This window comes from Metapseudomonas phytobenefica (assembly GCF_043392685.1).
Classification (GTDB): domain Bacteria; phylum Pseudomonadota; class Gammaproteobacteria; order Pseudomonadales; family Pseudomonadaceae; genus Metapseudomonas.
Genome location: NZ_JBHZGM010000011.1, coordinates 1 through 54,684, shown reverse-complemented (window position 1 = coordinate 54,684; position 54,684 = coordinate 1). Strand labels below are relative to the sequence as shown.

The following is a 54,684-nucleotide window of genomic DNA, read 5'->3' as shown; positions in this document are numbered from 1 at the left end:
CGTCCTGCATCTGAAAGGCAACGAGGCTGAGTTTGCCGACGGCTGGCGCCTGCGCAACGTCATCAAGAAGTACTCCGACCATATCGCCCTGCCCATCGAGCTGCCGAAGGAGCAGTACGGTGAAGAGGCGCCCGCCGAGCCGGAGTGGGAAACCGTCAACCGCGCCAGTGCCCTCTGGACCCGTCCGCGCACCGAGGTGAAGGACGAGGAGTACCAGGAGTTCTACAAGCACATTGCCCACGATTTCGAGAACCCGCTGACCTGGAGCCACAACAAGGTCGAAGGCAAGCTGGAGTACAACTCGCTGCTCTATGTGCCGGGCCGTGCCCCGTTCGACCTGTACCACCGCGAGGCCCCGCGTGGCCTGAAGCTGTACGTGCAGCGCGTGTTCATCATGGACCAGGCCGACCAGTTCCTGCCGCTCTACCTGCGCTTCATCAAGGGCGTGGTGGACTCCAACGACCTGTCGCTGAACGTTTCCCGCGAAATCCTGCAGAAGGACCCGGTGATCGACTCCATGAAGTCGGCCCTGACCAAGCGCGTGCTGGACATGCTGGAGAAGCTGGCGAAGAACGAACCTGAACAGTACAAGGGCTTCTGGAAGAACTTCGGCCAGGTGCTGAAGGAAGGCCCGGCCGAAGATTTTGCCAACAAGGAGAAGATTGCCGGCTTGCTGCGCTTTGCTTCCACCAGCGATGAGTCGGGTGAGCAGAGCGTGTCCCTGGCCGACTACATCGGCCGCATGAAAGAAGGCCAGGACAAGATCTACTACCTCACCGGCGAGAGCTATTCCCAGGTCAAGAACAGCCCGCACCTGGAAGTCTTCCGCAAGAAGGGCGTCGAAGTGCTGCTGCTCACCGACCGCATCGACGAGTGGCTGATGAGCTACCTGTCCGATTTCGACGGCAAGGGCTTCGTCGATGTCGCCCGTGGCGACCTCGACCTCGGCAAGCTGGACTCGGAAGAAGACAAGAAGGCCCAGGAAGAAGTCGCCAAGGCCAAGGAAGGGCTGATCGAGCGCCTGAAGCAGGTGCTGGACGAGCAGGTTAGCGAAGTGCGTGTTTCCCATCGCCTGACCGACTCCCCGGCGATCCTCGCCATCGGCGAACAGGACCTGGGCCTGCAGATGCGCCAGATCCTCGAAGCCAGCGGCCAGAAGGTTCCGGATTCCAAGCCGATCTTCGAGATCAACCCGGCCCACCCGCTGATCGAGAAGCTCGATGGCGAGCAGGACGAAGACCGCTTCGGCGAACTGTCCCACATCCTCTTCGACCAGGCGGCCCTGGCTGCCGGCGACAGCCTGAAGGATCCGGCCGCCTACGTGCGCCGCCTGAACAAGCTGTTGGTGGAACTCTCTGCCTGATAGATGGCAGGAATGGACAAGGCCCGCGTTGCGGGCCTTTTTCTTTTGTGGGGGATTCCTGTCATGTCGGGGCTCACCTGCCATGAAACCGGTTGGGAGGTTGACCCCGGCAGAGGGTCTAACCTCAGTCATGCCTCCGTCACGGGAGAACCTCCATGAACAGATTGCTGCTGTCCTCGCTGCTATTGGTATTCGCCGCCCCGACCTGGGCGGCCATGGTTACCCAGAAGGTGCCTTATGAAATCGATGGCAAGCCGTTCGAAGGCACCCTGGTCTATGACGACGCGGTGCAAACCCCACGTCCGGGCCTGTTGATGGTGCCCAACTGGATGGGAGTGACGACCGCCGCTGCCGAGCAGGCCAAGCTCATTGCCGGCCAGCGCTACGTGATTTTCATCGCCGACATGTATGGCAAGGACATACGTCCGGGCAGTCCGGAGGAAGCCAGGGCCGCCGCCACGGCAGTACGGAGTGACCGGCCGCTGATGCGCAAGCGCGCCCTGGCGGGCGTCGAGGCGCTCAAGGCTCAGGCAGCGAAGGTGCCGCTGGCCCCGGCCAGTCTGGGCGCCATCGGTTTCTGCTTCGGTGGTGGCAGTGTGCTGGAGCTGGCGCGCTCGGGGGCGCAGCTGAAGGGCTTCGTATCCTTCCATGGCAACCTGGATACGCCCAACCCGGCCGATGCCCGCAGCATCCGCGCACCGGTCCTGGTACTGCATGGCGCCGATGACCCGGCGGTGCCCAAGACCCAGGTGGATGCCTTCACCGCCGAAATGACCGCGGCCAAGGTCGATTGGCAACTGGTCAGCTACGGGGGTGCGGTGCACTCCTTCACCGAGCCCGGGGCCAATGTGCCAGGACGCAATGAATACAATCCCAAGGTCGCCACACGGGCCTACCAGGCGATGAACGACCTGTTCGACGAAGTCTTCAGCGGAACGAGGTAAAGAGAACAGGGGCACTTGTTGGTTGGGTAGAGGCACGAAACCCAACGTTTCGCGGTTGATGCCGGGTGCGTTGGGCCTCGCTACGCTCGGAACAACCTACGATTGGCGCTGCACCATCAGCGCGGCAGTTCGATGCGGCTGGTTTCTCCCGGCACCACGGGCCATTCGCCGGCCGCCCAGCGGCTGCGGGCCTGGTCGATCAGCTCCGGGCTGCTGGCCACGAAGTTCCAGTTCATCCGCCGTGGTCCGTCCAGCGGGGCGCCGCCGATCATCACCAACTGGCAGCCGCTGCAGGCAGACAGCACGAACTCCACGCCTTCCGGCAGCACTACCAGGCTGCGCGGTTCCAGCGGCTGGTGATCCAGCAGGGCTTCACCTTCCAGCAGGTAGAGCGCCCGCTGCGGGTGCTCGCAGGGAAGGGGCAGGGTGGCGCCGGCTTCCAGTTGCAGGTCGGCATAGAGGGTAGGGGAGAGCACCGGCACCGGGGATTCCAGGCAGAAGCCGCTGCCGGCGATCAGGCGGATGCGCACGCCGAGTGCGTCCCGGACCGGCAGGCTGGCCGCCGGGTGATGGCTGTAGCTGGGCTCGCAGTCTTCCAGTTCCTTCGGTAGGGCGAGCCAGACCTGCAGGCCATGGGCGCGCGAGCCGCTGGCCATGAGGTTGGCCGGGGTGCGTTCGACGTGGGCGACGCCGCGGCCGGCGGTCATCCAGCTGACGTCACCCGGCTTCACCAACTGGTCCGAACCCAGGCTGTCCTTGTGTTGCAGTTCGCCCTCGAACAGGTAGGTGAGGGTGGACAGGCCGATATGCGGATGCTGGCGCACGTCCATGCCCTCGCCGGGGGCGTAGTCCGCCTCCAGCATGTGGTCGAAGAACACGAAGGGGCCAACGTTGCGGCAATGGGCCGAGGGCAGCGGGCGGAGGATCGGCTGTCCGGCGACCTCTTCGGCGCGCGGGCGGATGGTGAGAACGTTCATGCTCGGGCTTCCTGCACGGGTCACTGGCTGAAGTTGCCTTCGGCGAGGCGGGTCTCGATGCTCACTTCTACCTGGGTCATCAGCTTGTGCACCGGGCACTTCTCGGCGATGCGCAGCAGCGTGGCGCGTTGTTCGTCGCTGAGGGGGCCGCGCAGGGTCAGCTTCACGTCCAGGCGGTAATGTCCCTTGCGTTCCTCGCTGTCGTCGCGGGTCACCTCGACGTCCACGCCGGTCAGCGGAATACCGTTCTTCTGCGCGTAGTAGGTGACGGTCAGGGCCTTGCAGCTGCCCAGTGCGGCGTCGAAGTAGTCGTGGGGCTCCGGGTCCGCACCGGCACCGCCCAGGTCCGTCGGCAGGTCGGTGAACAGCGCTGCCTTGCCGTCCAGTTCGATGCGCTGGCGAGTGCCGGTGGCGGAATCGCGGGTGAGACGGATAGTCATTGAGGGCCTCCTGGCCAGTGAGCGAATGAGTCCTGCTAGGCTAGCTCAAAGGCCGGCGAGCGGGCAGCGGCTTGTACTGTTGAACACCGCCAACGCGATGCGGGTCCAACGTCACCCACCCATTCCGGAGGACGAGCCTTGTATCGGCTGAGGACCAGTCTCGCCGCGCTTTTGCTGGCGCTGGCAATTCCCGGCGAAGCGCGCGATTACCGCTACAGCGACGCCCATTTGCACTACGTGGATTTCTTCCAGGAAAGCGACGGCATGCAGGCCCTGTTGCAGGCGATGGACAAGGGCGGCATTGACCACGTGATGATTTCCGGCATTCCGGTGGCCAAGAAATGGCACGAGGACGAACCCAAGCGGCCGCGCTACTACGCCGGCGATGACGCAGGCGCCTACTGGTACAGCGCCACGGACGCGCTGGTGGCCGCTGCGCTCAGGCAACTGCCGGATGACCAGCGCAAGCGCTTCCATCCCTTTCTCAGCGGCTTCAACCCCAACGACAAGAACTCCGACGCCCATATCCGCCGCATGCTGGAACTGGACCCGGGGCTCTGGCAGGGGATCGGCGAAGTCTTCACCCGCCACGATGACCTCACTGCCCTGATCGACGGCGACACCCCCCGCGCCAACAACGAGGCCATGAGCCGCATCTACCACCTGGCCGCCGAATATGACCTGCCGGTGCTGCTGCACTCGAACATCACCTCGCAGCGCGAGCGCAACCCGCTGTTTTTACAGGAAGTGGAGGAGCCGCTGCGCAACCACCCCCATGTGCGCTTCATCTGGGCCCATGCCGGCTCCAGCATGGAAATCCACCGCCACCAGACGAAGCTGGACTTCCTCCTGCCTACCCTGGAACGCCTGCTGGCGGATTACCCCAACCTCTACATCGACCTCTCCTGGAGCGTGCTGGAACCCTACCTGCTGGACGCAGACGGCAAGCCGGACCGTCGCTGGCTGGCGCTGGTGGAACGTCATCCGGAGCGCTTCATGCTGGGCTCGGATGTAGTGGGTCGCTTCGACGGGTTGGGGGATTATCTGTCGGCCTATCGTCCCTTCCTCGATGCCCTACCGGAGCCGGTGGCGCGCAAGGTGGCGCGGGACAATTTCCTCGCCGTGCTGCCCCGGAAACAGGGGAAAGCAGCAGCGCAGTGAACCTGCCAGGCCACGTCACAACCTCGCGCCAGGGCAGACAGGGAGCGCTGCCTGAAGAGGATGGCGCCCCCTGCGACACTTTGGCCTTCCAGAGCGACCAGTCTGCTGCTTCACCGTCCGCTGGTCCCGCGTGCGTCGCCATGGCGCGCTATATTCGCTGGGTCTGAAGCAGCGGCGAGGCACGGGCCCATGGCCGAACAGATCAGCATCCTGGTGGTGGACGACGATGAGGCGATCCGCGAAATGCTGCTGGATTACCTCGGCGGCCAGGGTTATCAGGTCCATGCCGTGGCCGACAGCGGCCAGTTGCGTGCGCGGCTGGCCGAGGCGCTGCCCGACCTGGTGCTGCTGGACGTGGGGCTGCCCGGCGAGGACGGCCTGAGCCTCGCGCGTTACCTGCGCGAGCATCACGACCTGCCGGTGATCATGGTGTCGGGCGCCGGCACGCCACTGGACCGCATCGTTGGCCTGGAAGTCGGCGCCGACGACTACCTGGCCAAACCCTTCGACCCACGCGAACTGCTGGCACGGCTCAAGACCGTGCTGCGGCGCTATCGCCGCAATCCGGCGCCCGCTGCGCAGCCCGCCGCAGACAGCGACAGCGCCTGCCTGCAACTCGGCCAGTGCCGCCTCGACCTGCAGAGCCGCCAGCTGTTCGACGCCGCAGGCGAGGAAATACCCCTGACCGCCATGGAGTTCGACCTGCTCCAGGCCTTCGCCCAGCGCCCCAACCGGCCGCTGTCCCGCGACCAGTTGCTGAACCTCACCCAGCACCGTGACTGGAACCCCTTCGACCGCTCCATCGACATCCGCATCGCCCGTCTGCGCCGCAAGCTGGAACAGGACCCGGACAAACCGCAGATCATCCGCACCGTGCGCGGCGTGGGTTACATGTTCGTGCCGGACTGAGTCCGCATTTCGCCCCCCACGGCAGCGCTTTGTTTCAATTGTTTCAATGGCAACCCGGGCCGTTCGGCCCTGGCCGGGTTGTTCCATAATCAGGCGAGTCCGCCAATCCCGGAGGGCCTTACGGTGAGCCAGCCCCTGACCAGCCGCTTCGCCATCAGCGCCGAAGAGCATCGCTTGCGGCAGATCGTCGATAACAGCAGTGCGGTGATCTACGTGAAGGACCTCGAGGGCCGCCTGGTGCTGGTCAACCGGGCCTTCGAGCGTTTGTTCAAGGTGCGCGGCGAGCGGGTGCTGGGGCACACCGACCACGAGTTCTTTCCTCCGGAAATCGCTGACGTCCTGCGTGCCAACGACCTGCGGGTGATCCAGCTCGGCCATGAACTGGAGTTCGAGGAGCAGGTGCCCATGGGCGGCGGCATCCGCACCTACCTGTCGAACAAGTTCCCGCTCTTCGACGGCGACGGCCGGGTCAGCGCCATCTGCGGTATCTCCACCGACATCAGTTCACGCAAGAGCCTGGAGGAGGTGCTGCGCTTCGTCGCCCTGGGCGTGTCCGCCGCCACCGGGAACGAGGTGTTCGAGGCCATTGCCCGCTACATGGTGCGTTCGCTGAACGCCGATTTCGCCTTCGTCAGCCGCATCAGCGACGAAGGGCCGGAATGCCTCACCACCCTGGCCCTCTACTACGGTGGGAAGCTGCACCAGAACACCACCTACTCCCTCAAGGGCACGCCCTGCTTCGAGGTGTTCGGCCGCAGCTTCCACTTCGTGCCCCGCGACCTGCGCTGTTCCTACCCTGCAGACGAAGTGCTGGCTGCCTTCGGCGTCGACAGCTACGCCGGCTACCCGCTGTTCGCCAGCGATGGCCGGCCCCTGGGCCTGATCGCCGCCGGCCGGCTGGGGCCGATGTCGGATCGCGACAAGGTGGAATCGGTGCTGCGCATCTTCTCGGTACGGGCGGCGGCGGAAATCGAACGGCTGGAGGCCGAAGCCAGCTACCGGGCGATTTTCGATACCTCCGAGGACGCCATTTTCGTCCATGACATCGAGAGCGGCGCCCTGGTGGACGTCAATCCCAAGGCCTGCCGCGCCTACGGATACAGCTACGAGGAAATGCTCAAGCTGGACATCGATGCCTTCAGCGCCGGCTACGCGCCCTATACCGGCAAGGAGGCCGCCGCTTACCTGGCCCGCGCCGCAGCCGGCCAGGTGCAGCGCTTCGAATGGCACCGGCGCAACCGCGACGGCAGCCTGCACTGGGACGAGGTACTGCTCAAGCGCGTGGCCATCGGCGGCATCGACCGCATCCTCGGCATCACCCGCGAGATCACCCAGCGCAAGGAGGCCGAACAGGCCCTGCGGGCCAGCGAGATGCAGTACCGCGCCATCACCAACACCGCCCTGGATTGCTTCATCAGCATGGACGAGGCCGGGCGGGTACTGGCGTTCAACCCGGCCGCCGAACAGTGCTTCGGCATCAGCAGTGAGCAGGCGCTGGGGCATTCGCTGCTCAAGCTGATCATTCCGCCGCGTTTTCGCGAAGCCTACGAGCAGGCCCTGGAGAACTACCTGCAGACCGGTCACGGAGCCTTTCTCGGCAAACGCATGGAGGTGGTGGCGCAGCGTGCTGACGGGCGCGAATTCACCGCCGAACTGGCTCTGACCCAGGTGCCGGGGGACGAGGGACCGCGCTTCATCTGCTACCTGCGCGACATCACCGAGCGCATCCAGGCCGAGGAGGAGCGCACGCGCCTGGAGCAGCAACTGCGCCAGGCGCAGCGCATGGAGGCCATCGGGCATCTGACCGGGGGCATCGCCCACGACTTCAACAATCTGCTGACCAGCATGCTGGGCTACACCGTGATGGCCCAGGAACTGGCGGAGCAGAGCGGCGACGAGCGCCTGGGCAAGTACCTGTCACGGGTGCAGCGTTCGGCGGAAAAGGCCCGCGACCTGATCCAGCAGATGCTCACCTTCAGCCGCGGCAGCCGTGGCAAGCCTCAGGTGGTCGCGCTGGACCTGCTGCTGGGGGACTTCATCCGCCTGGTGGATTCCACCTTGCCGGCCACGGTGGAGCTGGAAGTCCAGCTCGACCATGACGTGCCACGGGTGCTGGCCGATCCGGTGCAGCTGGAGCAGGTGCTGATGAACCTGTGCATCAACGCCCGCGATGCCATGGGCAGCGTGGGCCAGTTGCGGGTGAGCCTGGGCCAGCAGGAGCTGTCGGGCGTCTGCGCCTCCTGCCAGCAGCGGATCAAGGGCCATTACGTGGCACTGACGGTCAGCGACAGCGGCCCGGGGATTGACCCGGCGCTGCGCGCGCAGATCTTCGAGCCGTTCTTCTCCACCAAGGCCAGCGGCCAGGGCAGCGGTATGGGGTTGTCCATGGTGCACGGTATCGTCCATGAGTACGGTGGCCATATCCACCTGGACAGCACGCCGGGGCAGGGCGCCACTTTCCACGTGCTGATGCCGGCCCACAGTCCGGCGGCGGGCGTGGAGCAGGCCAATGTGCAGGCCGCTGCCCGGCCAACCCTGCGCTCAGCCCTGTGCGGCCGCGTGGCCGTGGTGGACGACGACGACACGGTGGCCGAGTTCATGGGGGAACTGCTGGAGGGCTGGGGGCTGGAACCTGGCATCTTCTGCGATGCGGAACAGGCCAGCCAGATGCTCTGCGCCGACCCCTACGCCTGGGATTTCGTCATCCTCGACCAGAGCATGCCGCGCCTGTCCGGCCTGCAGCTGGCGCGGCGCCTCTTGGCGTCCCGCGCCGACCTGCCCATCGTGCTCTACACCGGCTTCAGCGACTCCCTGCTGGAGAGCGAGGTACAGAACCAGGGAGTCAAGGCGCTGCTGACCAAGCCGCTGGACCAGCAGCGCCTGCACCAGTTGTTGCAGGCCTGGCTGGAGAGCCCCGGGAGCGGATACAAAGCAGAAACAAACTGAGCGCTGTCAGCCATCGGGCTGATACAGGCCGGGGCGAAGCTGGTGTCCAAGGCGGAGCGGAGCGATCCCGCCGACCAGAAAATCCCGGCAGGAGCGTGTCATGTTCACTTACTTCAAGCGCATTTCGATCTTTTCCTATGGCCTGATCAGCTACCTGATCTTCTTCGCCACCTTCGTCTATTCCATCGGCTTCGTCGCCAACCTGCCGTTCGCGCCACGAACCCTGGATGGCGAACCACGCCTGCCGTTCTGGACTGCCTTGGGGATCGACGTGCTGCTGCTGGCCATCTTCGCCGTCCAGCACAGCCTGATGGCCCGACCGGCCTTCAAGGCCTGGTGGACCCAGTGGGTGTCGCCGGCGGCCGAGCGCAGCACCTATGTGCTGTTCTCCAGCCTGGCGTTGATCCTGCTGTATAGCTACTGGCAGCCGCTCGGCGGCGAGATCTGGAACATCGAGAACCGCTCCGGCCGGCTGGTCATGGGCGCGACCTTCGGTTTCGGCTGGGCGCTGGTGTTCTACGCCACCCTGCTGATCAACCACTTCGACCTGTTCGGGCTGCGCCAGGTCTGGCTGAACCTGCTGGGCAAGCCCTACACCGAGCTGGAGTTCAAGACGCCGGGGGCTTACAAGCTGGTGCGCCACCCGCTCTACCTGGGCTGGCTCCTGTGCTTCTGGGCCACCCCGACCATGAGTGCGGCCCACCTGCTGTTCGCCGTGCTGACCAGCATCTATATCCTGGCCGCCATCCAGCTGGAAGAGCGCGACCTGCTGCGGGCGCATCCGGAGTACGCCGACTATCGCAACCAGGTACCCATGCTGCTGCCGCGCGTCGGCGGGCGGGAGAAGGCGGCGGCCGACCGCGAAGCGGCCTGATCGTCGTGAACAGAGAAGGGCGCCCGGGTGGCGCCCTTTTTCATGTTCGGCGATGGGGGTCAGACCACGAAGCGCGCGATCATGCCGTTGAGCTCCACCGCCAGGCGCGACAGGTCATGGGTGGCGGTGGCAGTCTGGTTGGCGCCGGCCGAGGTCTGCATCGAGATGTCGCGGATGTTCACCAGGTTGCGGTCTACCTCGCGGGCCACCTGGGCCTGTTGCTCGGCGGCGGTGGCGATCACCAGGGTGCGCTGGTTGATCTCGCCGGCCTGCCGGGCGATCTCCTGCAGGGCCTGGCCGGCGCTTTCGGCCAACTTGACCATATCCCGGGCATGGGTATCGCTCTGGTTCATGGCACTGACAGCGGCATCGGAGCCGGCCTGGATGGCGGCGATCATCTGTTCGATCTCTCGGGTCGACTCCTGGGTGCGGTGGGCGAGGGCGCGTACCTCGTCGGCCACCACGGCGAAGCCGCGCCCCTGTTCACCGGCACGGGCCGCCTCGATGGCGGCGTTGAGGGCCAGCAGATTGGTCTGCTCGGCAATGGAACGGATCACGTCCAGCACAGTGGCAATGCCCTGGGCCCGCTCGGCGAGGTCCGCCACGCTGTGCGTGGAACGGATGACTTCCTCGCCCATGTCGCGAATGGCCTGGACGGTTTCCTCCACCTGTTCGCGACCGCTGAGCGCGACGCTTTCGGACGTGGTAGCGGCCTCGGAGGTGGAGGCGGCATTGCGCGCCACTTCCTCTACCGCTGCACTCATCTGGTTGACCGCCGTCGCGGCCAGCTCGATCTCGTCGTGCTGGCGGCCCAGCGAGCGGTTGCTTTCTTCGGTTACCGCATTGAGCTCTTCTGCTGCCGAGGCGAGCTGGGTGGCGGAAAGGCCGATCCGTTCGATAGTGTCGCGCAGGCTCTGTCGCATGGACTGCAGGGCCTGCATCAGCCGGGCGGGTTCGTCGCGGCCGGTGCTGGCCAGCTCACCGGTGAGGTCGCCGCTGGCCACCCGTTCTGCGGTGTGCATGGCTTCGCGGATGGGGCCGACGATGCTTTGGGTCAGCAGCCAGGCGATGGCGATGCTGGCCAGGACCGCCAGCACCACCACCAGCACGACGGAGCGGGTGGCGTCGTTGACGACTTCGTCGCCGCGGCGGCTGGATTCCCGCGCCTTGCGCTGCTCGAGGTCGATCAATGCGGCGAGGTTGCGTGACAGGGTTTCGAAGCGCTGGTACTGCTCGCCGCGAAGCAGCGCGTAGGCGCGATCGGTGTCGTTCCGGCGCGACAGTTGCAGCAGGGTCTCGTGGCTGTTCATGTAGTCGCGGCTGGCGCCGAGCACCTCCTCGAACAACTGCTTCTCCTCCGACGACTGCAGCAATGGCTGGTACGCCTTCTCCAACTTGGCAAGCTCGGCGAGCAGCCTGTCCATGCGTCGCTCCTGGGCTTTCATGGTGTCGTCGTCCTGGGCCAGTACGTGGTTCATCTCGCTGAGGCGGAACGTGGCCATGAGCAGGCCCATCTGGCCGGAGGCCTGGACGCTGGGAAGCCAGATTTCGCTGATTTCGGTCGAGGCCTCGTTGATGGTGCCCATGCGGTGATGGGCGAAGCCACCGAGGCCGACCAGTATCAGGGTGATGATGGCGAAGCCGATGGCGGCACGGTAGGCGATGGGCAATTGGCGAAGGAACATGGGACTACTCCGATCCGGGGCGAATAAGGTGTTGCTAGTCCCTGTAGCGGAGGAGGGTGGCGCTTCTTGATGGCGGAATAGACGGTTCGGAAAAGACCTACAGGCTTTAGGGAAGTGAAAGACCCATGAACGACAACGCCCGTATCCGGGGGGATACGGGCGTTGTGGTTACCGCCGGGTTCGGGATCAGCCGTTGAAGCGGCGCAGAACCAGGGTGGCGTTGGTGCCGCCGAAGCCGAAGCTGTTGGACATGACGGTGTCGATCTTGGCGTTCTCGCGGGTCTCGCGCAGGATCGGCAGGTCGGCCACTTCAGGGTCCAGCTCATCGATGTTGGCGGAACCGGCCATGAACTTGCCTTCCATCATCAGCAGGCAGTAGATGGTTTCCTGTACGCCGGCGGCGCCCAGGGAGTGGCCGGACAGGCTCTTGGTGGAGCTGATGGCCGGGGCCTTGTCGCCGAACACTTCACGCACGCCGCGGATTTCCGCCACGTCGCCCACCGGAGTAGAGGTGCCGTGGGTGTTCAGGTAGTCGATCGGGGTGTCGACGGTGGACAGCGCCTGCTGCATGCAGCGGATGGCGCCTTCGCCGCTCGGGGCGACCATGTCGTAGCCGTCGGAAGTCGCGCCGTAGCCGACGATTTCGGCGTAGATCTTGGCGCCGCGCTTGAGTGCGTGTTCCAGCTCCTCGACCACGACCATGCCGCCGCCACCAGCGATGACGAAACCGTCGCGCTTGGCGTCGTAGGCGCGGGAGGCGCGTTCGGGGGTGTCGTTGTACTGGGTGGAGAGGGCGCCCATGGCGTCGAACAGGCAGCTCTGGCTCCAGTGTTCTTCTTCACCGCCGCCGGCGAAGACCATGTCCTGCTTGCCCAGCTGGATCTGTTCCATGGCCTGGCCGATGCAATGCGCGCTGGTGGCGCAGGCCGAGGAGATGGAGAAGTTCACGCCCTTGATCTGGAAGGGAGTGGCCAGGCACGCGGAAACGGTGCTGCCCATGGTGCGGGTCACGCGGTATGGGCCGATGCGCTTGACGCCTTTCTCGCGCAGGGTGTCGATGGCTTCCATCTGGTTCACGGTGGAAGCGCCGCCGGAGCCGGCGATCAGGCCCACGCGCGGGTTGGAGATCTGCTCGGCGGTCAGGCCGGCGTCTTCGATGGCCTGCTGCATGGCCAGGTAGGCATAGGCAGCGGCATCGCCCATGAAGCGGAAGATCTTGCGGTCGATCAGCTCTTCAAGGTTCAGGTTCACGGAGCCGGAAACCTGGCTGCGCAGACCCATCTCCGCGTAGGAGGGGTTGTGGCGGATACCGGAACGGCCGGTGCGCAGGTTCTCGGAGACGGTAGCTTTGTCATTGCCCAGGCAGGAGACGATGCCCAGGCCAGTAATCACGACGCGACGCATGCGGATGTCCTTCAGAAGCTGTCGGTAGAGGTGAACAGGCCGACGCGCAGGCCTTCGGCGCTGTAGATCTCGCGGCCGTCGACGGCAACGGTGCCATCGGCAATACCGAGGATCAGCGATCGATTAATAGTGCGCTTGATATGGATGTTGTAGGTGATCTTTTTCGCGGACGGCAGGACCTGGCCGAAGAACTTGACTTCGCCGGAGCCGAGGGCGCGGCCACGGCCGGGGTTGCCCTGCCAACCGAGGTAGAAACCGACCAGCTGCCACATGGCGTCGAGGCCGAGGCAGCCGGGCATGACCGGGTCGCCTTCGAAGTGGCAGGCGAAGAACCACAGGTCAGGATTGATGTCGAGCTCGGCGACTATCTCGCCTTTGCCGTACTTCCCGCCGGTTTCGCTGATATGCACGATGCGATCGATCATCAGCATGTTGGGGGCGGGCAGTTGCGCATTACCAGGGCCGAACAGCTCGCCGCGACTGCAGCGCAGCAGGTCTTCCCGGGTATAGGCGTTTTGTTTGGTCATGCGAGCTCCTCAATGGTCCCCGTCTGGCACAGGGATTTGCATTCATCCTTCTGCCGTGGCCGTTGTAGGGGGCGTCAGGCGGCAGACTAGTCATAGACTGTTGCGTTGCGGTGAAAGTCACAGAATGGCGAGCACAGTCGTTCACCTGGTGTGGCCGCGGCCCGTAGCAAGGGGCTGCGGGGGGATTTCCCGCTCGCAAAGCGAGTCGCACTTTACCATTCCCGGACCCTCCACGAATGCCTGGAAACGGCACTGAACGTTTCAGTCCGACGGCCTGCTCAGCCAGCGCTGCATGACCCGCAGCAGGTCCGCCCGCTTGAAGGGCTTGGCCAGGTAGTCGTTCATCCCCGCGGCCAGGCAGGCTTCGCGGTCGCCCTGCAGGGCATTGGCGGTCAGGGCGATAATCGGCAGCGCGGCGCCGCCATTCATCTGGCGAATCTGGCGCGTGGCTTCGTAACCGTCGAGAACCGGCAGGCGGCAGTCCATGAGGATGGCTGCATAGTGATTGCGCGAAGCCTGATGCACCGCCTGGGCACCGTCTCCCACCAGGCTCACCTGGTAGCCGAGGCTGCGCAGCATGGCCTCGATCACGGTCTGGTTCACCGGATTGTCCTCCACCAGCAACACGTGCTGGCCGGCTCCCGCGTCCTGCCCGTGGGGCTGGTCGGCCAACGATTCCGAGCTCCGGGGGCGGAATGGCAGGGGGATCTCCAGGGTGAAGATCGACCCCGAGCCTTCATGGCTCTCGGCACGCAGGGTGCCGCCCATGCGTTCGGCCAGGGTGCGCGCGATGGGCAGCCCGAGGCCGGTGCCGCCGTAGCGGCGTGAGATCGAGTGATCGGCCTGCTGGAAGGCGTCGAACATGTGTTCCAGGCGGTCCGGGGGGATGCCGATGCCGCTGTCATGTACCGCGCAGGTGAGCCAGAGCACTTCGCTGTCCAGCGCCTGCCAGTGGGTCACCACCTTGATGCCACCTTCTTCGGTGAACTTCAGGGCATTGCCCACCAGATTGACCAGGATTTGCCGCAAGCGCGTCGGGTCACCGTGCACCTCGACCCGCTCCAGGCCTTCCTGGGTGTCCAGGGTCAGCGCCAGCCCGCGCTGCTGGGCGCTGTGCTGGAACACCTGCACCGAGCCGAGGATCAGCTCCAGCAGGTTGAAGGGGATGCGCTCCAGTTCCAGCGCGCCACGCTCGATGCGGGAGAAATCGAGGATGTCGTTGATCACCTTCAGCAGATGCTCGGTGGATTCGGTGGCCAGCGCTGCGTATTCGGCCTGTTCATCGGTCATCTCGGTGGTTTCCAGCAGCTGCAGCATGCCCAGGACGCCGTTCATGGGGGTGCGCAGTTCGTGGCTCATCATCGCCAGGAAGTCGGATTTGGCGCGGTTCGCCATTTCCGCTTCCTCGCGCGCCTTGATCAGCTGGCCCATCGCCTGCTGCTGTTCCTGGCTGGCCTGTTCGAGGCCGCTGGCGAGATTGTTGATGTGACGGCTGAGGTCGCCCAGTTCGCTGTCATCTACCACCGGCAAGCTGGCGTTGTAGTTGCCGGCCTGGATGGCCTTGACCGCATCGCCCATGGCGCTGATGGGTTGCGACAGGCCGGTGGCCAGGCGGCGGGCGAGGAGGAAGGTGAGGAGCAATGCGATCAGGGCCAGCACCGTGGCCTTGAAGAGGATTTCCTGCTGGCGGCTGCTGAAGGCATCGTTGGACATACCCACCACCACGCGGCCCAGGTAGGCGCTGTCGTTGCGGCGGCCGTCGTTCCCGGCATCGGTGCGCCGGGCCTGCGGATGGGTCTGCTGCTGGATGATGGGGGCGTGGAATATTTCCACCTGGGTGCCGCTGTTTTCCAGGCTTTCCTGCTGCTCCAGATAGACGAGGATGTTGTCGGCGCGGTCGCGCACTTCAAGGAAGCGTACGTGGGGGGTATCCAGACTGGCCTGGAGCAGGCTCTCAAGCACTCCCAGGTTGCCGGTGACCACGCCGTGTTCCGCCGCCGGGGCGAGCTGGCTGGCAATCAGCTGTCCGGTGTGGTTCAGCTCCTGGCGCAGGTCCTGCAGGCGGGCGAAGGTGAAGAAGCCGGTGAGCAGCAGGGTCAGTAGCAGTGCCGGTCCCAGGCTGATGAGCTGGGTGCGGGTATGGATGTCCCAGCGGCGCCGCAAGGTCATGGCTGCGCCGCTCCTTGGGCTGCTGGAGAGGTCGGGCGTCGTGGGGCGGGTGGGCACATCTTCCTGTTGCCTCGGTGCGGGATCATCCATGGAGCGGTTCATATGTTGGAACTTTAGTCCCGTTGCGCCCCGATGCTGGGGGAATTTTTGCTGTGTCGAGGTTGCCAGGGAACCAAGGGCTGCCCTTGACGCCAAAAGCTTCGGCATCTTAACGGAGGATGGGCGCTTTTCCAGCGCAGGGGCCTCGGTTAGAGGCTGGCTGGCAGGCGGCGCCTCCGTATAATGCGCGGATTCGCCATTCCAATGGCCTACATGGACCCGTTATGACAGAACAGCAACCCGTTGCGGTGCTCGGCGGCGGCAGCTTCGGCACCGCCATCGCCAACCTGCTGGCCGAGAACGGCCAGCGCGTGCGCCACTGGATGCGCGACCCGGAACAGGCCGAGGCGATCCGTACCCTGCGCGAGAACCCGCGCTATCTCAAGGGCGTGACCATCCTTCCCGGGGTGGAGCCGGATACCGACCTGTCCCGCGTGCTCGCCGATTGCGAACTGGTGTTCGTTGCCCTGCCGTCCAGCGCCCTGCGCAAGGTGCTGGAACCGGTGGCCGGGCAATTGGCCGGCAAGCTGCTGGTCAGCACCACCAAGGGCATCGAGGCACAGAGCTTCAAGCTGATGAGCCAGATCCTCGAAGAGGTGGCCCCGGATGCCCGCATCGGCGTGATTTCCGGCCCCAACCTGGCCAAGGAAATCGCCGACCATGCACTGACCGCCACCGTGGTCGCCAGCGAGGACGCCGAACTCTGCAAGCGCGTGCAGGCCGCCCTGCATGGCCGCACCTTCCGCGTCTATGCCAGCCAGGACCGCTTCGGCGTCGAGCTGGGCGGCGCCCTGAAGAACGTCTACGCCATCATGTCCGGCATGGCCGCCGCGCTGGACATGGGCGAAAACACCAAGAGCATGCTGATCACCCGCGCCCTGGCGGAAATGACCCGCTTCGCGGTCAAGCTGGGTGCCAATCCCATGACCTTCCTCGGCCTCGCCGGGGTGGGCGACCTGATCGTCACCTGCTCCTCGCCCAAGAGCCGCAACTACCAGGTGGGCTTTGCCCTGGGCGAAGGCTTGTCGCTGGAAGACGCCGTGGCGCGCCTGGGCGAGGTGGCCGAGGGCGTCAACACCCTCAAGGTCCTCAAGACCCGTGCCGAGGAGCTGCAGGTCTACATGCCGCTGGTCGCGGGCCTGCATGCCATCCTTTTCGAGGGACGTACGCTGGCCCAGGTGATCGAGTTGCTGATGCGCGGCGAGCCCAAGACCGACATAGACTTCATTCCAACCACCGGTTTCTAGGCCGGTACGAGATGTGCCTGCGCTCGGTCATGCTTTATTGAAAATCGGTTCGGAATGCTCATTTGCAGCCGTAAACTCGCGTGCGAGCCCAGTCTGCTTCCTCACCGATTCTTGCCTAGCCTGACCTTCGCTCGGCGACGTTCGTACAGGGCCTATGCCCCCCACCTTTCGGACAAGGAGATTCCCCATGAGTGAAGAGCGCGAAGACCTGCAGCGCGAGCACATCCTGCTGCGCGTCCTGTGGATGCTCGTTTTCGTCATCGTCTGGCAGTTGGCCGAGATCGTCCTCGGCGCCGTGGTGCTGCTGCAACTCGGCTATCGCGCGTTCTACGGCGCACCCAACGGCGGCCTGCTGTCCTTCGGCGACAGTCTCAGCCAGTACCTGGCGCAGATCGGCCGCTTCGGCACCTTCAACACCGAAGAAAAGCCCTGGCCCTTCGCCGATTGGCCCGAGGCCCGCGCGCCTCAGGGTGAAGCCGCGCACGAAGTGCCGCCGGCCGCCCACCCGGTGCGCGACGAAGAGCCCAAGCCATGAGGCTCTGGCTGCTGCGTCACGGTGAGGCCGAGCCCCGCGCCGCCACCGATGCCGAGCGCGCGCTGACCCGCCACGGCCGCAAGGATGTGCTGCAAACCGCAGCCGTGCTTGCCGGCCGGCCGCTGGGGGCGATTCTCGCCAGCCCGTATGTGCGGGCGCAGCAGACTGCCGAACTGGTCCGTGATGCCCTGGGCTTCAGAGCCGCAGTCGGGACAGTCCCCTGGCTGACTCCCGACAGCGACCCGCGGGAAGCCCTCGACTTTCTCGCCGAGCGCAGCGAACAGGACCTCCTGCTGGTCACCCACAATCCCTTTGTCAGCGATCTCGCGGGTTTCCTGATCCATGGCCATCGCCAGGAACCGCTGCCCATGGGCACCGCCAGCCTGGCCGAACTGGAGGGCGATCTGCTGGTCCCCGGCCTGATGTCCCTGCGCACTGTGCATCACGTTCGCCGTCACTGACGATTCGCAACATTTCTTAACTTGCGCCTCCTCCGGGTGCGTGGAATAGTCGACCAAGCAAGTGCTTGGTTGTCCCCCACAAAAAGAACAAAGGAGGAGGCCCTGTGGCTGATGCAGTCCGTTTGCCGCTTGACGTTTTTTTCGAGCGTGAAGCCCGTCACCCGAACAAGCGCTACCTGGTCCAGCCGCTCGGCGGTGGAAGGATCGAGGAACTGACCTGGGGGGAAGCTGGCGAGCAGGCCCGCCGGGCCGCCAGTTGGCTGCGGGGGCGCGACCTGCCCCAGGGCAGCCGTATCGCGATCATCTCCAAGAACTGCGCCCACTGGATCATCGCCGACCTCGCCATCTGGATGGCCGGCCACGTGTCCGTTCCCCTGTATCCCAACCTCACCGCCGAATCGGTCCAGCAGGTGCTGACGCATTCCGAGGCGGCGCTGGCCTTCATCGGCAAGCTCGACGATTGGCCCGCAATGGCGAGCGGCGTGCCCGAAGGCGTTCCGACCATCACTTTGCCGATCCACCCGGCGGGCGAGTTCGATTTCAGCTGGGCCGATCTGCAGGCCGTCAATCCGATCCAGGACAGCCCCCGCAGCGGCCCCGACCAGCTCGCCACCATCATCTATACCTCCGGTACTACCGGCACGCCCAAGGGCGTGATGCACAACTTCAGCAACTTCGCTTTCGCCGCCACCCACGGTATGGACCTGTTCCAGACCGGCGAGGAAGACCGCCTGCTCTCCTACCTGCCGCTGTGCCACGTGGCCGAGCGCATGTTCGTCGAAATGGGTTCGCTCTACGCCGGGCAGACGGTGTTCTTCGCCGAAAGCCTGGAAACCTTCCTCGATGACCTGCGTCGCGCCCGGCCGACCGCCATCTTCGCCGTGCCGCGGATCTGGACCAAGTTCCAGATGGGCGTCTACTCGAAGATGCCCGCGCAGAAACTCGATCGCATGCTCAGGCTGCCCATCGTCGGTCGCATCGTCGGTCGCAAGGTGCTCGCCGGCCTCGGCCTGGATGCTGTGCGCAACGCCCTGTGCGGCGCAGCGCCAGTGCCTGGGGCGCTGCTGGACTGGTACAAGCGCCTCGGCCTGGAAGTGCTGGAGGTCTACGGTATGACCGAGAACTGCGGCTACTCCCATCTGTGCCGCAAGGGCGAATTCATTCCCGGCTGGATCGGCCGCAACAGCCCTGGCGTGGAAGTCCGCATCAGCGAGGAGGGCGAAGTGCTGGTGCGCAGCGGCGCCACCATGCAGGGCTACTACAAGGACCCGACGAGGACCGCCGAGACCATCACCGAGGACGGCTACCTGCGCACCGGTGACAAGGGTGAGCAGGATGCCAGGGGCAACCTGCGCCTGACCGGGCGCATCAAGGAGATCTTCAAGACCAGCAAGGGCAAGTACGTGGCCCCGGCGCCCATCGAGAACCGCCTGGCCGTGCATCCGCGCATCGAACAGGTGTGCGTGGTAGGGGACGGCCTGCCGCAGCCGATGGCGCTTTGCGTTCTGTCCGAAGTAGGGCGGCACGAGGCGGCGAACGGCGCCCGCTTCGAACTGGAAATCAGCCTGCGGCGCCTGCTGGAAGAGGTCAACGGCGATCTCGACAAGCATGAGCGCCTGCAGGGCCTGGTGCTGGTCAAGGACGTCTGGGCGGTGGACAACGGTTTCCTCACTCCGACCCTGAAGATCAAGCGTAGCGTTGTCGAGGATGCCTATGGCAAGCGCTTCCCCGAATGGCTCGAACGCCAGGAAGCCGTCCTCTGGCACGAATGAACCCGTCTCGCCGGGACCTCGTGTCCCGGCTCCCCACCAGGAGTGACCCCATGGGCCTGTGGAACCAAACCCCGGATCTTGCGCAACTCAACGAAAACCTGAAGAACACCATCGGCGAAGGCCTGGACATCCGCTTCGAGGCCTACGACGACCAATCCCTGACCGCCAGCATGGTGGTCGACCGGCGCACCCACCAGCCCTACGGCCTGCTCCATGGCGGCGCCTCGGTAGTGCTGGCGGAAACCCTGGGTTCTACCGCCAGCTACCTGTGCATCGACAACAGCCGCTTCTACTGCGTCGGCCTGGAAGTCAACGCCAACCACCTGCGCGGCCTGCGCAGCGGCCGCGTCACCGCCGTCGCCCGACCGGTACATCTGGGCCGCACCACCCATGTCTGGGACATCCGCCTCTCCGGCGAAGACGGCAAGCCCAGCTGCATTTCGCGGCTGACCATGGCCATCGTCCCCCTCGGCGCCGAACCGCCGCGCGGGTGAGGGGTAGGAGCGAGCTTGCTCGCGAACGGTCCGAGCACGATCTTTCGCGAGCAAGCTCGCTCCTACAATGAGTTCGCCTCGCGCCCCATAGTGGATTTCCACCTTCGCCACCCGCAATTTTGTCCAAGAACCCCATCTCGCCACGGCGTAAAGTGGCGCCCATGGACCAGACCAACCACATCCCCAGCTGCCTGCCCGGCGTCCGCCTGATCGACGCCCAGTATCAGCACTTCAGCTTCCCCCGGCACTTCCACCTGGAGTACCACCTGGGGTTGCTGGTGCGCGGCCGGCAGCGCTACCTGCACCAGGGTGAAAGCCACCAGGCTGACACCGGGGATGTGCTGCTGATGGCGCCGGAACAGATCCACGACGGCGCCGGCGTCGACGGGCAGGGCTACCAGCTCCGCGTGCTGGCCTTCGATCCGCAGTGGCTGGACGACGCCAGCCGCAGCCTCAGCGACGACCGCCAGGGCGCGCCGCGCCTGACCACCAGCATCCTGCGCGACGCCACCCTGCGCGCTCAGTTGCAGGAGCTGCACGCCGCGCTGGCCCAGGGATCGCCGCTGGAGCAGGAGAGCCAGCTCTGGCCGACCCTGGCCAACCTGCTGGCGCAAGGCTCCACCTTGCGCATCCGCGAGCCGGAGCAGGGCTTCGATGCCCGCACCTGGGCGCGCTTGCGGGAATGGCTGGAGTCGCGCCTGGATTCGCCGCCCTCGCTGGAGGAACTGGCCGCCTTCTGCGACCTCAGCCCCTGGCAGGCATTGCGGCGCTTCAACCGCCAGTGCGGGTTGCCGCCCCACCAGTGGCTGACCCAGCTGCGCCTGGAGCGGGCCCTGCCACGGGTACTGCGCGGCGAGAACCTGAGCGAAATCGCCCTGGACCTGGGCTTCTACGACCAGGCGCACTTCTCGCGGCTGTTCCGCCGCACCTACGGCGTGCCACCGGCCCGACTGCGAAGCCGCTGATCCGCCGCTGACACCGACTTCCCACGATCCTGGAGAACTTTCCATGCAGGAGACTTCCGTCTTGCTGTCGCTGGCGGCCGTGTTCGCCGCCGCCCTGGTCAGCCCCGGCCCCGATGTCGCGCTGGTGGTGCGCACCGCGGTGCACCAGGGCCGCCGCGCCGGCCTGCTCAGCGCCCTTGGGCTGGCCTGCGGCATCCTCGTCCACGGCACCCTGGTGCTCACCGGCGTGGCGCTGCTGCTGAGCCGCTCGCCACTGCTGTTCGACCTGCTGCAATTGCTCGGCGCGAGCTACCTCGGCTGGCTCGGCGTCGGCGCGGTGCGGGCCTGGTTCCAGCGCGGGGAGGGCGGGAACGGACGCCTGGACGGTGCACTGCCGCCCTCGCTGCTGGGGCCCTGGTTGCGCGGCCTGGCCACCAACCTGTTCAACCCCAAGGCGCTGGTGTTCTTCCTCGCGCTGCTGTCGGGGCTGGTTCCGGCGGATATGTCGGTCGCCGGCAAACTCGGCGCCGCCGCCATCCTCTTCGGCATGGGCCTGGCCTGGTTCAGCCTGCTGGGACTCGCGCTCACCCGCGACAACGCCCGGCAGCACCTGTTGCGCATCGCGCCGGCCATCGACCTCGCCTGCGGCCTGGTGTTCCTGCTGGTGGCCCTGGGCCTGGTCGCGCGGCTGCTGGCACCCGGCTTTTGGCAATAGCGCCATCATCACTGGCGGTTACAGTCATTGCCGCGCTTGCGGGGCTGCCGGAGAATCTCCGGCATTCCCCGACGAGCCGAACGCCATGTCGCACACCATCTTCTTCGCCCATGCCAACGGTTTTCCTTCGGCCACCTACGGCAAGCTGTTCTCCGCCCTGGCGCCGGACTTCCGCGTCGAGCACCTGGAGCAGCACGGCCATGATCCGCGCTTCCCGGTGAACGACAATTGGGAAAACCTGGTGGACGAACTCATCCACCACCTGCAAGGGCGCGACGAGCCGGTGTGGGGGCTGGGGCATTCCCTCGGCGGCGTGCTGCATTACCACGCGGCACTGCGCCGGCCCGACCTCTATCGCGGTGTGGTGATGCTGGATTCGCCGGTGCTGACCCTGGCCGACCGCATCGTCATCCGTGCCGCCAAGCGCTTCGGCTTCATCGACCGCATCACGCCCGCCGGCCGCACCCTCGGCCGTCGTGAAGAGTTCGGCGATTTCAGCGAGGCCCGTGACTACTTCGCCGGCAAGACGCTGTTCCGCCGTTTCGACCCCGACTGCCTGGATGCCTACGTCCGCCACGGCCTGGCGCGCCAGGGAGAATCCCTGCGGCTGAAGTTCGACGCCGCCACCGAAATCAGCATCTACCGCAGCGTGCCTCATCGCATTCCGGGCAAGCCGCGGCAGCTCAAGGTGCCCCTGGCACTGGTGCGCGGGCGCCACAGCAACGTGGTGCTGCCGCACCATGCGCGGCTGGTCAAACGGGTGCCGCAGGGCCAGTTCCTGACCGTGCCGGGCGGGCACATGTTTCCCCTGGAACGCCCGCAGGAAACCGCTGAACTGCTCAAATCCGTATTCGGCCGCTGGGACGGCCACAGCCAGGAGGCCAGCCCATGACTGTCCAGGTCCAGGAAATCCGCCTCAACCTGCCCCATATCGAACTGGCCGCGCACCTCTACGGACCGGAAGACGGCCAGCCGGTAATCGCCCTGCACGGCTGGCTGGACAACGCCAACAGCTTTGCCCGCCTGGCGCCGCGCCTGCCGGGGCTGCGCATCGTCGCCCTGGATTTCGCCGGCCACGGGTTGTCCGCCCACCGTGCGCCGGGCGCCAGTTACCTGCTGTGGGATTACGCCGCCGACGTGCTGATGGTGGCCGAACAGCTGGGTTGGGAGCGCTTCTCCCTGTTGGGCCACTCCATGGGCGCCATCGTCTCGGTGATGCTGGCCGGTGCCATGCCCGAGCGGGTCGAGCGCCTGGCCCTGATCGACGGCCTGATCCCCTACACCGGTGAGGCCGAGCAGTCCCCGGCCAAGCTGGGCGAGGCGCTGCGCGCGCAGCTCGCCCTGGCGGGCAAGCGCAAGCCGGTCTACGCGGCTATCGATCGCGCGGTCGAGGCGCGTATGCGCGGCACGGGCGGGGTCAGCCGCGAGGCCGCCGAGCTGCTTGCCGAACGTGGCCTGATGCCCGTGTCCGGGGGCTATACCTGGCGCACCGACAGTCGCCTGACGTTGCCGTCGCCACTGCGCCTCACCCGTGCCCATGCCCTGGCTTTCGCCCAGGCCGTGAAGTGCCCGGCCATGCTGGTGCTGGCCGAACAGGGCCTGCTGCACACCGAGCCCAGGTTCGCGGGGCTGCTTGCCGGGCTGGCGATAGAGGTTCGCCGCCTGCCCGGCAAGCATCACCTGCACCTGGACGATGAGGCCGGCGCGCAGGCCGTAGCAGACTGTTTCAATCCCTTCTTCGCCGTTCCTTGACTTGCACCCGCCAACCGGGAAGGCTGGCGGCTTTTGGTCAGGGAACAGCAGGATGGTCGACCTGTTCGCCGCCGTTGCGCAGGGGGCGCCTTCGGTAGGGTGCGGCAGGAAAAGACCGGAAAGCTGGTCCAGACTGCTCACTTCAGGACATATCGTTAAGGATGCGCATGCGCCTCACCCTTCTTGCCGGCGTGCTGCTGGCAGCATCCGCCCAGGCCGCCGACCTGCCCGATAGCCACGACCTGGCGGCGCTGCCGCGCTTTCCCCATGCAGAGATCACCGATTTCCACGAGAGCCCGGACCAGGAGCGGGTCTACCCGCAGAGCGCCATCCGCCGCATCAGCAACCGGCTGCGCATGGAGCACAAGGTCGAAGCCGAAGGCCGGCAGACCTCGGTGACCTACCGCCTGCCCGCCGATCACAGCTCGAACGAAGCCTTCGACCGTGCCCGCAGGGACCTGCTGAAAGGCGGCGCCGAGCTGCTCTACTGGTGCCAGGGGCGCGACTGCGGCTCCAGCAGCCTCTGGGCCAATGCCATCTTCGGCAACTCCAAGCTGTATGGCCCGGATGACCAGCAGGCCTATCTCCTGCTGCGCCTGGCCGCCCCCCGCCAGGACAGCCTCCTGGCTCTCTACAGCATCACCCGAGGCAACCGCAGGGCCTATCTGCATGCCGAGCAGCTCGACGCCAATGCTCCCCTGGGTGAACTGCTGCCCACCCCCGACACCCTGATGCGTGAACTCAAGAGCAGCGGCGAGCTGCACCTGGCGCGCCTGCCCGACCAGCCTTCCGACGCCTGGGCGACCTTGCTGGGGCGCTGCCTGAACCTCGACAGCACCCTGCGCATCAGCCTGGCTGGCGCCGCTGCCGAAGCCTGGCGCGAAGCGCTGGTGGGGAAGGGGGTGCGCGCCGCGCGGCTGGAGCTGGGCGAGAACAGGGAGCCCGGCCTGCACCTCAATCTGCTGCGCTGAGAAACCCGAGGCAGCAGTCTCTATGCTTGTGACTGCCACGCGCACATTGCGTGATGGCAGCTCGGCCCTTTCTTCCTGATCGCCGGAGTGACCCTGGGATGTTCAACAACGACCGACTACTGGTGCAGATCCTCCTGCTCGCCTTGCTCGGTGCCAGCCTCTGGGTGCTCGCGCCCTTCGTCTCGGCGCTGTTCTGGGCCGCGGTGCTGGCGTTTGCCAGCTGGCCGCTGATGCGGCTGCTGAGCAGTGCTCTGAAAGGACGCGAATCCACCGCCGCCGCATTGCTCACGGCAGGCTGGATGCTGCTGGTGGCGTTGCCGCTGGTGTGGCTGGTCGGCAACCTGGCCGAGCATGTACGCGGCGCCACCGAGCTGGTGAAGAACGTCCAGGTCGAGGGCCTGCCACCGCCGCCGGAATGGCTGCATCAGGTGCCGCTGCTGGGGGACCGGCTGGAGCGCGCCTGGCACTCCATCGATGCCCAGGGGGCCGCATTCTTCGCTAGCCTCAAGCCCTACATGGGGCAGGCCGGCAACTGGGTATTGGCGCGTACCGCACAGATCGGTGGCGGTATGGTCGAGCTGGTGCTCAGCCTGGTGCTGGTGTTCTTCTTCTATCGCGATGGCCCGCGCATGGCGCTGTTCGTCGAGAAGGCGCTGGAGCGCCTGATCGGCGATCGCGCCGAGCATTACCTGAATCTGGTGGCCGGCACCGTGCAACGGGTGGTCAACGGCGTGATCGGCACCGCCGCCGCCCAGGGACTGCTGGCACTGATCGGCTTCTGGATCGCCGGCGTGCCCGGCGCCATGGTGCTGGGCATCGTCACCTTCGCCTTGAGCCTGATCCCCATGGGCCCGCCCCTGGTCTGGGTGCCTGCCACCGCCTGGCTGGTCTGGCATGGCGACTACGGCTATGCGGTGTTCCTCGGCATCTGGGGCATGTTCGTCATCAGCGGCGTGGACAACGTACTCAAGCCCTATCTCATCAGCCGCGGCGGCAACCTGCCGCTGGTGGTGGTGCTGCTGGGCGTGTTCGGCGGCATCCTCGCTTTCGGCTTCATGGGCCTGTTCCTTGGCCCGACCCTGCTGGCGGTGGCCTACAGCCTGATTTCCGACTGGATCGGCCATGCACAACCGCAGCTGGTGGTTCCGCCCGAGGCCAAGGAGCAGGAAAACCCGCCGACCTGAGGGACGCGTCCCGGCCCTGTGCCGTCGGACGCGCGGCGCGCGTCCAGTGCTGCATGGGCGCGCAGGCGCTCTCCCATCGGAAGGACCGGCATGCAGCAGTTGTTGAACGAAATCCTCGACGAAGTCCGCCCCCTGATCGGCCAGGGCAAGGTCGCCAGTTACATTCCCGCGCTGTCCTGTGTCAGTGCGGACCAGCTCGGCATCGCCGTCTACAGCAATGACGGCGAGCTGTACTACGCCGGCGATGGCCTGACGCCGTTTTCCATCCAGAGCATTTCCAAGGTCTTCAGCCTGGTGCAGGCCATTCAGCATTCGGGCGAGGACATCTGGCTGCGCCTGGGCCACGAGCCCTCGGGCCAGCCGTTCAACTCGCTGGTGCAGCTGGAGTTCGAGCGCGGCGTACCCCGCAACCCCTTCATCAATGCCGGCGCTCTGGTGATCTGCGACATCAACCAGTCGCGCTTCGCCGCGCCGTCGCTGTCCATGCGTGATTTCGTCCGGCGGCTGTCCGGCAATTCCCATGTGGTGTCGGATGAAGTGGTGGCGCGTTCGGAGTACCAGCACCGCGCACGCAATGCCGCCATGGCTTACCTGATGCAGTCCTTCGGCAACTTCCACAACGATGTGGAGGCGGTGCTGCACAGCTACTTCCACCACTGCGCCATCCGCATGAGCTGCGCCGACCTGGCCCTGGCGTTCAGCTTCCTCGCCAACAACGGCGTCAGTCCCCACAGCGGCGAGCTTGTCCTCACGCCGCGCCAGGCCAGGCAGGTGAACGCCATCATGGCCACCAGCGGCCTCTACGACGAAGCCGGCAACTTCGCCTACCGCGTCGGCCTGCCGGGCAAGAGCGGAGTAGGGGGCGGCATCGTCGCGGTGGTGCCGGGGCGCTTCACCGTCTGCGTCTGGTCACCGGAACTCAACGAAGCGGGCAATTCCCTGGCCGGCATGGCGGCGCTGGAGAAGCTGTCGCAGCGGATTGGCTGGTCGATTTTCTAGCGCTTCGGCTGCTTGGCACGGCCAAAAACTGTTGGGGGCGAATTCATTCGCTAACCGGACCGAAGGTTCGGCCATCGACGCTCAGGGGCAACTGCGTTGCCCTCAGCGAATGAATTCGCCCCCACAAGGCTTACCGCCCCTCAATTCCCCTGCTCGTAGCGCTCCAGGGTTTCCCGGGCGATCTGCCGGCCCAGCTGGATCAGCTCCGGCGCCTTGTAGAACTCGAAGAAGCGGCACACGCGCTTGGGCACGTTGATCAGGATGTCCGGCGGGTAGCCGGCGATCTTGTACTGGGCGAGCGAGGTCTGCATCACCTCGAAACTCTGGTTCACCAGGTCCAGCAGGGACGCGGGGCCAATGTTGGCCACGACGTGCGAGCCACTGGCGGACCTGGGCGCGCCGTGGGTTTCCGGGGCGGCGACCGGCTGCTGCATCTGCGGCGCCACGTCCTCCAGCCAGGGGTTGCCGCCGGGCAGGCTCTCCGGGTCGAGCGTGTCGTGGGCCTCCGGGCCGCGCTTGAGGAAAGGCAGGCGTGAACCGAGGGAGGCCATCAGCGCGTCGATGCGGCCCTTGATCGCCGGCGGCCGTTCGATCACCGGCAGCTGGTACTCGCGCTGGGTGGTGGCGTTGAGGTTGACGGCGATGATCAGGTCGCAATGGCTGGAGACCACAGGGATGATCGGCAGCGGATTGAGCAGGCCGCCATCCACCAGCATGCGGCTGCCCTGGACCACCGGGGTGAACAGGCTGGGAATGGCCGCCGAGGCCCGCATGGCCTGATGCAGGCAGCCTTCCTGGAACCAGATTTCCTGCTGGTTGGTGAGATCGGTGGCCACCGCCGTGTAGGGGATGGAGAGCGCTTCGATATTGATTTCGCCGACGATCTCGCGAATGCGCCCGAACACCTTCTCGCCGCGAATGGCGCCCAGGCGGAAGCTCACATCGAGCAGGCGCAGCACGTCGAGGTAGTCGAGGCTTTCGGTCCAGTCGCGATAGTCCTGCAGCTTGCCGGCGGCGTAGATGCCGCCTACCACGGCGCCCATGGAGCAGCCGGCGATGCAGGCGATTTCATAGCCACGCGCTTCGATTTCCTCGATGACCCCAATGTGCGCGTAGCCCCGCGCGCCTCCTGATCCCAACACCAGTGCCACGCGTTTTCTCATGCGCAAATCCCTCGTGAGTGGAGTTGACGATACGCCCGCACCAGGGCCGCCGCCAAGGCGCACTGTCTTCTGGCACGGGCCGGTTGTCGGTACATGTCGACCAGTAGACGGAGTTGAATCTTCCCGGTACCGAACCGTCTACCGAGAAACTAGACTCTGTCGATCTACAACAAAGGAGTTATATCGATGAAAGCCTGGATCAGCCTGCCTCTGATCGCCCTTGTGTTAGCTGGATGCGCCGGCAAGACGGCCTATCGCGACGATTGCGCGAACCAGCTCGACGCGGCCTGGAAGGAACTGGACCTGGCCAAGGCCGAAGGCTTTTCCGGCGCCGTGAGCTATTCCAAGGCGCTGAGCCTGCTCACCGCCGCCAAGACCGAGCAGCAGTTCGAGGCCTTCGAGGGCTGCACCGAGAAGGCCGAGAAGGCTCGCTTCTACATCCGCGAGTCGCGCGCCGGGCGCTGACCGCTCTCGCCCGTGGAGTTTCAGGCCCCGCGGGTGGACGCCCTGTACTGATGGGGCGTGATCCCTTTCCAGCGCTTGAAGGCATGGATGAAGTTCGAAACTTCGCCGTAGCCCAGGCGCTCGGCAATTTCTTCCAGGCGCAGCGCCGTGGAGCCCAGCAATTCTTCGGCCAGCGCGCCCAGCACCTCTTCCTGCAATTGCCGGAAGCTGGTCCCTTCCGCCGCCAGCTTGCGCCGCAAGGTGCGCGAGGTCATGTGCAGCGCCTGCGCCAGGCGCTCCATGTCCGGCAGTTGCCCCGGCCGGGCCAGCAACAGGTCGCGCACGCGTCCGGCGAGGCCCGCACGCTGCTGGCGGCGGGCCAGGATGATCCTGCACTGTTCCTCGCAATGCCGGGCCACCTGCGGGTTGGCACCGGGCAGGGGGAGGTCGAGCAGGGAACGGGGAAACACGATGCAGTTGTCGTCCGCACCGAAGCGTGGGGTCACTCCCAGCAGTTCGCGCCAGGGGGCGACGTCGTCGGGCGGAGGAATGCGGAAACGGGCGCGGAGCACCGGTAGCTCGGTATTGACCAGGTCGCGGTGCACGCTGAGGGCGCCGGAAACATCGCGCTCCAGCAGGAAGCTGCGCAGGTCTTCGGGCGGCGCCTGCTCTTCCAGGATCAGCCAGGCTTCGTCGTCTCGCTCTTCCAGCCGCATGCTGTGGAAGGCGTAGGTCAGGTCCAGGTAGCGCAGGCCCAGTTGCACCGCACTGCGGTAGGTGGCGCTGCTCAGCAGGGCGAATCCCCAGATGCCGTAGGTGTTCAGGCGATAGCGCCGTCCGGCCTGCAGGCCCACTCCGGGGCGCTGGCCAAGGAGGCGGGAAAGATTGCGCAGCAGTTCCAGTTCCTGGCCGGCTTCCACCTCGGCGCCGGGGTCGCCGAGCAGGCGCCAGTCCAGCCCGGTGCCGGCCAGACACTGTTCCAGGCTGAGGCCCTGGTCGAGGCCGAACTGGGTCATCAATTGCACGCTGATGGCACTGCGCCGGGGGGATCGGGGGGCGGGCATCGGTGGTCTCTGTGGGTTGTCCGAAAATCACAATTTACTGTCCGACTATGCCATAACACGCGGCTGCCGGCCGAACTAGGATTCTTCCCACTGCGCAGACCGTCGTGCCCGCGCGGGACCATCCATGGGAGATAACAATGACCAACAGTTCCCAGCCTGGCGCGTCCGTGCACGTGCTGATCATCGGCGCCGGTTTCGGCGGCCTGGGCCTGGCCATCCAGCTGCAGAAAGCCGGCATCCAGGACTTCCTCATCCTGGAGAAGGGCAGCGATGTCGGCGGCACCTGGCGCGACAACCATTACCCCGGTGCGGCCTGCGACGTGCCCTCGCACCTCTATTCCTTTTCCTTCGAGCCCAAGGCCGACTGGTCGCGCAAGTTCGCCCCGCAGGCGGAAATCTTCGCCTACCAGCGCCACTGCGCCGACAAGTACGGCCTGCGCCGGCACATCCGTTTCGGTTGCGAGGTGGAAGGCGCCGAGTTCGACGAACCCAGCGGCACCTGGCAGGTGTGGACCCGCAACGGCGAGCGTTATCGCGCCAGGGCGCTGGTCAGCGCCTGCGGCCAGTTGAATCGCCCGGCCTGGCCACGCATCCCCGGGCTGGATGGCTTCAAGGGTGAGCTGTTCCATTCGGCAGGCTGGAAGCATGACTACCCGCTGGACGGGAAGCGGGTGGCGGTGATCGGCACCGGGGCCAGTGCCATCCAGTTCGTTCCGCAGATCGCCCCGAAAGTCGCCAGGCTGACCCTGTTCCAGCGCTCGGCGGCCTATGTGATTCCCAAGCCGGACCGCGCCTACCGCGCCTGGGAGCTTGCGCTGATGCGGCGCCTGCCGTGGTTGCAGAAGGTGGACCGGCTGCTCAAGTACATCCAGCACGAATCGCGGGCCCTGGCGTTCACGGTGATCCCGCCGCTGATGAAGCTGATGCAGTTGCGCTTTCGCCGGCATCTGGCACGGGGCATCGCCGACCCCGCGCTGCGCCGGCGCCTGCTGCCGGACTACCCGATGGGCTGCAAGCGCATCCTGATCTCCAATGATTTCTATCCGGCACTGGCGCGGCCCAATGTGGAGGTGATCGATGACGGGATCGGCGAAATCACCGAGAACGCCGTGATGACCCGCGACGGGCAGCGCCACGAGGTGGATGCCATCATCCTCGGCACCGGCTTCGCCGCCACGGACTTCCTCGCCCCCATGAGCATCCGCGGGCTGGGCGGGCGTGACCTGAACCAGGCCTGGCAAGCGGGCGCCGAGGCCTATCTCGGGGTCAGCGTCAGCGGTTTCCCGAACCTGTTCATCCTCTATGGCCCCAACACCAACCTTGGGCACAACTCCATCCTCTACATGCTGGAAAGCCAGTTCCGCTACGTACTCGACGGTATCCGGGCGTTGCAGGGGCTACGCTATCTCGACCTCAAGCCCGAGGTGCAGCAGCGTTTCAACCAGCGGTTGCAAAGGGATGTGCGCCGAACCATCTGGGAGCAAGGCTGCAACAGTTGGTACAAGACCGCCGACGACCGCAACACCAACAACTGGCCGGGATTCACCTTCAGCTACCGTCAACAGACCCGTCGCCTGGAGCTGGACCTCTATGAATGCACCCGTTGAATTCACCGCCCCCGAGCCCGGCCAGCCGCTGTTGCGCGCGACCTTGCGCGGCGCCCTGCGCCTGCTGTTCCGTGGCCTGATGCGGCCACCGCTGCCTGTTCCGCTGCAGCGGCTGCTGTTGCGCCTGCTCACCGCCAGTACCCTGGCGCCCCGAGGGGTGAAACGGGAAGCGGGCGAACTGGGCGGTCGCCCCTGCGAATGGCATCGGCCCCCGGGCGGTAGCCATGTGGTGCTGCTCTACCTCCACGGCGGCGCCTTTATCACTGGCTCACCGGCCACCCACCGCGCCATCACCGCCAGCCTGGCCCGGCGCGCGGGAATTGCGGTGTGCGCCCTGGACTATCGCCTGGCGCCGGAACACCGCTTTCCGGCGGCCCGCGAGGATGTCGTGGCCGCCTACCGCGAGCTGCTGGAAGCCGGCTACCCGGCGTCACGCATCGTTATCGGCGGCGATTCGGTCGGTGGCAGCCTGACTCTGCTCAGCGCGCTGGAGATCCGTCGCCTGGGCCTGCCGCAACCGGCGGGGCTGGTCTGCTTCTCGCCGGTGACCGATCTCAGCGGCACCGCGTTGTACAATCCGCCGGCGGGCGACCCGCTGATCCACCCGGCCTGGGTGGCGCATGGGGTGGACCTTTATTGCCCGCCAGACCTGGACCGTCGCGATCCGGCGCTGTCGCCGCTGTTCGCCGATCTGTCGGGGCTCGCGCCCATGCTGGTGCAGGTGGCCGAGGACGAAGTCCTGCGCGATGACAGCCTGCGCCTTGCCGAACGGGTGAGGGCGGCCGGCGGCTGGGTGCGGCTGGAGCGCTATCCGGGGCTCTGGCACGTGTTCCAGGCCCACACCGGCGTGCTGCGTCGGGCCGACGAGGCATTGGCCAGCGCCGCGGATTTCATCTGCCGGCACGTGGAAACGGAGGCATGACATGCACAACATCCTGATCACCGGCGCCGCCTCCGGCATCGGCGCTGCGACGGCACGTTTGTTCCACGACCGTGGCTGGAGGGTGGGGCTGGTGGACCGCGACGCCGAGGCCCTGGCTACCCAGGCCTCCGCCCTGGGTGACGTCTGGCACCAGGCGCTGGATGTGACTGACCTGGCCGCCGTCGAAGCCGCCCTGGCGGACTTCTGCGGTCGTCACGACGGTCAGTTGCGCCTGCTGTTCAACTGCGCAGGCGTGCTGCGCTTCGGCCAGTTCGAGGAAATCGACATGGCCGAGCACGCGCGCATCCTCACCATCAACGTACTGGGACTGGTGCAGGTGACCCACGCAGCATTCCCCTACCTCAAGGCCACCCGTGGCGCCCAGGTGATCAACATGGGCTCCGCCTCGGGTGTTTACGGCACGCCGCACATGGCCAGCTATTCGGCCTCGAAGTTCGCGGTGCGCGGCTTCACCGAGGCGCTGGAACTGGAGTGGCGCCGCCACTGCATTCGTGTAGGCGACCTGATGCCGCCCTTCGTGCGCACGCCGATGGTCAGCAGCCAGCACTTCGAACCGCCCGTGTTGCGTCGCCTCGGGGTGAAACTCAACGCCGAGGATATCGCCGAAGCCGCCTGGCAACAGGCCCATGGCGCTGCGGTGCACCGGCCGGTGAGCTGGCTGTTCCGGCTGATGTATGGCGCGGGGCAGGTATCTCCGGCCTGGGTGAACCGGGGGATCATGAAGCTGCTGAGCGGTGCCTGATCGAATGGGACGGTCCGACCAAACGGAAGGCCAATGCAATGACGCGAGAGGCCGGACCGCCGCCTGTCGCTACTTTTGTGACAATTTGTCCAGCTTTCCGGCAGACCCGGCGTGGTGACGCTACCCTGCAAAATGAAAGCGCAAAGATCACTCGACGAGTGAATCAATGGCCGGGTCCGCGCGGGGCCCGGTCGGGGGGCTGGTGTTGTGTCAGCAGCGCTGGCCCTGGGGCGGCACCGCATGGTGTCGCGAAGCCGTGTTCACCGGCTTCTCGGAAACAGCGGAAAAGCGGAACTCTCATCCATCGCTAAGAGGAGGTCGTATCATGAGCACAGCCTTCCACGATGATGTCAGCAGCAATCTGTTGCGCCGCATGAAAGAGGGCGGTTTCGATTTTGCCCGAGTTCATCCGATCGAGTTTTACGCCATCTTCCCCGACGAGGACCGGGCACGGTTGGCGGCGAAGAATTTTCGTGGTGAGTCATTGAATGCCCAGGTGTCGGTTCGCGCCGACGGGGCCTGGCATTTGCAGGTGAGCAAGGTGATGTACGCCACCCATGCGGGGATCGGTGATTTCGAGCACGACCTGGAGGCCCTGGTGGTCCCGCTCGGCGGTGTGCTCGATGGCTGGGGCGTGACCCAGGAAGTCGGCGTCAAGCAACCTTGAGGCCATCCCGGTTCGCGGCGGCCCACCTGCTGCGAACCGGGCATTCCGGACAATGATCCGGGCGGTTTTTCTCCTTCCCCTGCCATACCTGTTCCCTGCAGGTACTTACGCTTGCCCGACTCGACCTCGGCATGGCCTTTGCCTCAGACTTCCGCTGACGGAGGGGACCCATGACCGACATCCTGATTCTTACCCACGCGGATTTCTGTGCACCCGGCCACCTGGCCGACGTCCTGAATCGTGAGCAGCGCGACTTCACCGTACTGCGCACGGACCTGGGCGAACTGGATGGCTACGACCTCGATCAGCCGAGGGCTGTGGCCATCATGGGCGGGCCCATGAGCGTGAATGACCCGTTGCCCTGGATCAGCGCGGAAATCGACGCCTTGCGTCACTTCATCGCGCGCGACGTGCCCATGATCGGCCACTGCCTGGGCGGCCAGTTGCTGGCCCGCGCCCTGGATGCCCCGGTGCATCGCATGCCCTACACCGAGATCGGCTGGCAGCCGCTGGAAAAGCGTGCCCTGGCGACCGACAACCCCTGGCTGGCGCACCTGCCGCAGACGTTCTCCATCTACCAGTGGCACAGCGATACCTTCGACCTGCCCGAAGGCGCCCAGTGGCTGATGGACAGCCCCTGGTGTCCCAACCAGGGCTTCTCCTGGGGCGACAAGGTTCTGGCCCTGCAGGGCCATCCGGAGATGACCGAGGATCTGGTGCAGAGTTGGTTGACCGACTGGGCGCACCTGCTGGACGAAACCCAGCCCAGCCAGCAGGCCAGGGCAAAGATGCTGGAAGACCTGCCGACGAAGGTAAAGGCGCTGAACCACGTGGCGGAAGGCTTCTATCGGCGCTGGCTGGATCTGGCGTTCGGTTAGTCCGGCCGTGGCCTTTTTCTGTGGGGGCGAATTCATTCGCTAACCGGACCGAAGGTTCGGCCATCGAGATTCCAAGGGGGCAGCTGCGCTGCCCTTAGCGAATGAATTCGCCCCCACAATGCTCCTGCGCTAATGCTTGATCATCACATGCCGCACCACGGTGTAATCCTCCAGTCCGTACATGGACAGGTCCTTGCCGTAGCCGGACTGCTTGAAGCCGCCGTGGGGCATTTCGCTGGTGAGCATGAAATGGGTGTTGATCCAGGTGCAGCCGTACTGCAGGCGCGAAGCCACGGCGGCGGCGCGACCCACGTCGCGGGTCCAGACCGATGAGGCCAGGCCGTAGTCGGAATCGTTGGCCCAGCGCACCGCCTCGTCTGCATCGCTGAAAGGCGTGACCGTCACCACTGGGCCGAACACTTCGCGGCGCACGATCTCGTCGTCCTGGCTGGCATGGGCCACCACCGTCGGTTCGTAGAAGAAGCCGCTGCCGGCCACCGGCTTGCCGCCCGTGGCGATGCGGATATGGGGCAGGGCGCTGGCGCGCTCGACGAAGCCGGCTACGCGTTCGCGCTGGCTCTGGGTGATCAGCGGGCCAAGCTCGGTGGCCGGATCGTTCTGCAGGCCGGTCTTGAGGCTGGACACGGCGCTGGCCAGGTCGGCCACGAAGTTGTCGTAGATCTTCTTGCCGGCGTAGATGCGGCAGGCCGCGGTGCAGTCCTGCCCGGCGTTGTAGAAGCCGAAGGTGCGGATGCCGGCCACCACGTCAGCGAGGTCGGCATCGTCGAAGACGATCACCGGCGCCTTGCCGCCCAGTTCCATATGGGTGCGTTTCACGCTTTCCGCGGCGCTACGGATGATGGCCTTGCCGGTGCCCACCGAGCCGGTCAGCGACACCATGCGCACCAGCGGATGCGACACCAGCGGGCTGCCCACGCTGGGGCCACGGCCGAGCACGATGTTCACCACGCCCGGCGGCAGTAGCTCGGCGATGAACTCGGCCAGGCGCAGGGCGGTCAGCGGCGTCTGCTCCGAGGGCTTGAGCACCACGGTATTGCCGGCGGCCAGGGCCGGGCCGAGCTTCCAGGCGGCCATCATCAGCGGGTAGTTCCAGGGCGCAATCGAGGCGATCACCCCCACCGGGTCGCGGCGGATCATGGAGGTGAAGCCCGGCAGGTATTCGCCGGCGGCGGAGCCGGTGAGGCAGCGGCTGGCGCCGGCGAAGAAGCGGAACACGTCGGCGATGGCCGGGATCTCGTCATTCAGTGCGGCGGCATAGGGTTTGCCGCAGTTGTCGGACTCCAGTTTCGCCAGCTCTTCGGCGTGGCCTTCGATCTTGTCCGCCAGCTTCAGCAGCAGGGTGGCGCGGTCGCGCGGCGAGGTCTGGGCCCAGCCTTCGAAGGCTGCGTCGGCGGCACGCACGGCGGCGTCTACCTGGGCCTCGCTGGCCTCGGGGATTTTCACCAGCACGGCGCCGGTGGCGGGGTTGAGGACGTCCAGGGCCTCGCCTTCGCCGGCGGCGAACTGGCCGTTGATGAGGAGTTTGGTTTGCATGATGGAAGTCCTCCGTTTTGTTCCCGTTCCCTGAAGGGGCGACCGGCCAGGGGAGGGTTGGGAGAGGGCTGCGGGCTCGCCGGCAGCCACGTGTTCTGGATCTGGCTTGGCTACCCTCTCCCCCGGCCCCTCTCCCTGAAGGGCGAGGGGAGGGGACCGTGCGGGAGGGGAATATCGTTACTTCCCGCCCCCGGCCACCGACTCGGTGCCTCGTGTCAGGTAGTAGGCGCCGAGGATGGGCAGCATGGTGGCCAGCATCACCAGCAGCGCCACCACGTTGGTCACCGGGACGTCACGCGGGCGGCTGAGCTGGCTGAGCAGCCAGAGCGGCAGGGTCTGTTCGTGGCCGGCGGTGAAGGTGGTGACGATGATTTCGTCGAACGACAGCGCGAAGGCCAGCATGCCGCCTGCCAGCAGCGCGGTGGCGATGTTCGGCAGGATGATGTAGCGGAAGGTCTGCCAGCCGTCCGCTCCCAGGTCCATCGAGGCTTCGATGAGGCTGTGGGAGGTGCGGCGCAAGCGTGCGATCACGTTGTTGTAGACGATCACCACGCAGAAGGTGGCGTGGCCGACGACGATGGTGAACATGCCCGGTTCGATGCCGAGGGTCTTGAACGCCGAAAGCAGGGCGATGCCGGTGATGATGCCGGGCAGGGCGATGGGCAGGATCAGCATCAGGGTGATGCTCTCCTTGCCGAAAAAGCTGCGGCGGTACAGCGCGGCGGCGGCCAGGGTGCCGAGCACCATGGCCAGGGCGGTGGCCAGGCAGGCGACCTTCAGGGACAGGACGATGGCCTGCAACACGTCCTCGCGGCCGCCCACCACGGAAAACCATTCCAGGGTGAAGCCCTGCAACGGGAAGCTGTAGGACGACTCCTCGGTGTTGAAGGCGTAGAGCAGGATCACCAGGATCGGGAAATGCAGGAATGCCAGCCCGCCCCAGGCCGCCAGGCGCAGGCCCCAGGACGCTTTCTCAGAGTGCATCGAAGGCCCCCAGCCGCTTGGCGATGGACAGGTAGATGGCGATCAGCACGATGGGCACCAGGGTGAAGGCCGCCGCCAGCGGGACATTGCCCACCGAGCCCTGCTGCACGTAGACCATGGTGCCGATGAACAGGCCGCTGGGTCCCACCAACTGCGGAATGATGAAGTCGCCCAGGGTCAGGCTGAAGGTGAAGATCGAACCAGCCACGACGCCGGGGAAGGCCAGCGGCAGGATTACGTGGATGAAGGTCTGGCGCGGGTGCGCGCCGAGGTCCGCCGAGGCTTGCAGCAGCGACGGTGGCAGGCGCTCCAGGGAGGCCTGGATCGGCAGGATCATGAACGGCAGCCAGATGTAGGTGAACACCAGGAAGCGTCCGAGGTGCGACGTGGACAGGGTATTGCCGCCGACGCCGGGAACCGTGAGCAGGCTGCCCAGCAGGCTGTCCAGGTGCAGCTGCTGGATCAGCCAGTAGAAGATCCCGCCCTTGGCCAGGATCACTGTCCAGGCATAGGCCTTGACGATGTAGCTGGCCCACATGGGCATCATCACCGCGATGTAGAAGAAGGCCTTCTCCCGCGGCGAAGCGAAGTGCGCCATGTAGTAGGCGATGGGGAAGGCAAGGACCGCGCTGGCCAGGCTCACGGCGATGGCCATGGTCAGGGTGCGCAGGATGATGTCGTAGTTGGCCGGGTTGAACAGGGCGGCGTAGTTGGCCAGGGTCAGCTCTGGCGTCACCGCCATGGTGAAGTCGTCGAAGGTGTAGAAGCTCTGCCAGAGCAGAGCGAACAGCGAGCCGATGTAGACGACGCCGAACCACAGCAGCGGCGGGGTCAGGAGCAGCAGCAGGTAGAGCGTCGAGCGCCGGTAGAGCAGGTTGGAGAGTCCCCGCAGCGGACCGCTCTGATGGCTGGCGATGACGGCGCTCATGGCCTACTCGCTGAGCGCGACCATCGCGCTTCTGGCCCAGCAGACCTGTACCTGCTGGCCGGGTTGCGGGCGTGCGACGTCCGGCTCCTCGCCGTTGGGCAGGCTCACCGCCAGGCGCCCGCCGCCCTCCAGGTTGAGTTCATAGCGGCTGTTGGCGCCGAGGTATTGCACGTCCAGCACCGTGCCGCTGACTTGCAGCTCGCCGTTGCTGGCGCTGCCGAAGCGCACATGCTCCGGGCGCAGGGAGAAGGCCCCGGCGGTGCCGGTTAGGCGTTGGGCGAGGTCGCCATGGAGCACGTTGGCGGTGCCGACGAATTCGGCGACGAAGCGGGTGGTCGGTTTGCGATAGAGGTTCTGCGGGCTGTCCACCTGTTCGATGCGGCCCTTGTTGAATACCGCCACGCGGTCGGACATGGACAGCGCCTCGCCCTGGTCGTGGGTGACGAAGATGAAGGTGATGCCGAGCTGGCGCTGCAGCTTCTTCAGCTCCACCTGCATCTGTTCGCGCAGCTTGAGGTCCAGCGCGCCCAGGGGTTCGTCCAGCAGCAGGACACGGGGTCGATTGATCAGCGCGCGGGCCAGGGCCACGCGCTGGCGCTGGCCGCCGGACAGCTGCGCCGGTTTGCGCTCGCCGTAGCCGGGCAGGGCGACCATCCCCAGGGCCTCATCGGCACGGGCCAGGCGCTCGGCCTTGGCCACACCTTTTACCTTGAGGCCATAGGCGACGTTGTCGCGCACGTTCATGTGCGGGAACAGCGCGTAGTCCTGAAACACCGTGTTCACGTCGCGCTCGTAAGGCGGCAGGCCAGCCGCCTCTTCACCGTGGATGCGGATGGAGCCCGAGGTGGGCTGCTCGAAACCTGCGATCAGGCGCAGGCAGGTGGTCTTGCCCGAACCCGAAGGGCCGAGCATGGAGAAGAACTCGCCGTCGCGAATCTCGATGGACACCCGGTCGACGGCCTTCACATCGCCGTAGTGGCGGCAGACATCGGTGAACTGGACGGCTGTGGTCATGTTCGGGCTCCGACGTGGAGGCTCTCTCCCTCCAGCAGAGGGCTAGGGGGGAGGGCAAACAGCGTGTGCTGCCGGGCTACCCTCTCCCCCGGGCCCCTCTCCCGCAAGCGGGAGAGGGAGGTTTCATCGTGCTACGGGCTGGACTGAGCGAGCGGCCTGAGGGCAAGGCGCCCCGCAGCGAGGCGCGAGACATACCTCCTGGTAGGCGACGCGCCGAGCGAGGACGCAACGCAGCCATCAGGTCGCGCAGCCAGTTCAGCGACCGCCCATGATCGCGATGTAGTCCTGGGTCCAGCGGCTATAGGGCACGAACTTGCCGCCCTCGGCCTGCGGGGTTTTCCAGAAGGCGATCTTGTCGAACTGGTCGTACCCGTTGGTGGCGCAACCGCTGGCGCCCAGGAGTTCGCTGTTGGTGCAGCCCTTGGCGACCACGGGCAGGGAGCCGAACCAGGCGGCCAGGTCACCCTGGACCTTGGGCTCCAGCGACCAGTTCATCCATTTGTAGGCGCAGTTCGGGTGCTTGGCGTCGACATGCAGCATGGTGGTGTCGGCCCAGCCGGTGACCCCTTCTTTCGGGACCACGGTTTCAACCGGCTGCTTCTCGGCTTTCAGGGTGTTGGCCATGTAGCCCCAGGTGCTGGAGGCGGCCACGCCTTCGTTCTTGAAGTCGCTCATCTGCACGGTCGCGTCGTGCCAGTAGCGGTGCACCAGCTCATGCTGCTGGCGCAGCAGGTCGAGCACGGCGGTGTACTGCTCTTCGGTCAGCTGGTAAGGGTCCTGGATGCCCAGTTCCGGTTTGGCGGACTTCAGGTAGAGGGCGGCGTCGGCGATGTAGATGGGGCCGTCGTAGGCCTGTACGCGACCCTTGTTCGACTTGCCGTCGGCCAGTTGCTGGGGTTCGAAGACCACCGCCCAGCTGTCCGGCGCCGTCTTGAACAGGTTGGTGTTGTACATCAGCAGGTTCGGTCCCCACTGATAGGGCGTGCCGTAGTGCACGCCATCGACCGTGTGCCAGGGGGCGTTCTGGAGGCGCTCGTCGAGGGTTTTCCAATTCGGGATCAGCTCGATGTTGATCGGCTGCACGCGCTTGCCGAACACCAGGCGCAGGGAAGCGTCGCCGGAGGCCGTGACCAGGTCGTAGCCGCCCTTGGCCATCAGGCTGACCATCTCGTCGGAGGTGGCAGCGGTCTTCACGTTGACCTTGCAGCCGCTGTCTTTTTCGAACTGGGTGACCCAGTCGTAGTTCTTGTCCGACTCGCCGCGCTCGATGTAGCCGGGCCAGGCAATGATGTCGAGCTGACCTTCGCCGGCGCCGACCTGCTTCAACGATTCGGCGGCCTGGGCTGAAGCGCTGAGGCAGGCGCAGCTGACGGCGAACGAAAGGAATAGAGGGTTGAGCGAAGGCATTATCGACTCCTGTTGTACATGACGTGCGGAGCCTGTTCGGCGGAACTGGCATGCCGTCGGCGGTGAGCTGAAAGCGAGCCGAAAAACACGGTCGCTGCTCGCATTGAGCAGCGTAGTTCGGGGCTTTGGGGCTGACAAGGAAGGGGCGCGGGCGCATTCCTGTGGGGGCGAATTCATTCGCTGACCGGACCGCAAGTTCGGCCCTCGGGGGCAACTGCGTTGCCCATAGCGAATGAATTCGCCCCCACAAAGCACCGGCCTCACGTGGACCGCATCAGTAATGCAGCGTCGCCTCCCCCTTGCGCCAGTTGCAGGGACAGAGTTCCTCGGTCAGCAGGGCATCTAGCAGGCGCAGGGTTTCCTGCGGGTTGCGGCCCACCAGCAGGTCGTTCACCGAGACATGCCGGATGATGTTGTCCGGATCGATGATGAAGGTGGCGCGCAGGGCGACACCTTCGCGGCGATCGATGATGCCGAGGGCGCCGGAGAGTTCATGCTTGATGTCTGCCAGCCAGGGAAAGCTCAGCCCTTTCAGGTCCTTGTGGTCGCGGCGCCAGGCAAGGTGGACGAACTCGCTGTCGGTGGAGGCACCGATCAGCAGGGTGTCGCGGTCGTTGAACTGCTCCAGCAGGTCACCGAAGGCCTTGATCTCGGTCGGGCAGACGAAGGTGAAATCCTTGGGCCAGAAGAACAGCACCTTCCACTTGCCGAGAAAGCTGTCCTGGTTGACTCGCTTGAAGGCGTGTTCAGGGCTGGCGGCGTGTTCCGAGTCATGGTCCACCGCCAGCATGTCGAATACCGGCAGCTTGTCTCCAATGGTGAGCATGGCAGGGGTGCTCCGGAGCAGAGGGAGGCATCGGGATAGAACAAGTATGGAAGGCTCCGGTGACCTTGGAAAATGTGCCGGGGCCATGCCGCCCATGCGGGACCTGAATGAGTTCGCCCCTACAGGCACCGCAGGCTGGGGTTCCAGGCAACTAGGGCGCCACCTTCCTCCCGGACATGTGCTTCAGGTAGCCGATCAGCTGCCCCAGTTCCTCATCGGTGATGGCTTCCTTCGAGAACCCCGGCATCTTGCCTTCGGGCCAGCGGCGCAGGCTTTGCGGGTCGCGGATGTAGCGGGGCAGGAAGTCGCCGGCGAGGTATTCGGTGGGGTTGTGGGGGATGTTCAGGTCCGGTCCGAACTGGGCGTCGCCCGCGCCATTGAGGCGGTGGCAGGCCAGGCAGTTCTTCTGGAACTGGGCGAAGCCGGCCTTGACCTTGGCGGTGGCATCGTTGGCCGGCAGCAGGGCGGGAAAGCGTTCGGCCACCGACGGCAGGTAGCGGATGCGCGCCACCTGGAAGGGCCACTGCTCCGGGCCGATGCGGGCAGCCTTGGGATCGGTCCAGACCAGATAGAAGGGGCCGGCGCTGGGCTTTCCGGCGGCGAGTGGAGGCCAGGGGCTGGCCGGGTCTTCGATGGCCAGCCAGGCCTGGGAACCGTCCTTGGCCAGCAGCGGCGCGGCGGTAAGCTCGGCGGCAAAGCCGTCCAGCGCCACGGCCTGCAGGTGCTGCTCCGGCGTCACGCCTTCGAGCAGCGCGGCGAGCGGAATAGCGCGATAGCGCATGGTCTTCTTGTAGGAAACGTCATCCGGAATGGTCACCTCCCTGGCCTGAGGATGGGCGAGCAGGGCACCGGTCTCCCAGGTGCGGGAGCCGCCAGGCAGGTCCAAGGTCAGCTCGGCGGCGTGGAGTGGGGGAATGCAGAACAGCAGTGCGAGCAGCGCATTGCGCATCGATCAGTCCTTGTGCAGGGCGGTTTTCAGGTCCAGGTAGCCGCCGCCATTGATCACGCGACTGTAGCCCAGGTCCTGCAGGGTGTCCTGGGCGATACTGGCGCGGCGACCGCTGCGGCAGTAGACCACTATGGGGGTGTTCTTGTCCGGGGCGACTTCGGCGATTCGCTGGCCAATTTCTTCATAGCCGATATGGCGCGCGCCGGGGATTTCGCCCTGGGCGATCTCTTCCGGGGTACGGACATCGATGAGGACAGCATCGGGGTGCTGCATGGCCTGGACGGCAGCAGCCTGGTCGGTTTCGCCGGCAGCGGCGGGAATGCTCAGGGAGAGGGCAAGAACAGCGAGGAGGTTACGCATGATGGCGGCTCGTTCTTGAGGCGTGTCCGGGCAAGCTAGCACAATTGCCCAAGGTGGGTGCGGGCCGTTAGGATCGCGGCTTTCCGTCATAACCAGAGCTTTTTTCGGCGCCCGTTCAGGGCACCAGTAGCTCTTAAGGAGTGGCCGTGCTGGCCGAGTTGTTCGCAGTCATGGCCCCGGTGCTCATCGCCGCCGGCCTGGGTTACGGTTGGGCCCGCTCGGGGCAGCCCTATCCCACGGAATTCATCGCGCGCCTGGTGCTGAATATCGGCACGCCGAGCCTCGTGCTCTCCACCCTGAGCCGGACCGAGATCGACCGCCATGCCTTCGGCCAGCTGGCCATCGCCTGCCTGCTGGTCATGCTGGCCATGGGGCTGGTCGGCATCCTCTTCAGTCGGGTGTTCCGCCAGGACTGGCGCATCCTGGTGCCGGCCTATCTGTTCCCCAACTCCGGCAACATGGGCCTGCCGATTGCCCTCTATGCCTTCGGCGAAAAGGGCCTGGCGCTGGCGGTGGCCTTCTTCCTGGTATTGTCGGTCGGGCATTTCAGCCTGGGCCTGCTGCTTTCCGGCAGCGAGCGTTCGCCGAAGAAGCTCCTGGCCAACCCCATCATCATCAGCCTGGCGCTGGCCTTGCCGCTGGTGATCTGGGACCTTCACCTGCCGCTCTGGCTGGCCAACACCATCAGCCTGCTGGGCGGCATGACCATTCCGCTGATGCTGCTGACCCTCGGCGTGTCCCTGGCCAGCATTCGCGTGCATCACCTGGGCAACGGCATGCTCCTGGGGGCGCTGCGGATCCTCTGCGGTGCCGCCATCGGCTGGCTGGTGGGCTGGGCGCTCGGCCTGCCGCCGCTGGCCCAGGGCGTGCTGGTAATGCAGTCGTCCATGCCGGTGGCGGTGTTCAACTACCTGTTCGCGGTGCGTGCGGGACGTTCGCCGGAGGCGGTGGCGAGCCTGGTGATGTGCTCGACGCTGCTGTCCTTCGCGCTGATTCCGCTGCTGCTGGCATGGTGGCTACCCGCGCTGCGTTGACCGCAATGGCGGCACGCAGCACAGGACGACCAGATGACAGGTGACGATCAGCTGACCAGTCGGGTCAGGTTGGGAAGGATGAGAATGACGGTGGTGGCAAAGACGATCAGGCTCGCTTGCCGCATTTTCGGCTGCTTGAACATGGCCAACTGCCTTTGTTGTTGTTGGAGGCGCGTCGGTCAGGGCTCCCTACGGCCGGCCCGGAACCTCGCCTTCCCCCGTGGCTATTGACGAAACACCACCCCGGCAAATCCCGGCGGTGGCCACTTGCATTTCAAACTCTAGGGCCGGCATCACATCGCACTTATATCGGTTGGGAACTAGTGCGCCGGTGTTTGTAATGTCCGGCTATTGAGCGTGGCTGATGGCCATTGATCGGCCCCGAAGCCAGACACCTCCCTTTCTCCTTGGCCAGCAACTGGCCATCAGCCGACCGTTCGTCTGAGCGCAGCGGTCAATGGGGCTGAGCACTTCCGTCATTGAGCCCTTGGACTATAGCGATAAGGTAGCCGCAGCCTGCCGGGACACCGGCAACCCACGTACAAGAACAACAGGCACCCGTGGTGCCACCCAGCTGCCTCAAGAGGACGCCATGACCGAAGCATTCATTTTCGACGCGGTGCGCACACCCCGCGGCAAGGGCAAGAAGGACGGCGCTCTGCACAGCGTCAAGCCGGTCAACCTGATCGCCGGGTTGCTGCGTGCCCTGGCCGAACGCAATGACCTGGACACCAGCCAGGTAGACGACATCGTCCTCGGCTGCGTGACCCCGGTGGGGGACCAGGGCGCCGACATCGCCAAGACCGCCGCACTGGTGGCCGACTGGGACGAGAGCGTTTCCGGCCAGCAGATCAACCGTTTCTGTGCCTCGGGCCTGGAAGCGGTGAACCTGGCGGCGATGAAGGTGCGTTCCGGTTTCGAGGACCTGGTGGTGGCTGGCGGCGTGGAATCCATGTCCCGCGTACCCATGGGCTCCGACGGAGGCGCCTGGGCCATGGACCCGGAAACCAACTTCCACACCAGTTTCGTGCCGCAGGGCATCGGTGCCGACCTGATCGCCACCCTGGAAGGCTTCAGCCGCGCGGATGTCGACGCCTTCGCCCTGCGCTCCCAGCAGAAGGCCGCCAAGGCCCGCTCCAGCGGCGCCTTCAGCAAGTCCCTGGTGCCGGTCACCGATCAGAACGGCATCGTCCTGCTCGACCACGACGAATTCATCCGCGCCGACTCAACCCTCGAAGGACTGGGCGCGCTCAAACCCAGCTTCGAGATGATGGGACAGATGGGCTTCGACGCCACCGCCCTGCGCAAGTACAGCCAGGTCGAGCGCATCGAGCACGTGCACACCCCAGGCAACAGCTCCGGCATCGTCGACGGCGCGGCCGCCATGCTCATCGGCTCCGCCGCCAAGGGCAAGGAGCTGGGCCTCAAGCCCCGCGCACGCATCGTTGCCACGGCGGTCACCAGTACCGACCCGACCATCATGCTCACCGGCCCGGCGCCGGCCACCCGCAAGGCCCTGGCCAAGGCCGGCCTGAGCGTGGCGGACATCGACCTGTTCGAGGTCAACGAAGCCTTCGCCTCGGTCGTCATGAAGTTCATGAAGGACATGGGCGTGCCGGAAGAGAAGGTCAACGTCAACGGCGGGGCCATCGCCATGGGCCATCCGCTGGGCGCCACCGGCTGCGCCATCCTCGGCACGCTGCTGGACGAGCTGGAGGCGCGCAACCTGCGCTACGGCCTGGCCACGCTCTGTGTCGGCGGCGGCATGGGCATCGCCACCATCATCGAACGAATCTGATCTGTTTGCAGGAGCGAGCTCTGCTCGCGAAAGGCGCCCCTCTGAGGGTGTTCGCGAAGAAGCCCGCTCCTGCGGCGACGCATGGGACATAAGAAATGACAGACGCCATCCGTTACGAAAAAGGCCAGGACAATATCGTTGTCCTGACCATGGACATGCCCGGCCAGAGCGCCAACACCATGAACGCGGTGTACCGCGAGGCCATGGGCAAGGCCGTCGAACGCCTCGAAGCCGAGCAGGACAGCATCGCCGGCGTGATCATCACCTCGGCCAAGAAGACCTTCTTCGCCGGCGGCGACCTCAATGAGCTGATCAAGGTCACCAAGGCCCAGGCCAGCGACTTCTACCAGATGGTGCTGGGGCTCAAGGGCCAGCTGCGCCGCCTGGAAACCCTCGGCAAGCCGGTGGTGGCCGCCATCAATGGCGCTGCACTGGGGGGCGGCTGGGAAATCTGCCTGGCCTGCCATCACCGCATTGCCCTGAATGACAGCAGCGTGTTGCTGGGCCTGCCGGAAGTCACCCTCGGCCTGCTGCCGGGCGGTGGCGGCGTGGTGCGCATGGTGCGCCTGCTGGGTATCGAGAAGGCGCTGCCGTACCTCGCCGAAGGCCGCAAGGTACGCCCGGAGCAGGCCCTCAAGGCCGGCCTGATCCACGATCTGGCGCAGACGCCGGAGGAGATGCTGGCCAAGGCCCGCGCCTGGATCGCCGCCAATCCCAAGGCGGTGCAACCCTGGGACGCCCCCGGCTACAGGATTCCTGGCGGCACTCCGTCCAGCCCCGCGATGGCGCAGATGCTGGCCATCGCCCCGAGCGTGCTGCGTGACAAGACCAAGGGCTGCTTCCCGGCGCCGGAGAAGATCATGTGTGCCGCCGTCGAAGGCGCACAGGTCGACTTCGACACCGCCCAGCTGATCGAGGCGCGCTACTTCACCGAGCTGACCACCGGCCAGGTGGCGAAGAACATGATTGGCACCTTCTGGTTCCAGCTGAACGAGATCAATGCCGGCAGCTCCCGTCCCAAGGGCCCTGCGCCCTACGTGACGAAGAAAGTCGGTGTACTCGGCGCCGGCATGATGGGCGCGGGCATTGCCTACGTTTCCGCCATCGCCGGTATCGAGGTGGTGCTCAAGGATGTGTCGGTCGAGGCGGCCGAGAAGGGCAAGGCCTATTCCCAGGGCCTGCTCGATCAGCTTGTCAGTCGCGGTCATATGGCCGCCGAGAAGCGCGATGCCATCCTCGCCCGCATCAAGCCGACCGCCAGCGAAGCCGACTTCGACGGCTGCGACCTGATCATCGAAGCCGTGTTCGAGAACCGCGAGCTGAAGGCCAGGGTCAGCGCCGCCGCCGAGGCCGCGGCGCTGCCGGATGCGGTGATCGCCTCCAACACCTCGACCCTGCCGATCACCGGCCTGGCCCAGGCGGTGGCCCGTCCGGAGAAGTTCATCGGCCTGCATTTCTTCAGCCCGGTGGACCGCATGCCGCTGGTGGAGATCATCCGTGGCGAGAAGACCTCGGACGAAACCCTGGCCCGTGGCTTCGACTACGTGCTGCAGATCAGGAAGACCCCGATCGTGGTCAACGACAGCCGCGGATTCTTCACCTCCCGTGTATTCGGCACCTTCACCAACGAAGGCATCGCCATGCTGGGTGAAGGCGTATCGGCGGCGATGATCGAGAACGAAACCCGCAAGGCCGGCATGCCGGTGGGGCCGCTGGCGATTTCCGATGAAGTCTCCATGAGCCTGATGACCCACATCCGCAGCCAGACCATCGAGGACCTCAAGGCCGAGGGCAAGGTGATGCCGCAGCATCCGGCGTTCGCCGTGATCGACCTGATGGTCAACGAATACAAGCGGCCGGGCAAAGTGGCGGGTGGCGGCTTCTACGATTATCCGGCGGGTGGCAAGAAGCGTCTCTGGCCGGAGCTGAAGGCGCGCTTCGAGAAGGCCGACCGGCAGATCCCGCAGGAGGATGTGCGCGATCGCATCCTCTTCATCCAGGCCATCGAAACCGTGCGTTGCGTGGAGGAGGGCGTGCTCCACTCCGTGGCCGACGCCAATATTGGCTCCATCTTCGGTATCGGCTTCTCCGCCTGGACCGGTGGCGTGCTGCAGTTCATCAACCAGTACGGCCTGCGCGACTTCGTTGCCCGCGCCCGCTACCTGGCCGAGCAGTATGGCGAGCGCTTCGAGCCGCCGGCGCTGCTGCTGGACAAGGCGGCCCGGGGGGAGTTCTTCTAGGTCCTGCGACGCATAAAAAACCGGCTCACTGTGAGCCGGTTTTTGTTTGCGCGCCGCGGGTCGTGCCTGGGCGAAGCGGCTTTCACCGCTTGCCCCTTAACCCATCCAGACGCAGTTGCCCGTTTCCAGGCATTCCAGCATGAAGGGCTTGGGGAGCTGCGGCAGGTTGCGCTGCGGCGGGTTGCTGGAATGGCCGCGCAGGGACAGTTCGGTAGTGATGCCACGGCTGATGTTGTGATTGGCTTCGATGTTCTTGGCGACCGCGCCGACCGAGCCATGGGCGCAGCCGATCAGCGAGAAGCCGTTGGTCATGACGGCCAGGGCGGTGAGGAAATAGAGCCGGTTCCGTTGCTGTTTCATCGTCGTGATCGCCTGTCCCTGTCATTAGCCCTGGTGTCTGCCGCTCGGCTTCTTCTGGCTGGCCAGCAGCACCGGGATGCTCTGGCTGAGTTGCTGGTAGAAGCTCATCGATGCGTCCGTGGGGCTGACGCCGATGCGTCCGCGCTCGTAGCCGAAGCTGACCGCGAGCACCACCATCACCACGACGAAATACAGGCCGAGGCTGGCGAGGGCTCCGTTGCGTGCGGACTTGATGGTGGGGTTGCTCATGACTGGACTCCGCGACCGGGGGACTTAGGGTGGGCGTAGAGTCGCGAAAATCGTTTCGATAAAAAAACGACCTTCAGGCATGGTAACTATCGATGGAAGCAATAGTTCGCCGGGGCACCGTCAATTTTACTTGACGTGCTCGGGAAGCCCCGCGTTAGAGCGGTGTGCTCTCGCGAGCTCCGAGGGGCGCGAGAAGCGCTGGAGCTGTCTATCGGACCGTTGGACGCAGGCTATGGATAGCTGGACCAGGCGGTATTTCAATCACATCGGCGCTGTGTTAAATAAAACGCACATTTCCACCACACAGAGCCTCAGCGCATTTCAGGAACCATGAGCTAATGCCACTTCGCATCTGCATTCTCGAAACTGACATTCTCCGCCCCGAACTGATCGATCAATACAAGGGCTACGGCCTCATGTTCGAGCAGCTGTTCGCCAAGCAACCGATTGCCGCGGAATTCAGTGTCTACAACGTGGTGCAGGGGCATTACCCGCCTGAGGGCGAGAAGTTCGACGCTTACCTGGTAACCGGCAGCAAGGCCGATTCCTTTGGGACCGACCCCTGGATCCTGAAGCTCAAGGAATTTTTGCTGGAGCGTTATGAGGCGGGCGACAAGTTGCTGGGGGTCTGCTTCGGCCACCAGTTGCTGGCGCTCCTGCTCGGCGGCCGCACCGAGCGCGCGACCCAGGGCTGGGGTGTCGGTACTCACAGCTACCAGCTGAAGCAGAAACCGGAATGGATGACCCCAGCGCTGGACAACCTGACCCTGCTGATCAGCCACCAGGATCAGGTCACGGAATTGCCGAAGGGCGCCACGCTGCTGGCTTCCAGCGATTTCTGTCCGAACGCCGCGTACCACATCGGTGATCAGGTGCTGTGCTTCCAGGGCCACCCGGAATTCGTCGCGGACTACTCCCGCGCCATTCTGGACCTGCGCCAGGACTTCCTGGGCGATGAAGTCTACAAGCAGGGCGTGAGCAGCCTGGACCGCGATCACCAGGGCACCGCCGTTGCCGAATGGATGATGCGTTTCGTAGCCCGCGACCACGCCGCCTGATCTTCGCGTCACCGATGAAAAAGCCCGCCACATGAGATGGCGGGCTTTTTCGTTGGGCTTGTCCCGGCTGGACGACGCGTCGCCTTACAGCCATCCGTAGTGCTTGAAGCTGGCATAGAGCGCCGTGCAGCCGGTCGCGATCAGCCCCAGCACCCCGAAGTAGCCGTAATCCCAGGTCAGCTCCGGCATGTTCTGGAAGTTCATCCCGTAGATGCCGGCGACGGCCGTGGGGAAGGCGAGGATGGCGGCCCAGGCGGCGAACTTGCGCTGTACCACGCTCTGGCGCGACGACTCCAGCAGCAGGCCGATCTCGATGGCGTGGTCGGCCATTTCACGCAGGCCGGTGAGGTCTTCCAGCAGGCGCTTGACGTGAATGGCGATGTCGCGGAAGTAAGGCCGCATGTGCTTGTCGATGAACGGGAAGTCCAGGCGCTGCAGCTCCTCGCAGATTTCCCCCATGGGGCCGATGTAGCGGCGCAGGCGCAGCAGGTCGCGGCGCAGGCAATGGATGCGTTCGACATCGGCCTGGCCCAGCGGGCGCTCCAGCACGTTCTGCTCAATTTCCTCCAGCTCCGAATGGAAGCTGTCCATCAATGGCCGGTAGTTCTCCATCACGAAGCTCAGTAGTGCGTAGAGCACGAAATCCTCGCCATGTTCGAGCAGCAGCGGGCGGGCTTCGCAGCGTTGGCGAACGCGGGAGTAGGGCGCGGATTCGCCATAGCGGGCGCTGATGATGTAGCCGTTGCCGGCGAACAACTGGGTCTCGATGAACTGCAACTCGCCATTCACCTCGATCGGCGAGTAGACCACCAGGAACAGGGCATCGCCGAAGGTTTCCAGCTTGGGCCGGGTGTGACGCGTGAGGGCGTCTTCCAGGGCCAGTTCGTGCAAGTCGAACTGCCGCTGCAGGTTGCTAAGCTCCTCTGCGCCGGGGTCATGCAGACCGATCCAGACGAAGTGCCCAGGCTTGCTGGCCCATTCCAGGCCTTCATCGAGGGTTATGTCGGTGACTTTCCGGCCCTTGGCGTACACAGCGGCGGCAACGACTCGACCCATGGTTCAGCGGTTCCTTCATCCGTTGTTGGGGAATGTGTCGCGGAGCTTAACGTGCTTGATCCTCTGAGTCTTGCCGTAGCCCGGGGTTCCGCAATGGCAGGCCTGGAGCAGTTGCTCTAGATTGAGCACGTCCCTCGATCGAAACAAGGAGAACAAGGTGACCGAGGCTTTCGGTTTTTCCTCAGGACGGTTCCACTGCCCTTATCGCGTCTACCGCTCGGCCGTTTCCGGGCCGGTACTGATCCTGCTGCCGGCGCTTGGCGTGGCGGCATGCAAGTACGAGCACTTCGCCCTTGGCCTGGTGGCCGCCGGCAACCACGTGCTGGTGGCGGATTGGCCCGGCCAGGGCGAAAGCGGCCCGCGGCCGAACCGGCGCCTGGATTACGGTTACCGCGACCTGGTGGAGGAGTTCGTGCCGAGCCTGCTGGCGGTCGCCCGCGAGTACTTCCCCCATAGCCGCCCGGTGCTGGTGGGGCACAGCCTGGGTGGGCATGTCGCAACTCTCTACGCGGCTGCCAACCCTGCTGCCGGGGTCTCAGTAGTGGGCATCGCCTGCGGCAACATCCACTACCGCAACTGGCAGGGCAGGCATCGGTTGCTGACGCCCGGCGTCTCGCTGATCTTCAACCTGCTGACAGCGGTGTTCGGCTACCTGCCGGGCAAGGTCATCGGCTTCGGCGGCCATGAAGCGCGCGGCCTGATGCGGGAGTGGGGACGGGTGGCCTGGAGCGGCAACTTCGACCACCTCGGGCTGGCGCTGCATCCCGCGCGAATCAATACGACGCCCTCCCATTACATCGGCCTGATCGGCGACCCCTTCGCCCCGGAAGCCTCGACCCGGGGCCTGGCGGCGCTGGTCCAGGAGCGGCCTTCCGTGCACATGCTGCCCTCGCCAAGACCCGCGTCCGAGAACGCCCACAGCGCCTGGCTGCGCGCGCCGGCAACCGTGGTGGAAGCCGTTGTGAGCGGCTTGGCGCAGTACACCAGACATCCCGCCGCCGGTCAGTCGGTCTGAACAGTCTTTCTACGAGCGCTGGGGTCAGGCCAGGTGCTGCTTGTCCTGCGCGATGGCCGCGTCCAGGGTTTCCAGGAGCGCCTTGCGCACCTTGAGCTTGGTGTTGCGGTGGGCGGTCATGTTGATCTTCTTCAGTTGCAGGGCTGCGCCACGCGCAGCCTCCTGCAGATGCTCGATCGGCACCACCTTGTCGAGGAAGCCGGCATCCACTGCGCCCTGCGGGTCGAACATCTCACCGTTGATCACCGAGCGATGGAAGGCCGACTTGCGCAGGCGATCGCGAGCCAGCTCGATGCCCACGTGGTGCATGGTCATGCCGATCTGGACTTCGTTCAGGCCAATATTGAAGGGGCCCTCCACGCCGATGCGGTAGTCCGCGGACAGCAGGATGAAGGCGCCCTTGGCCACGGCATGGCCCGGGCAGGCGACGATGATGGGGTAGGGGTGCGCCAGCATGCGGCGAGCCAGGGTGGAACCGGCGGTGACCAGGGCGACGGCGTTCTGCGGACCGGACGTCATTACCTTCAGGTCATAACCGCCGGAAAGGATGCCCGGCTGACCGGTGATGATCACGATGGCGCGATCCTGTTCGGCGCGATCCAGCGCGGCGTTGAAAGCAGCGATCACATCCGGGGAGATGGCATTCACCTTGCCGTTGCAGAGGGTCAGGGTGGCGATGCCGTCTTCGAGTTGGTAGGAGATCAGCTCAGTCATGGCAGGTTCCTTGTTAAGAAGTGGGCCGACGTTACTCAGCGCCACCGTGGAGGTAAAGGACTGAAACTGACTGGCGAGTCAGCCTGCGCGGCCCTCTGCGTTTGCCTCCCAGCAACGCGCCCAAAGCCCCCTGCTGGCCCCTTGACAGCGCCCGGCGAAAAAGGCAGGAGAAAGAGTTTTTCATAAACGCATGAAATTTATGAAAAAAGTGTTTGCATTCCGAAAAGCACTCCACTAAATTAGCGCACCTCGACGGGGCCAACGCCTCGAAGAGATCCCGGTGAGGTGTCCGAGCGGTTGAAGGAGCACGCCTGGAAAGTGTGTATACGGGAAACCGTATCGAGGGTTCGAATCCCTCCCTCACCGCCACTTTTCGATTCAAGCAAACCCCTGATTTTCCTAGCGAAGTCGGGGGTTTTTGCTTTCTGGTGTTTGGGGTTTAGGGCAAATTTAGGGCAAAAACAGCGCTTTCCATGCCGCTAGGCGCCGCTCTGATCCGTCCGAAAGCCCATCATCTGCGACACCATCCCCGCCATGCTGCGGGTGTCCGACGGAATCCACCGGCCATAGTGCTTCTTCACCATGGTGGTGTCGGTGTGCCCGAGCTGGCGCGCCACCCATTCGACCGGCACGTAGCTCGACAGCGCCTGGCTGGCGAACGTGTGGCGGCATTGGTTGGGGCCCCGATGGCGGACGCCGGCCCGTTTCAGGTGCCCGGTGAACCAGCGGCCGACGCTGGAGGCGTGCCAGGGCTCGCCACTCACCCCATTGCGGAACACGAACTTCACGTTCTCCCGCTTCTTGGTCACGTTGTCGCGTTGCACGACCTCCACCGTCACCGCCGGCAACTCGCCCGTCTCGTCGAACTGCTTACGCAGGTACTCGATTGCCGGGTCAATCAACTCCACCAGCCGGACCCGGCTCTTCTCCTTCGGAACCTTGTATTCCGACTCCACCCTGGCGCGCCGCACCATGGCCGTCCCTGCCTCCAGATCCACATCATCCCAGCCCAAGCCAATCAGCTCCGACACCGAAAGCCCCGCCCAGCAGTCGAACAGGATCATCGTGATGTCCTGCTGCCGGGTGGTTTCCACCTTGGCGATCAGGTCCAGTTCCTCACGGGTGAACGGATCGGCGGAATCGTCATCGTGGTCGCGCTCGACGTTCTTCACCCGGTCCAGCGGATTGCTCTTCAGGATGCCGTCGCCATAGGCATCGGCCCAGACGCCCCTGACCACGGTGAAGATGTCGTTGACCGACTTCGGCGACAGGCCGGACTTGAGCAGCTGCGCCTGGAACAGCTCCAGGTCGCTCTTGCTCACGTCGACGATGCGCCGCGGGCCGCCCCACTTCAGGACGTGCTTGGCCTTGTGGCCGTAGTTGCGGCTGGTGCTGCTGGCCTTCTTGGCGACCTGCACCTCCAGCCAGCGCTCCACCCCGTCCTTGACGGTACGGTTGATGCGGGGCCCGCCGGTACCGGAAAACATTGCCGCCCGGGGTGACTCCGGGAAGTGGGCGGCATAATCGAAGCGGCCTTCCTTGATCTCGGCCAGGATCGTGCGCCGCTTGTTGTCGGCGTAGGCGATCGAGGCCTTGTTGATCTTGACGATACCGGGGAGCGGTTCACGGAAGCGCTGGCCGTTGAGCATGAACCAGATGCGCAGCTGCTTGCCGTTGAACTCGACCCCGGTGGGCAGCTTGTCTGTCATGGCTTGCCTTCCATCCAGGCCTCGATGGCCTTCTTGTTGTAGACGATGCGCCCGGCGGGGTCCCAGCGCCAATGCTTGCCTTCCAGCCAGAGGCCGCCGCTGCGGTACTTGCGCGCCGCCTCGGTGGAGATGCCGAAGGTGTGGAAGAGCAGTTCCTGGCGAAACCAGGCGCCCGGGGAGATATGGAGATCGAGTTTCTCTGCTGCGGACATAGGAATGCCTCCGCCGACTCTCGCCGGCAGCTGGTGGGGTAGGTGGGGAAGGGGTGGATCAGTCGTATTCGTCCCAGCAGGGGCGGCACAGTGGGCGCCTGCCTCGCTCGATGGCATCGATGCTGGACCGGGCAACCCAGCGCCATTTCTCCACGAAGCGACCGCAGTCACGGCAGTTTGCGTGGTAGTCGACGGCCTTCCGTTCAGCGATCTCGCGCTCGTGCCGCTCGACGTCCCGCCGGTAGGCTTCGTTTTCATTGGCCAAGCGTGCCGCTATCTCCTGATCGGTCTGGCTGAAGAAGTTGTCAGCGATGATCACGGCTTCACCTCCTTGGTAGCCTTGGCCTGCCGATCCGCCTCCCAGAACTTCATGATCTCCTGCAGGCCCTCGTCCACCGGCTTTATCTCGCGGTCGAAGTAGGCCTGGGCGTCGGTTTCGTCCTCGGGCGGCAACTCGCCAGGGCCCGCCAGGCTGTTGAATATCCAGACCATGGCCGCCTCAGAGCCCTTACCGTGCTCCTGCTCGATCAGCGCCGAGCGCATGGCGAGGATGTAGCGGCCGAACAGCAGGTCCATTTCCCGGATGCGCATATGAGCGCGCTCAAGATCCTTTGTCTTGGCCGCCAGCTTTCCATTGAGGACGATGGCGCAGCTGTGCATGCCGTTCTCATAGCCGCAGGTGGAACACGGGGCGGGCCTGGAACTTAAGGCCGGCTTTCCTGCTCCGACACGCCCCGGGCAGTCTGGCGCGTGTCTTTCGGGGGCTGCGCTGAATCCGGCCGGGCAGTTGCACAACGTGTGTTTGCCGATCACGACTGCTGCTCCTTCCGCTCATAGGCGGCGGTGAACTCGGAAATTTCGGTGCTCAGGTCCTGGGCCAGGACGCTGGAGTGGTTGAGGTGGTTCTTGGCGCGCTTGAGCAGGGCGATGGCCTGGGCCAGGGGATGGTCGGTCAGCAGGGCTTCGGTCTTCTGCTGGAAGGCGGAGGGCTGCATGCTGGTGGTCATGGTATCGATCTCCCTATCTCGGCGGCAGCGCGGACGATGGCACGGCGGGTGGCGCCACAGGGATCGCCGTTGTGCAACATAGAAGCCGCAGCCCCAGGGCTGTTGCCACTGTCGCGCTCATACCAGGCAT

Annotated in this window: 54 protein-coding genes and 1 tRNA gene (1 of these 55 only partly in view); 30 read left to right on the top strand and 25 right to left on the bottom strand. The window is 65.4% G+C overall.

The window, feature by feature from the left end; translation table 11 throughout:
* A protein-coding gene (gene htpG / locus ACFW0B_RS11470; protein ID WP_449148144.1) for a molecular chaperone HtpG crosses the window boundary here: on the top strand, positions 1–1,363 show its 3' portion. It extends 536 nt beyond the left edge of the window; only the last 1,363 of its 1,899 coding nucleotides appear in the window; the start codon falls outside the window, past its left edge; the stop codon is at positions 1,361–1,363.
* Between the two features lie 155 nt (positions 1,364–1,518).
* Positions 1,519–2,307 carry a dienelactone hydrolase family protein gene (locus ACFW0B_RS11465; protein ID WP_449148142.1) on the top strand — a complete coding sequence of 263 codons (789 nt, stop codon included), beginning with the start codon at positions 1,519–1,521 and terminating at the stop codon, positions 2,305–2,307.
* A gap of 116 nt (positions 2,308–2,423) precedes the next feature.
* On the opposite strand, the gene ACFW0B_RS11460 is transcribed toward ACFW0B_RS11465, so the two are convergent.
* Both ACFW0B_RS11460 and ACFW0B_RS11455 read right to left on the bottom strand, forming a co-directional pair.
* Positions 2,424–3,284, bottom strand: coding sequence for a pirin family protein (locus ACFW0B_RS11460; RefSeq protein ID WP_449148140.1), 861 nt, complete (start codon positions 3,282–3,284; stop codon positions 2,424–2,426).
* 20 nt (positions 3,285–3,304) lie between these two features.
* Positions 3,305–3,724: an OsmC family protein gene (locus ACFW0B_RS11455; protein WP_449148138.1), complete on the bottom strand. Its 420-nt coding sequence runs from the start codon at positions 3,722–3,724 to the stop codon at positions 3,305–3,307.
* 138 nt (positions 3,725–3,862) lie between these two features.
* On the opposite strand from ACFW0B_RS11455, the gene ACFW0B_RS11450 reads away from it, so the two are divergent.
* From ACFW0B_RS11450 to mddA, 4 genes are all read left to right on the top strand, one after another.
* Complete coding sequence (locus ACFW0B_RS11450) at positions 3,863–4,885, top strand: amidohydrolase family protein (protein ID WP_449148136.1); 1,023 nt, start codon at positions 3,863–3,865, stop codon at positions 4,883–4,885.
* A gap of 189 nt (positions 4,886–5,074) precedes the next feature.
* Positions 5,075–5,794 (top strand): response regulator, encoded by a 720-nt coding sequence (locus ACFW0B_RS11445; RefSeq protein WP_449148134.1) that lies wholly within the window; start codon positions 5,075–5,077, stop codon positions 5,792–5,794.
* 123 nt (positions 5,795–5,917) lie between these two features.
* A complete protein-coding gene (locus ACFW0B_RS11440) occupies positions 5,918–8,740 on the top strand; it encodes a PAS domain-containing hybrid sensor histidine kinase/response regulator (protein WP_449148132.1) in 2,823 nt (940 codons plus the stop codon).
* Positions 8,741–8,840: 100 nt separating this feature from the next.
* On the top strand, positions 8,841–9,614 hold the full coding sequence (gene mddA / locus ACFW0B_RS11435) for a methanethiol S-methyltransferase (RefSeq protein WP_449148130.1): 774 nt from the start codon (positions 8,841–8,843) through the stop codon (positions 9,612–9,614).
* A gap of 59 nt (positions 9,615–9,673) precedes the next feature.
* Here mddA and ACFW0B_RS25990 read toward each other — a convergent pair whose 3' ends face one another.
* The 4 genes from ACFW0B_RS25990 to ACFW0B_RS11410 all read right to left on the bottom strand — a co-directional run bounded on the left by ACFW0B_RS25990 (position 9,674) and on the right by ACFW0B_RS11410 (position 15,399).
* The gene (locus ACFW0B_RS25990; RefSeq protein WP_459251701.1) at positions 9,674–11,299 is read right to left on the bottom strand and encodes a methyl-accepting chemotaxis protein; all 1,626 of its coding nucleotides are present in this window, start codon (positions 11,297–11,299) and stop codon (positions 9,674–9,676) included.
* 186 nt (positions 11,300–11,485) lie between these two features.
* Positions 11,486–12,703 (bottom strand): beta-ketoacyl-ACP synthase I, encoded by a 1,218-nt coding sequence (fabB, locus tag ACFW0B_RS11420; protein WP_449148128.1) that lies wholly within the window; start codon positions 12,701–12,703, stop codon positions 11,486–11,488.
* Between the two features lie 11 nt (positions 12,704–12,714).
* Positions 12,715–13,230, bottom strand: coding sequence for a 3-hydroxyacyl-[acyl-carrier-protein] dehydratase FabA (fabA, locus tag ACFW0B_RS11415; protein WP_003456128.1), 516 nt, complete (start codon positions 13,228–13,230; stop codon positions 12,715–12,717).
* Positions 13,231–13,491: 261 nt separating this feature from the next.
* Positions 13,492–15,399 carry a hybrid sensor histidine kinase/response regulator gene (locus ACFW0B_RS11410; RefSeq protein WP_449148126.1) on the bottom strand — a complete coding sequence of 636 codons (1,908 nt, stop codon included), beginning with the start codon at positions 15,397–15,399 and terminating at the stop codon, positions 13,492–13,494.
* Between the two features lie 323 nt (positions 15,400–15,722).
* Between ACFW0B_RS11410 and ACFW0B_RS11405 the strand changes: the two genes are divergently transcribed.
* From ACFW0B_RS11405 to glsB, 12 genes are all read left to right on the top strand, one after another.
* Positions 15,723–16,745, top strand: coding sequence for an NAD(P)H-dependent glycerol-3-phosphate dehydrogenase (locus tag ACFW0B_RS11405; RefSeq protein ID WP_449148124.1), 1,023 nt, complete (start codon positions 15,723–15,725; stop codon positions 16,743–16,745).
* A gap of 187 nt (positions 16,746–16,932) precedes the next feature.
* Positions 16,933–17,280 (top strand): DUF4389 domain-containing protein, encoded by a 348-nt coding sequence (locus tag ACFW0B_RS11400; protein ID WP_449148122.1) that lies wholly within the window; start codon positions 16,933–16,935, stop codon positions 17,278–17,280.
* On the top strand, positions 17,277–17,741 hold the full coding sequence (sixA, locus tag ACFW0B_RS11395; RefSeq protein WP_449148120.1) for a phosphohistidine phosphatase SixA: 465 nt from the start codon (positions 17,277–17,279) through the stop codon (positions 17,739–17,741). Before ACFW0B_RS11400 ends, sixA begins: the two co-directional genes overlap by 4 nt.
* Before the next feature lie 104 nt (positions 17,742–17,845).
* Entirely contained in the window at positions 17,846–19,513 is a 1,668-nt protein-coding gene (locus tag ACFW0B_RS11390) for an AMP-binding protein (RefSeq protein WP_449148118.1), read from the top strand.
* A 50-nt stretch (positions 19,514–19,563) separates the two neighbouring features.
* A complete protein-coding gene (locus ACFW0B_RS11385; protein ID WP_449148116.1) occupies positions 19,564–20,007 on the top strand; it encodes a hotdog fold thioesterase in 444 nt (147 codons plus the stop codon).
* A 161-nt stretch (positions 20,008–20,168) separates the two neighbouring features.
* Positions 20,169–20,972: an AraC family ligand binding domain-containing protein gene (locus ACFW0B_RS11380; RefSeq protein WP_449148114.1), complete on the top strand. Its 804-nt coding sequence runs from the start codon at positions 20,169–20,171 to the stop codon at positions 20,970–20,972.
* Positions 20,973–21,015: 43 nt separating this feature from the next.
* Complete coding sequence (locus tag ACFW0B_RS11375) at positions 21,016–21,666, top strand: LysE family translocator (RefSeq protein WP_449148112.1); 651 nt, start codon at positions 21,016–21,018, stop codon at positions 21,664–21,666.
* Positions 21,667–21,751: 85 nt separating this feature from the next.
* Positions 21,752–22,558: an alpha/beta fold hydrolase gene (locus tag ACFW0B_RS11370; protein ID WP_449148110.1), complete on the top strand. Its 807-nt coding sequence runs from the start codon at positions 21,752–21,754 to the stop codon at positions 22,556–22,558.
* Entirely contained in the window at positions 22,555–23,418 is an 864-nt protein-coding gene (locus tag ACFW0B_RS11365; RefSeq protein ID WP_449148108.1) for an alpha/beta hydrolase, read from the top strand. Before ACFW0B_RS11370 ends, ACFW0B_RS11365 begins: the two co-directional genes overlap by 4 nt.
* Before the next feature lie 161 nt (positions 23,419–23,579).
* Positions 23,580–24,389 (top strand): DUF4892 domain-containing protein, encoded by an 810-nt coding sequence (locus tag ACFW0B_RS11360; protein ID WP_449148106.1) that lies wholly within the window; start codon positions 23,580–23,582, stop codon positions 24,387–24,389.
* 98 nt (positions 24,390–24,487) lie between these two features.
* Positions 24,488–25,573 carry an AI-2E family transporter gene (locus tag ACFW0B_RS11355; protein ID WP_449148104.1) on the top strand — a complete coding sequence of 362 codons (1,086 nt, stop codon included), beginning with the start codon at positions 24,488–24,490 and terminating at the stop codon, positions 25,571–25,573.
* 90 nt (positions 25,574–25,663) lie between these two features.
* Positions 25,664–26,572 (top strand): glutaminase B, encoded by a 909-nt coding sequence (gene glsB / locus ACFW0B_RS11350; RefSeq protein ID WP_449148102.1) that lies wholly within the window; start codon positions 25,664–25,666, stop codon positions 26,570–26,572.
* 140 nt (positions 26,573–26,712) lie between these two features.
* Here glsB and ACFW0B_RS11345 read toward each other — a convergent pair whose 3' ends face one another.
* On the bottom strand, positions 26,713–27,735 hold the full coding sequence (locus tag ACFW0B_RS11345; protein WP_449148100.1) for a patatin-like phospholipase family protein: 1,023 nt from the start codon (positions 27,733–27,735) through the stop codon (positions 26,713–26,715).
* A gap of 186 nt (positions 27,736–27,921) precedes the next feature.
* Between ACFW0B_RS11345 and ACFW0B_RS11340 the strand changes: the two genes are divergently transcribed.
* Positions 27,922–28,200: a hypothetical protein gene (locus tag ACFW0B_RS11340; protein ID WP_449148098.1), complete on the top strand. Its 279-nt coding sequence runs from the start codon at positions 27,922–27,924 to the stop codon at positions 28,198–28,200.
* Positions 28,201–28,220: 20 nt separating this feature from the next.
* Here ACFW0B_RS11340 and ACFW0B_RS11335 read toward each other — a convergent pair whose 3' ends face one another.
* Positions 28,221–29,243, bottom strand: a complete 1,023-nt coding sequence (locus ACFW0B_RS11335) for an AraC family transcriptional regulator (RefSeq protein WP_449148096.1) — start codon at positions 29,241–29,243, stop codon at positions 28,221–28,223.
* A 137-nt stretch (positions 29,244–29,380) separates the two neighbouring features.
* On the opposite strand from ACFW0B_RS11335, the gene ACFW0B_RS11330 reads away from it, so the two are divergent.
* The 5 genes from ACFW0B_RS11330 to ACFW0B_RS11310 all read left to right on the top strand — a co-directional run bounded on the left by ACFW0B_RS11330 (position 29,381) and on the right by ACFW0B_RS11310 (position 34,080).
* Positions 29,381–30,850 (top strand): flavin-containing monooxygenase, encoded by a 1,470-nt coding sequence (locus tag ACFW0B_RS11330; RefSeq protein ID WP_449148094.1) that lies wholly within the window; start codon positions 29,381–29,383, stop codon positions 30,848–30,850.
* Complete coding sequence (locus ACFW0B_RS11325; protein WP_449148092.1) at positions 30,834–31,772, top strand: alpha/beta hydrolase; 939 nt, start codon at positions 30,834–30,836, stop codon at positions 31,770–31,772. The genes ACFW0B_RS11330 and ACFW0B_RS11325 overlap by 17 nt, the downstream gene beginning before the upstream one ends.
* Position 31,773: 1 nt before the next feature.
* Positions 31,774–32,535, top strand: coding sequence for an SDR family oxidoreductase (locus tag ACFW0B_RS11320; RefSeq protein ID WP_449148090.1), 762 nt, complete (start codon positions 31,774–31,776; stop codon positions 32,533–32,535).
* Between the two features lie 325 nt (positions 32,536–32,860).
* A complete protein-coding gene (locus tag ACFW0B_RS11315; protein ID WP_151133107.1) occupies positions 32,861–33,202 on the top strand; it encodes a ribonuclease E inhibitor RraB in 342 nt (113 codons plus the stop codon).
* Positions 33,203–33,372: 170 nt separating this feature from the next.
* On the top strand, positions 33,373–34,080 hold the full coding sequence (locus tag ACFW0B_RS11310) for a type 1 glutamine amidotransferase (RefSeq protein WP_449148088.1): 708 nt from the start codon (positions 33,373–33,375) through the stop codon (positions 34,078–34,080).
* Between the two features lie 129 nt (positions 34,081–34,209).
* Here ACFW0B_RS11310 and ACFW0B_RS11305 read toward each other — a convergent pair whose 3' ends face one another.
* The 8 genes from ACFW0B_RS11305 to ACFW0B_RS11270 form a co-directional block, all read right to left on the bottom strand.
* A complete protein-coding gene (locus tag ACFW0B_RS11305) occupies positions 34,210–35,634 on the bottom strand; it encodes a gamma-aminobutyraldehyde dehydrogenase (protein WP_449148086.1) in 1,425 nt (474 codons plus the stop codon).
* A gap of 177 nt (positions 35,635–35,811) precedes the next feature.
* Positions 35,812–36,618 carry an ABC transporter permease gene (locus ACFW0B_RS11300; RefSeq protein ID WP_449148084.1) on the bottom strand — a complete coding sequence of 269 codons (807 nt, stop codon included), beginning with the start codon at positions 36,616–36,618 and terminating at the stop codon, positions 35,812–35,814.
* Positions 36,608–37,546, bottom strand: a complete 939-nt coding sequence (locus tag ACFW0B_RS11295) for an ABC transporter permease (protein ID WP_449148082.1) — start codon at positions 37,544–37,546, stop codon at positions 36,608–36,610. The genes ACFW0B_RS11300 and ACFW0B_RS11295 overlap by 11 nt, the downstream gene beginning before the upstream one ends.
* 3 nt (positions 37,547–37,549) lie before the next feature.
* Positions 37,550–38,560, bottom strand: coding sequence for an ABC transporter ATP-binding protein (locus tag ACFW0B_RS11290; RefSeq protein ID WP_449148080.1), 1,011 nt, complete (start codon positions 38,558–38,560; stop codon positions 37,550–37,552).
* A 255-nt stretch (positions 38,561–38,815) separates the two neighbouring features.
* On the bottom strand, positions 38,816–39,967 hold the full coding sequence (gene ydcS / locus ACFW0B_RS11285; protein ID WP_449148078.1) for a putative ABC transporter substrate-binding protein YdcS: 1,152 nt from the start codon (positions 39,965–39,967) through the stop codon (positions 38,816–38,818).
* 274 nt (positions 39,968–40,241) lie between these two features.
* On the bottom strand, positions 40,242–40,793 hold the full coding sequence (locus ACFW0B_RS11280; protein WP_449148076.1) for a peroxiredoxin: 552 nt from the start codon (positions 40,791–40,793) through the stop codon (positions 40,242–40,244).
* Between the two features lie 151 nt (positions 40,794–40,944).
* Positions 40,945–41,742, bottom strand: a complete 798-nt coding sequence (locus tag ACFW0B_RS11275) for a cytochrome c (protein ID WP_449148074.1) — start codon at positions 41,740–41,742, stop codon at positions 40,945–40,947.
* A gap of 3 nt (positions 41,743–41,745) precedes the next feature.
* Entirely contained in the window at positions 41,746–42,102 is a 357-nt protein-coding gene (locus ACFW0B_RS11270) for a rhodanese-like domain-containing protein (RefSeq protein WP_449148072.1), read from the bottom strand.
* A gap of 146 nt (positions 42,103–42,248) precedes the next feature.
* Between ACFW0B_RS11270 and ACFW0B_RS11265 the strand changes: the two genes are divergently transcribed.
* The 3 genes from ACFW0B_RS11265 to ACFW0B_RS11255 all read left to right on the top strand — a co-directional run bounded on the left by ACFW0B_RS11265 (position 42,249) and on the right by ACFW0B_RS11255 (position 47,174).
* Complete coding sequence (locus tag ACFW0B_RS11265) at positions 42,249–43,136, top strand: AEC family transporter (protein WP_449148070.1); 888 nt, start codon at positions 42,249–42,251, stop codon at positions 43,134–43,136.
* A 592-nt stretch (positions 43,137–43,728) separates the two neighbouring features.
* Positions 43,729–44,934: an acetyl-CoA C-acetyltransferase gene (locus ACFW0B_RS11260; RefSeq protein WP_449148068.1), complete on the top strand. Its 1,206-nt coding sequence runs from the start codon at positions 43,729–43,731 to the stop codon at positions 44,932–44,934.
* A 95-nt stretch (positions 44,935–45,029) separates the two neighbouring features.
* A complete protein-coding gene (locus tag ACFW0B_RS11255; protein ID WP_449148066.1) occupies positions 45,030–47,174 on the top strand; it encodes a 3-hydroxyacyl-CoA dehydrogenase NAD-binding domain-containing protein in 2,145 nt (714 codons plus the stop codon).
* 96 nt (positions 47,175–47,270) lie between these two features.
* Here the strand turns inward: ACFW0B_RS11255 and ACFW0B_RS11250 are convergent, their stop codons facing one another.
* Both ACFW0B_RS11250 and ACFW0B_RS11245 read right to left on the bottom strand, forming a co-directional pair.
* Positions 47,271–47,534, bottom strand: coding sequence for a hypothetical protein (locus ACFW0B_RS11250; protein WP_449148064.1), 264 nt, complete (start codon positions 47,532–47,534; stop codon positions 47,271–47,273).
* Positions 47,535–47,558: 24 nt separating this feature from the next.
* A complete protein-coding gene (locus tag ACFW0B_RS11245) occupies positions 47,559–47,783 on the bottom strand; it encodes a hypothetical protein (RefSeq protein WP_449148062.1) in 225 nt (74 codons plus the stop codon).
* A 338-nt stretch (positions 47,784–48,121) separates the two neighbouring features.
* Between ACFW0B_RS11245 and ACFW0B_RS11240 the strand changes: the two genes are divergently transcribed.
* Complete coding sequence (locus tag ACFW0B_RS11240) at positions 48,122–48,841, top strand: amidotransferase (protein WP_449148060.1); 720 nt, start codon at positions 48,122–48,124, stop codon at positions 48,839–48,841.
* An 84-nt stretch (positions 48,842–48,925) separates the two neighbouring features.
* Here ACFW0B_RS11240 and ACFW0B_RS11235 read toward each other — a convergent pair whose 3' ends face one another.
* Positions 48,926–49,897 (bottom strand): magnesium and cobalt transport protein CorA, encoded by a 972-nt coding sequence (locus ACFW0B_RS11235; RefSeq protein ID WP_449148058.1) that lies wholly within the window; start codon positions 49,895–49,897, stop codon positions 48,926–48,928.
* Between the two features lie 157 nt (positions 49,898–50,054).
* On the opposite strand from ACFW0B_RS11235, the gene ACFW0B_RS11230 reads away from it, so the two are divergent.
* Complete coding sequence (locus tag ACFW0B_RS11230; RefSeq protein ID WP_449148056.1) at positions 50,055–50,912, top strand: alpha/beta fold hydrolase; 858 nt, start codon at positions 50,055–50,057, stop codon at positions 50,910–50,912.
* A gap of 24 nt (positions 50,913–50,936) precedes the next feature.
* On the opposite strand, the gene ACFW0B_RS11225 is transcribed toward ACFW0B_RS11230, so the two are convergent.
* A complete protein-coding gene (locus tag ACFW0B_RS11225; RefSeq protein WP_449148054.1) occupies positions 50,937–51,626 on the bottom strand; it encodes a crotonase/enoyl-CoA hydratase family protein in 690 nt (229 codons plus the stop codon).
* A gap of 279 nt (positions 51,627–51,905) precedes the next feature.
* On the opposite strand from ACFW0B_RS11225, the gene ACFW0B_RS11220 reads away from it, so the two are divergent.
* Positions 51,906–51,995: transfer RNA gene (locus ACFW0B_RS11220), tRNA-Ser, on the top strand.
* Positions 51,996–52,105: 110 nt separating this feature from the next.
* Here ACFW0B_RS11220 and ACFW0B_RS11215 read toward each other — a convergent pair.
* From ACFW0B_RS11215 to ACFW0B_RS11195, 5 genes are read right to left on the bottom strand one after another with little or no spacing between them, the layout of a single operon-like run.
* Entirely contained in the window at positions 52,106–53,335 is a 1,230-nt protein-coding gene (locus ACFW0B_RS11215; RefSeq protein ID WP_449148052.1) for an Arm DNA-binding domain-containing protein, read from the bottom strand.
* Positions 53,332–53,547, bottom strand: a complete 216-nt coding sequence (locus ACFW0B_RS11210) for a DNA-binding protein (protein ID WP_449148050.1) — start codon at positions 53,545–53,547, stop codon at positions 53,332–53,334. Before ACFW0B_RS11210 ends, ACFW0B_RS11215 begins: the two co-directional genes overlap by 4 nt.
* A gap of 58 nt (positions 53,548–53,605) precedes the next feature.
* Positions 53,606–53,866 carry a hypothetical protein gene (locus tag ACFW0B_RS11205; protein WP_449148048.1) on the bottom strand — a complete coding sequence of 87 codons (261 nt, stop codon included), beginning with the start codon at positions 53,864–53,866 and terminating at the stop codon, positions 53,606–53,608.
* A complete protein-coding gene (locus ACFW0B_RS11200; RefSeq protein WP_449148046.1) occupies positions 53,863–54,360 on the bottom strand; it encodes a hypothetical protein in 498 nt (165 codons plus the stop codon). Before ACFW0B_RS11200 ends, ACFW0B_RS11205 begins: the two co-directional genes overlap by 4 nt.
* Positions 54,357–54,554, bottom strand: coding sequence for a hypothetical protein (locus tag ACFW0B_RS11195; RefSeq protein ID WP_449148044.1), 198 nt, complete (start codon positions 54,552–54,554; stop codon positions 54,357–54,359). The genes ACFW0B_RS11200 and ACFW0B_RS11195 overlap by 4 nt, the downstream gene beginning before the upstream one ends.
* Between the last annotated feature and the right edge of the window lie 130 nt (positions 54,555–54,684).

Excerpts from the sequence above, each read along its gene's own strand:
- ACFW0B_RS25990 (WP_459251701.1), bottom strand. The coding sequence starts at position 11,299 with ATGTTCCTTCGCCAATTGCCCATCGCCTACCGTGCCGCCATCGGCTTC.
- ACFW0B_RS11240 (WP_449148060.1), top strand. The coding sequence starts at position 48,122 with ATGCCACTTCGCATCTGCATTCTCGAAACTGACATTCTCCGCCCCGAA.
- ACFW0B_RS11455 (WP_449148138.1), bottom strand. The coding sequence starts at position 3,724 with ATGACTATCCGTCTCACCCGCGATTCCGCCACCGGCACTCGCCAGCGC.
- ACFW0B_RS11405 (WP_449148124.1), top strand. The coding sequence starts at position 15,723 with ATGACAGAACAGCAACCCGTTGCGGTGCTCGGCGGCGGCAGCTTCGGC.
- ACFW0B_RS11245 (WP_449148062.1), bottom strand. The coding sequence starts at position 47,783 with ATGAGCAACCCCACCATCAAGTCCGCACGCAACGGAGCCCTCGCCAGC.
- ACFW0B_RS11340 (WP_449148098.1), top strand. The coding sequence starts at position 27,922 with ATGAAAGCCTGGATCAGCCTGCCTCTGATCGCCCTTGTGTTAGCTGGA.
- ACFW0B_RS11445 (WP_449148134.1), top strand. The coding sequence starts at position 5,075 with ATGGCCGAACAGATCAGCATCCTGGTGGTGGACGACGATGAGGCGATC.
- ACFW0B_RS11260 (WP_449148068.1), top strand. The coding sequence starts at position 43,729 with ATGACCGAAGCATTCATTTTCGACGCGGTGCGCACACCCCGCGGCAAG.
- ACFW0B_RS11380 (WP_449148114.1), top strand. The coding sequence starts at position 20,169 with ATGGACCAGACCAACCACATCCCCAGCTGCCTGCCCGGCGTCCGCCTG.
- ACFW0B_RS11295 (WP_449148082.1), bottom strand. The coding sequence starts at position 37,546 with ATGAGCGCCGTCATCGCCAGCCATCAGAGCGGTCCGCTGCGGGGACTC.
- ACFW0B_RS11210 (WP_449148050.1), bottom strand. The coding sequence starts at position 53,547 with ATGTCCGCAGCAGAGAAACTCGATCTCCATATCTCCCCGGGCGCCTGG.
- ACFW0B_RS11225 (WP_449148054.1), bottom strand. The coding sequence starts at position 51,626 with ATGACTGAGCTGATCTCCTACCAACTCGAAGACGGCATCGCCACCCTG.
- fabB (WP_449148128.1), bottom strand. The coding sequence starts at position 12,703 with ATGCGTCGCGTCGTGATTACTGGCCTGGGCATCGTCTCCTGCCTGGGC.
- ACFW0B_RS11315 (WP_151133107.1), top strand. The coding sequence starts at position 32,861 with ATGAGCACAGCCTTCCACGATGATGTCAGCAGCAATCTGTTGCGCCGC.
- sixA (WP_449148120.1), top strand. The coding sequence starts at position 17,277 with ATGAGGCTCTGGCTGCTGCGTCACGGTGAGGCCGAGCCCCGCGCCGCC.
- ACFW0B_RS11330 (WP_449148094.1), top strand. The coding sequence starts at position 29,381 with ATGACCAACAGTTCCCAGCCTGGCGCGTCCGTGCACGTGCTGATCATC.
- ACFW0B_RS11280 (WP_449148076.1), bottom strand. The coding sequence starts at position 40,793 with ATGCTCACCATTGGAGACAAGCTGCCGGTATTCGACATGCTGGCGGTG.
- ACFW0B_RS11250 (WP_449148064.1), bottom strand. The coding sequence starts at position 47,534 with ATGAAACAGCAACGGAACCGGCTCTATTTCCTCACCGCCCTGGCCGTC.
- ACFW0B_RS11310 (WP_449148088.1), top strand. The coding sequence starts at position 33,373 with ATGACCGACATCCTGATTCTTACCCACGCGGATTTCTGTGCACCCGGC.
- ACFW0B_RS11355 (WP_449148104.1), top strand. The coding sequence starts at position 24,488 with ATGTTCAACAACGACCGACTACTGGTGCAGATCCTCCTGCTCGCCTTG.
- fabA (WP_003456128.1), bottom strand. The coding sequence starts at position 13,230 with ATGACCAAACAAAACGCCTATACCCGGGAAGACCTGCTGCGCTGCAGT.
- mddA (WP_449148130.1), top strand. The coding sequence starts at position 8,841 with ATGTTCACTTACTTCAAGCGCATTTCGATCTTTTCCTATGGCCTGATC.
- glsB (WP_449148102.1), top strand. The coding sequence starts at position 25,664 with ATGCAGCAGTTGTTGAACGAAATCCTCGACGAAGTCCGCCCCCTGATC.
- ACFW0B_RS11370 (WP_449148110.1), top strand. The coding sequence starts at position 21,752 with ATGTCGCACACCATCTTCTTCGCCCATGCCAACGGTTTTCCTTCGGCC.
- ACFW0B_RS11195 (WP_449148044.1), bottom strand. The coding sequence starts at position 54,554 with ATGACCACCAGCATGCAGCCCTCCGCCTTCCAGCAGAAGACCGAAGCC.
- ACFW0B_RS11215 (WP_449148052.1), bottom strand. The coding sequence starts at position 53,335 with ATGACAGACAAGCTGCCCACCGGGGTCGAGTTCAACGGCAAGCAGCTG.
- ydcS (WP_449148078.1), bottom strand. The coding sequence starts at position 39,967 with ATGCCTTCGCTCAACCCTCTATTCCTTTCGTTCGCCGTCAGCTGCGCC.
- ACFW0B_RS11275 (WP_449148074.1), bottom strand. The coding sequence starts at position 41,742 with ATGCGCAATGCGCTGCTCGCACTGCTGTTCTGCATTCCCCCACTCCAC.
- ACFW0B_RS11365 (WP_449148108.1), top strand. The coding sequence starts at position 22,555 with ATGACTGTCCAGGTCCAGGAAATCCGCCTCAACCTGCCCCATATCGAA.
- ACFW0B_RS11400 (WP_449148122.1), top strand. The coding sequence starts at position 16,933 with ATGAGTGAAGAGCGCGAAGACCTGCAGCGCGAGCACATCCTGCTGCGC.
- ACFW0B_RS11320 (WP_449148090.1), top strand. The coding sequence starts at position 31,774 with ATGCACAACATCCTGATCACCGGCGCCGCCTCCGGCATCGGCGCTGCG.
- ACFW0B_RS11255 (WP_449148066.1), top strand. The coding sequence starts at position 45,030 with ATGACAGACGCCATCCGTTACGAAAAAGGCCAGGACAATATCGTTGTC.
- ACFW0B_RS11385 (WP_449148116.1), top strand. The coding sequence starts at position 19,564 with ATGGGCCTGTGGAACCAAACCCCGGATCTTGCGCAACTCAACGAAAAC.
- ACFW0B_RS11325 (WP_449148092.1), top strand. The coding sequence starts at position 30,834 with ATGAATGCACCCGTTGAATTCACCGCCCCCGAGCCCGGCCAGCCGCTG.
- ACFW0B_RS11290 (WP_449148080.1), bottom strand. The coding sequence starts at position 38,560 with ATGACCACAGCCGTCCAGTTCACCGATGTCTGCCGCCACTACGGCGAT.
- ACFW0B_RS11235 (WP_449148058.1), bottom strand. The coding sequence starts at position 49,897 with ATGGGTCGAGTCGTTGCCGCCGCTGTGTACGCCAAGGGCCGGAAAGTC.
- ACFW0B_RS11345 (WP_449148100.1), bottom strand. The coding sequence starts at position 27,735 with ATGAGAAAACGCGTGGCACTGGTGTTGGGATCAGGAGGCGCGCGGGGC.
- ACFW0B_RS11300 (WP_449148084.1), bottom strand. The coding sequence starts at position 36,618 with ATGCACTCTGAGAAAGCGTCCTGGGGCCTGCGCCTGGCGGCCTGGGGC.
- ACFW0B_RS11360 (WP_449148106.1), top strand. The coding sequence starts at position 23,580 with ATGCGCATGCGCCTCACCCTTCTTGCCGGCGTGCTGCTGGCAGCATCC.
- ACFW0B_RS11410 (WP_449148126.1), bottom strand. The coding sequence starts at position 15,399 with ATGACCTTGCGGCGCCGCTGGGACATCCATACCCGCACCCAGCTCATC.
- ACFW0B_RS11460 (WP_449148140.1), bottom strand. The coding sequence starts at position 3,284 with ATGAACGTTCTCACCATCCGCCCGCGCGCCGAAGAGGTCGCCGGACAG.
- ACFW0B_RS11335 (WP_449148096.1), bottom strand. The coding sequence starts at position 29,243 with ATGCCCGCCCCCCGATCCCCCCGGCGCAGTGCCATCAGCGTGCAATTG.
- ACFW0B_RS11465 (WP_449148142.1), top strand. The coding sequence starts at position 1,519 with ATGAACAGATTGCTGCTGTCCTCGCTGCTATTGGTATTCGCCGCCCCG.
- ACFW0B_RS11305 (WP_449148086.1), bottom strand. The coding sequence starts at position 35,634 with ATGCAAACCAAACTCCTCATCAACGGCCAGTTCGCCGCCGGCGAAGGC.
- ACFW0B_RS11375 (WP_449148112.1), top strand. The coding sequence starts at position 21,016 with ATGCAGGAGACTTCCGTCTTGCTGTCGCTGGCGGCCGTGTTCGCCGCC.
- ACFW0B_RS11270 (WP_449148072.1), bottom strand. The coding sequence starts at position 42,102 with ATGCGTAACCTCCTCGCTGTTCTTGCCCTCTCCCTGAGCATTCCCGCC.